At 66.2% G+C, this 55364-nt stretch carries 53 protein-coding genes; 28 read left to right on the top strand and 25 right to left on the bottom strand.

The features are described 5' to 3' along the window. Positions 1–291 precede the first annotated feature (291 nt). Positions 292–879 (top strand): lysophospholipid acyltransferase family protein, encoded by a 588-nt coding sequence (locus tag DBV10_RS04775; RefSeq protein WP_124511158.1) that lies wholly within the window; start codon positions 292–294, stop codon positions 877–879. 70 nt (positions 880–949) lie between these two features. Here DBV10_RS04775 and DBV10_RS04770 read toward each other — a convergent pair whose 3' ends face one another. Further along, entirely contained in the window at positions 950–1438 is a 489-nt protein-coding gene (locus tag DBV10_RS04770; protein ID WP_233589803.1) for an Lrp/AsnC family transcriptional regulator, read from the bottom strand. A gap of 138 nt (positions 1439–1576) precedes the next feature. Here DBV10_RS04770 and DBV10_RS04765 point away from each other — a divergent pair, with 138 nt between their 5' ends. Together DBV10_RS04765 and DBV10_RS04760 are read left to right on the top strand one after the other, a co-directional pair. Further along, on the top strand, positions 1577–2719 hold the full coding sequence (locus tag DBV10_RS04765) for a saccharopine dehydrogenase family protein (RefSeq protein ID WP_124511154.1): 1143 nt from the start codon (positions 1577–1579) through the stop codon (positions 2717–2719). Positions 2720–2767: 48 nt separating this feature from the next. Beyond that, positions 2768–3727 carry a GSU2403 family nucleotidyltransferase fold protein gene (locus DBV10_RS04760; RefSeq protein WP_124511152.1) on the top strand — a complete coding sequence of 320 codons (960 nt, stop codon included), beginning with the start codon at positions 2768–2770 and terminating at the stop codon, positions 3725–3727. Here the strand turns inward: DBV10_RS04760 and DBV10_RS04755 are convergent. Further along, complete coding sequence (locus DBV10_RS04755; RefSeq protein WP_124511150.1) at positions 3724–5580, bottom strand: long-chain fatty acid--CoA ligase; 1857 nt, start codon at positions 5578–5580, stop codon at positions 3724–3726. The two genes, DBV10_RS04760 and DBV10_RS04755, sit on opposite strands and share 4 nt — an antisense overlap. A 261-nt stretch (positions 5581–5841) precedes the next feature. Next, positions 5842–6477, bottom strand: coding sequence for a GntR family transcriptional regulator (locus DBV10_RS04750; protein WP_124511148.1), 636 nt, complete (start codon positions 6475–6477; stop codon positions 5842–5844). 128 nt (positions 6478–6605) lie between these two features. On the opposite strand from DBV10_RS04750, the gene scpA reads away from it, so the two are divergent. The 6 genes from scpA (at position 6606) to bioB (ending at position 15531) form a co-directional block, all read left to right on the top strand. Continuing rightward, on the top strand, positions 6606–8774 hold the full coding sequence (gene scpA / locus DBV10_RS04745; RefSeq protein ID WP_124511146.1) for a methylmalonyl-CoA mutase: 2169 nt from the start codon (positions 6606–6608) through the stop codon (positions 8772–8774). Beyond that, the gene (meaB, locus tag DBV10_RS04740; protein WP_124511144.1) at positions 8771–9799 is read left to right on the top strand and encodes a methylmalonyl Co-A mutase-associated GTPase MeaB; all 1029 of its coding nucleotides are present in this window, start codon (positions 8771–8773) and stop codon (positions 9797–9799) included. Before scpA ends, meaB begins: the two co-directional genes overlap by 4 nt. Positions 9800–9834: 35 nt before the next feature. Beyond that, positions 9835–11367 carry an acyl-CoA carboxylase subunit beta gene (locus tag DBV10_RS04735; RefSeq protein ID WP_056062687.1) on the top strand — a complete coding sequence of 511 codons (1533 nt, stop codon included), beginning with the start codon at positions 9835–9837 and terminating at the stop codon, positions 11365–11367. A gap of 21 nt (positions 11368–11388) precedes the next feature. Next, positions 11389–13437, top strand: coding sequence for an acetyl/propionyl/methylcrotonyl-CoA carboxylase subunit alpha (locus tag DBV10_RS04730; RefSeq protein ID WP_124511142.1), 2049 nt, complete (start codon positions 11389–11391; stop codon positions 13435–13437). Positions 13438–13554: 117 nt separating this feature from the next. After that, positions 13555–14025: a VOC family protein gene (locus DBV10_RS04725; protein ID WP_124511140.1), complete on the top strand. Its 471-nt coding sequence runs from the start codon at positions 13555–13557 to the stop codon at positions 14023–14025. A gap of 435 nt (positions 14026–14460) precedes the next feature. Continuing rightward, entirely contained in the window at positions 14461–15531 is a 1071-nt protein-coding gene (gene bioB, locus DBV10_RS04720) for a biotin synthase BioB (protein ID WP_124511138.1), read from the top strand. 4 nt (positions 15532–15535) lie between these two features. Here bioB and DBV10_RS04715 read toward each other — a convergent pair whose 3' ends face one another. The 11 genes from DBV10_RS04715 to DBV10_RS04665 form a co-directional block, all read right to left on the bottom strand. Then, positions 15536–15823: a YciI family protein gene (locus DBV10_RS04715; protein WP_124511136.1), complete on the bottom strand. Its 288-nt coding sequence runs from the start codon at positions 15821–15823 to the stop codon at positions 15536–15538. Positions 15824–15872: 49 nt separating this feature from the next. Further along, a complete protein-coding gene (locus tag DBV10_RS04710; protein WP_124511135.1) occupies positions 15873–16460 on the bottom strand; it encodes a TetR/AcrR family transcriptional regulator in 588 nt (195 codons plus the stop codon). A gap of 13 nt (positions 16461–16473) precedes the next feature. Next, entirely contained in the window at positions 16474–17562 is a 1089-nt protein-coding gene (locus DBV10_RS04705; RefSeq protein ID WP_124511133.1) for an alkene reductase, read from the bottom strand. Positions 17563–17805: 243 nt separating this feature from the next. Further along, complete coding sequence (locus tag DBV10_RS04700) at positions 17806–18723, bottom strand: response regulator (protein ID WP_158616800.1); 918 nt, start codon at positions 18721–18723, stop codon at positions 17806–17808. Between the two features lie 32 nt (positions 18724–18755). Continuing rightward, the gene (locus DBV10_RS04695; protein WP_124511129.1) at positions 18756–19928 is read right to left on the bottom strand and encodes a two-component system response regulator; all 1173 of its coding nucleotides are present in this window, start codon (positions 19926–19928) and stop codon (positions 18756–18758) included. Continuing rightward, positions 19921–22980, bottom strand: a complete 3060-nt coding sequence (locus DBV10_RS04690) for a response regulator (RefSeq protein ID WP_124511127.1) — start codon at positions 22978–22980, stop codon at positions 19921–19923. The genes DBV10_RS04695 and DBV10_RS04690 overlap by 8 nt, the downstream gene beginning before the upstream one ends. A 36-nt stretch (positions 22981–23016) precedes the next feature. Further along, complete coding sequence (locus DBV10_RS04685; RefSeq protein ID WP_233589802.1) at positions 23017–23547, bottom strand: molybdopterin-dependent oxidoreductase; 531 nt, start codon at positions 23545–23547, stop codon at positions 23017–23019. A 211-nt stretch (positions 23548–23758) separates the two neighbouring features. Continuing rightward, positions 23759–24112 carry a carboxymuconolactone decarboxylase family protein gene (locus DBV10_RS04680; RefSeq protein ID WP_124511125.1) on the bottom strand — a complete coding sequence of 118 codons (354 nt, stop codon included), beginning with the start codon at positions 24110–24112 and terminating at the stop codon, positions 23759–23761. Between the two features lie 59 nt (positions 24113–24171). Beyond that, on the bottom strand, positions 24172–24363 hold the full coding sequence (locus DBV10_RS04675) for a DUF2892 domain-containing protein (RefSeq protein ID WP_124511123.1): 192 nt from the start codon (positions 24361–24363) through the stop codon (positions 24172–24174). An 82-nt stretch (positions 24364–24445) separates the two neighbouring features. Next, positions 24446–24892 (bottom strand): OsmC family protein, encoded by a 447-nt coding sequence (locus DBV10_RS04670; RefSeq protein WP_124511121.1) that lies wholly within the window; start codon positions 24890–24892, stop codon positions 24446–24448. A 41-nt stretch (positions 24893–24933) separates the two neighbouring features. Continuing rightward, complete coding sequence (locus DBV10_RS04665; RefSeq protein ID WP_124511119.1) at positions 24934–25794, bottom strand: MBL fold metallo-hydrolase; 861 nt, start codon at positions 25792–25794, stop codon at positions 24934–24936. A gap of 101 nt (positions 25795–25895) precedes the next feature. Between DBV10_RS04665 and DBV10_RS04660 the strand changes: the two genes are divergently transcribed. From DBV10_RS04660 to DBV10_RS04640, 5 genes are read left to right on the top strand one after another with little or no spacing between them, the layout of a single operon-like run. After that, positions 25896–26243, top strand: coding sequence for a helix-turn-helix transcriptional regulator (locus DBV10_RS04660; RefSeq protein WP_124511117.1), 348 nt, complete (start codon positions 25896–25898; stop codon positions 26241–26243). Next, entirely contained in the window at positions 26237–26668 is a 432-nt protein-coding gene (locus tag DBV10_RS04655; RefSeq protein WP_124511115.1) for a YeeE/YedE family protein, read from the top strand. The genes DBV10_RS04660 and DBV10_RS04655 overlap by 7 nt, the downstream gene beginning before the upstream one ends. 28 nt (positions 26669–26696) lie before the next feature. After that, positions 26697–27161 (top strand): YeeE/YedE family protein, encoded by a 465-nt coding sequence (locus tag DBV10_RS04650; RefSeq protein ID WP_124511113.1) that lies wholly within the window; start codon positions 26697–26699, stop codon positions 27159–27161. Between the two features lies 1 nt (position 27162). Then, on the top strand, positions 27163–27507 hold the full coding sequence (locus DBV10_RS04645; RefSeq protein WP_124511111.1) for a TIGR01244 family sulfur transferase: 345 nt from the start codon (positions 27163–27165) through the stop codon (positions 27505–27507). A 49-nt stretch (positions 27508–27556) separates the two neighbouring features. Then, positions 27557–29293 carry a SulP family inorganic anion transporter gene (locus DBV10_RS04640; protein WP_124511109.1) on the top strand — a complete coding sequence of 579 codons (1737 nt, stop codon included), beginning with the start codon at positions 27557–27559 and terminating at the stop codon, positions 29291–29293. 15 nt (positions 29294–29308) lie between these two features. Here the strand turns inward: DBV10_RS04640 and DBV10_RS04635 are convergent, their stop codons facing one another. After that, on the bottom strand, positions 29309–30199 hold the full coding sequence (locus DBV10_RS04635) for a DUF535 family protein (protein WP_233589806.1): 891 nt from the start codon (positions 30197–30199) through the stop codon (positions 29309–29311). Positions 30200–30596: 397 nt separating this feature from the next. Between DBV10_RS04635 and DBV10_RS04630 the strand changes: the two genes are divergently transcribed. From DBV10_RS04630 to DBV10_RS04620, 3 genes are all read left to right on the top strand, one after another. Then, positions 30597–31160 (top strand): LytS/YhcK type 5TM receptor domain-containing protein, encoded by a 564-nt coding sequence (locus tag DBV10_RS04630; protein WP_124511105.1) that lies wholly within the window; start codon positions 30597–30599, stop codon positions 31158–31160. Then, the gene (locus DBV10_RS04625) at positions 31154–32980 is read left to right on the top strand and encodes a bifunctional diguanylate cyclase/phosphodiesterase (RefSeq protein ID WP_158616799.1); all 1827 of its coding nucleotides are present in this window, start codon (positions 31154–31156) and stop codon (positions 32978–32980) included. Before DBV10_RS04630 ends, DBV10_RS04625 begins: the two co-directional genes overlap by 7 nt. 92 nt (positions 32981–33072) lie before the next feature. Beyond that, positions 33073–33885, top strand: a complete 813-nt coding sequence (locus DBV10_RS04620) for an SDR family NAD(P)-dependent oxidoreductase (protein ID WP_124511101.1) — start codon at positions 33073–33075, stop codon at positions 33883–33885. Positions 33886–33989: 104 nt separating this feature from the next. On the opposite strand, the gene DBV10_RS04615 is transcribed toward DBV10_RS04620, so the two are convergent. From DBV10_RS04615 to DBV10_RS04600, 4 genes are read right to left on the bottom strand one after another with little or no spacing between them, the layout of a single operon-like run. After that, on the bottom strand, positions 33990–35423 hold the full coding sequence (locus DBV10_RS04615) for an MATE family efflux transporter (protein WP_124511099.1): 1434 nt from the start codon (positions 35421–35423) through the stop codon (positions 33990–33992). Next, entirely contained in the window at positions 35420–35929 is a 510-nt protein-coding gene (locus DBV10_RS04610; RefSeq protein ID WP_124511097.1) for a MaoC family dehydratase, read from the bottom strand. Before DBV10_RS04610 ends, DBV10_RS04615 begins: the two co-directional genes overlap by 4 nt. Before the next feature lie 41 nt (positions 35930–35970). Then, positions 35971–37233, bottom strand: coding sequence for an MFS transporter (locus DBV10_RS04605; RefSeq protein ID WP_124511095.1), 1263 nt, complete (start codon positions 37231–37233; stop codon positions 35971–35973). Beyond that, positions 37223–37723 (bottom strand): MarR family winged helix-turn-helix transcriptional regulator, encoded by a 501-nt coding sequence (locus DBV10_RS04600; RefSeq protein ID WP_124511093.1) that lies wholly within the window; start codon positions 37721–37723, stop codon positions 37223–37225. Before DBV10_RS04600 ends, DBV10_RS04605 begins: the two co-directional genes overlap by 11 nt. A 73-nt stretch (positions 37724–37796) precedes the next feature. Between DBV10_RS04600 and DBV10_RS04595 the strand changes: the two genes are divergently transcribed. Together DBV10_RS04595 and gloA are read left to right on the top strand one after the other, a co-directional pair. Then, positions 37797–38348 (top strand): PaaI family thioesterase, encoded by a 552-nt coding sequence (locus DBV10_RS04595; RefSeq protein WP_124511091.1) that lies wholly within the window; start codon positions 37797–37799, stop codon positions 38346–38348. After that, positions 38345–38758, top strand: coding sequence for a lactoylglutathione lyase (gene gloA / locus DBV10_RS04590; protein ID WP_124511089.1), 414 nt, complete (start codon positions 38345–38347; stop codon positions 38756–38758). The genes DBV10_RS04595 and gloA overlap by 4 nt, the downstream gene beginning before the upstream one ends. Positions 38759–38881: 123 nt before the next feature. On the opposite strand, the gene DBV10_RS04585 is transcribed toward gloA, so the two are convergent. Continuing rightward, positions 38882–39406: an OmpA family protein gene (locus tag DBV10_RS04585; protein WP_124511087.1), complete on the bottom strand. Its 525-nt coding sequence runs from the start codon at positions 39404–39406 to the stop codon at positions 38882–38884. A gap of 110 nt (positions 39407–39516) precedes the next feature. On the opposite strand from DBV10_RS04585, the gene DBV10_RS04580 reads away from it, so the two are divergent. Together DBV10_RS04580 and DBV10_RS04575 are read left to right on the top strand one after the other, a co-directional pair. Continuing rightward, positions 39517–40110: a gamma-glutamylcyclotransferase gene (locus DBV10_RS04580; protein WP_124511085.1), complete on the top strand. Its 594-nt coding sequence runs from the start codon at positions 39517–39519 to the stop codon at positions 40108–40110. A 100-nt stretch (positions 40111–40210) separates the two neighbouring features. Continuing rightward, positions 40211–40741: a superoxide dismutase family protein gene (locus tag DBV10_RS04575; RefSeq protein WP_124511083.1), complete on the top strand. Its 531-nt coding sequence runs from the start codon at positions 40211–40213 to the stop codon at positions 40739–40741. Positions 40742–40880: 139 nt separating this feature from the next. Here the strand turns inward: DBV10_RS04575 and DBV10_RS04570 are convergent, their stop codons facing one another. Next, positions 40881–41459: an NTP transferase domain-containing protein gene (locus DBV10_RS04570; protein WP_124511081.1), complete on the bottom strand. Its 579-nt coding sequence runs from the start codon at positions 41457–41459 to the stop codon at positions 40881–40883. A gap of 172 nt (positions 41460–41631) precedes the next feature. Beyond that, positions 41632–43428: a methyl-accepting chemotaxis protein gene (locus DBV10_RS04565; protein ID WP_124511079.1), complete on the bottom strand. Its 1797-nt coding sequence runs from the start codon at positions 43426–43428 to the stop codon at positions 41632–41634. Positions 43429–43720: 292 nt separating this feature from the next. On the opposite strand from DBV10_RS04565, the gene DBV10_RS04560 reads away from it, so the two are divergent. Then, a complete protein-coding gene (locus DBV10_RS04560; protein WP_124511077.1) occupies positions 43721–43960 on the top strand; it encodes a glycine zipper 2TM domain-containing protein in 240 nt (79 codons plus the stop codon). A gap of 96 nt (positions 43961–44056) precedes the next feature. On the opposite strand, the gene DBV10_RS04555 is transcribed toward DBV10_RS04560, so the two are convergent. After that, on the bottom strand, positions 44057–44704 hold the full coding sequence (locus DBV10_RS04555) for a DedA family protein (RefSeq protein WP_124511074.1): 648 nt from the start codon (positions 44702–44704) through the stop codon (positions 44057–44059). Between the two features lie 95 nt (positions 44705–44799). Here DBV10_RS04555 and mutL point away from each other — a divergent pair, with 95 nt between their 5' ends. Both mutL and DBV10_RS04545 read left to right on the top strand, forming a co-directional pair. Beyond that, a complete protein-coding gene (gene mutL / locus DBV10_RS04550) occupies positions 44800–46845 on the top strand; it encodes a DNA mismatch repair endonuclease MutL (RefSeq protein ID WP_124511073.1) in 2046 nt (681 codons plus the stop codon). A gap of 80 nt (positions 46846–46925) precedes the next feature. Beyond that, positions 46926–47603 carry a hypothetical protein gene (locus DBV10_RS04545; RefSeq protein ID WP_124511071.1) on the top strand — a complete coding sequence of 226 codons (678 nt, stop codon included), beginning with the start codon at positions 46926–46928 and terminating at the stop codon, positions 47601–47603. Between the two features lie 207 nt (positions 47604–47810). On the opposite strand, the gene DBV10_RS04540 is transcribed toward DBV10_RS04545, so the two are convergent. Then, positions 47811–48971, bottom strand: a complete 1161-nt coding sequence (locus DBV10_RS04540; RefSeq protein ID WP_124511069.1) for a glycerophosphodiester phosphodiesterase — start codon at positions 48969–48971, stop codon at positions 47811–47813. Between the two features lie 299 nt (positions 48972–49270). Continuing rightward, a complete protein-coding gene (locus DBV10_RS04535; protein ID WP_233589801.1) occupies positions 49271–50614 on the bottom strand; it encodes a serine hydrolase in 1344 nt (447 codons plus the stop codon). 195 nt (positions 50615–50809) lie between these two features. Here DBV10_RS04535 and DBV10_RS04530 point away from each other — a divergent pair, with 195 nt between their 5' ends. The 4 genes from DBV10_RS04530 (at position 50810) to DBV10_RS04515 (ending at position 55089) form a co-directional block, all read left to right on the top strand. Then, positions 50810–52054: a multidrug effflux MFS transporter gene (locus DBV10_RS04530; protein ID WP_124511067.1), complete on the top strand. Its 1245-nt coding sequence runs from the start codon at positions 50810–50812 to the stop codon at positions 52052–52054. Next, complete coding sequence (gene miaA / locus DBV10_RS04525; RefSeq protein WP_124511066.1) at positions 52041–53051, top strand: tRNA (adenosine(37)-N6)-dimethylallyltransferase MiaA; 1011 nt, start codon at positions 52041–52043, stop codon at positions 53049–53051. The genes DBV10_RS04530 and miaA overlap by 14 nt, the downstream gene beginning before the upstream one ends. Beyond that, complete coding sequence (locus DBV10_RS04520; RefSeq protein ID WP_124511064.1) at positions 53048–53710, top strand: ABC transporter ATP-binding protein; 663 nt, start codon at positions 53048–53050, stop codon at positions 53708–53710. Before miaA ends, DBV10_RS04520 begins: the two co-directional genes overlap by 4 nt. Before the next feature lie 182 nt (positions 53711–53892). Continuing rightward, the gene (locus DBV10_RS04515) at positions 53893–55089 is read left to right on the top strand and encodes a helix-turn-helix transcriptional regulator (protein WP_124511062.1); all 1197 of its coding nucleotides are present in this window, start codon (positions 53893–53895) and stop codon (positions 55087–55089) included. Positions 55090–55364: the final 275 nt, after the last annotated feature.

Below are 55364 nucleotides of genomic sequence, written 5' to 3'. Positions count from 1 at the left end.
GGCCGCAGGCTGCAGTCGTAAAGCCGCAATTATCCCATTGCGCTCCCGTCCGGCGCCAGCGTGTGGCCTTGCTCAAAATCGGGCTCTACCGTAAATCTGCTGTGTCCAAGGTGCTATCAAATTGAGAGTTCATGTTTGCCTGCGTAGCTGCAGCCCCGGTGGTGCATTGCCTTGTATCAAGGTGGGGCATCGGTGCCATCGGCGACAATTGCGGCGCTTTTTATGCCTGCGCGGCGCCCGGCGCAGCGCCTGGGTCCCGCCTGCGGGCCCTGTTTCGTCACCCGCCCTCCCATGCACCACACCATTTTTGACACGCCGGTTGTCAACACGCTCCTGCGCGCTTTCTCCCGCTTCACCCTGCGCATCACCGGCTGGAAGGTCGAAGGCGCCTTGCCCCCCCATGCCACCAAAAGCGTGCTGATCGCCGCGCCGCACACCAGCAACTGGGATTTGCCATACACGCTGATGCTCGCGTTTTCGCTGCGCCTGCGGGTGTACTGGATGGGCAAGCACAGCCTGTTCAAGGCGCCTTTTGGTGGGGTGATGCGCTGGCTGGGCGGCATTCCGGTGGACCGAAGCCAGGCCAACAACTTGGTGGCCAGTTCGGCCCAGGCCATGCGGCAGGCCGAAGGCCCCATGCAGCTCATCGTGCCGCCCGAGGGCACGCGCGGCAAGACGCGGCACTGGAAAACGGGCTTTTACTACATTGCCCAGCAGGCAGGCGTGCCCATCGTGCTGGCGTTTGTGGACTACGGCCGCAAGGTCGGCGGCCTGGGCCCGGTGTTCGAGCCCACGGGCGATGTGGAGCGCGACATGGCGGCCATCAAGGCGTTTTATGCGCCCATCCGGGGTAAAAATCCGACACAGTTCGAGGCCTGAGCCGGAAATATCTATTAAAAAACGGCCTTTCCGCGCGTGTGGTATGTGTTTTAAGCTATCAAAATAGTAGTCAAGCACCCACGCTGCGCCGATCGATTTTTCGGCTGAGCACGATGCTGGTCTGCGTCTGGTGCACCCCGTCGAGCTGGCCCACGCGGTCGAGCAGGGTGTCGAGCTGCTCGTGGCTGGTGCAGCGCAAGAACACCAGATAGTCAAACGGGCCGCTCACGGCCGACACCTCTTCGACCTCGGGCATGGCCTGTAGCGCGCGCAGCACGGCGGGCGCGGCCTTGGGCAGCACGCTGATGCTGCACCAGGCCCGCACCGTAGTGGCATCGAGCCGCGCGCCCAGCCGCACACCGTAACCCGCCACCACGCCCGAGCGCTCCAACCGCGCAATGCGCGCCACCACGGTGGTGCGCGCCAGCCCCAGCTTGCGGGCCAATTGGGCCGTGCCTTCGCGGGCGTTGGCCTGCAGCAGGCTCAGCAACTGGCGGTCAGTGGCGTCCAGTGCGGGCGGGGCGGTGGGGGTTGTAGGCTCAAAAGTCATAGCGGCCATGATATTCGCCGTTATGACGTCATAGGAGCGATTTTTCGACGCTCTGGTGGCTACACATTGACAGTGCCCTTTCCTAGCATCAAGGCATCTTTCACCACCGCTGCGGCCCGGCCGCCAGCACACACCAGGAGCACTGCCATGACCGCCACTTCCGCCCGCCACGCCGTCACCATCCTGGGTGCGGGCCACATTGGCTTTGCCATGGCGCTCTTGTTGCAGCAGGCCGGTGGCTACGACGTCCTGGTGGCCGACCGCGACCCGGCCCGCCTGGCCGAGGTGGCTGCTTTGGGCGTGGCCACCCGCCTGGCCACCGACGACGCGAGCCTGCAGGCCGTTATCGACGGCCGGTTTGCCGTGCTCAACGCACTGCCGTTCCACCGTGCCGTGCCTGTGGCCACCTTGTGTGCTGCGGGAGGTGTGCACTACTTTGACCTGACCGAGGACGTGGCCAGCACCCAGGCCATTCGCGCCCTGGCTGCCAACGCCCGCAGTGTGCTCATGCCCCAGTGTGGCCTGGCGCCGGGGTTCATCGGCATCGTGGGCAACGATTTGGCTCGCCGTTTTGACATCCTGCACACCCTGCGCATGCGCGTGGGGGCGCTGCCCCGCTACCCCCAGGGTGCCCTGCGCTACAACCTGACCTGGAGCACCGAGGGCCTTATCAACGAATACTGCAACCCCTGCGAGGCGATTATGGACGGCGCACGCACCACGGTGCCCGCGCTGGAGGGGCTGGAAACCTTTGCGCTGGATGGCGTGGAGTACGAGGCGTTCAACACCTCGGGCGGCCTGGGCACGCTCACCGAGACGTTGGCAGGCAAGGCGCGGCAGGTGGACTACCAGTCCATCCGCTACCCGGGCCACAACGCCATCCTGAAGCTGCTGCTGAATGACCTGCGCCTGCGTGATCGGCGCGATCTGCTCAAGGACATCCTGGAAAGCGCGATCCCCACCACCGATCAGGACGTGATCGTGATCTTTGCCACCGCAGCGGGCCAACGCGGCGGGCGGCTGGTGCAGGAGTCGTACTCGGCCCGCATTGTGGGCACCGCGCTGGCGGGGCACCGGCTGAGCGCCATCCAGCTCACCACGGCCGCAGGCATCTGCACGGTGCTGGACCTGGTGGCCCAGGGGCAATTGCCACAGCAGGGCTTTGTGGGGCAGGAGGCGGTGCGGCTGGCGGATTTTCTGGCGAACCGGTTTGGGGTGGCGTATGCGGGGGAGGGGGGAGTTGCTCTTGCATGCAACTCTCTGAATAAAAAACCTACTACAACTTATTGATTTAATTGTAATTTCGGTATATTTTTAGTTTTTTGACTTTTATACCGAATGCGCGAAATACGCCCTAACCTTGCCCGTCAATACATTGATGCTGTCTCGGTGTTCGAGGCCTGCGAGGACGCGGAGCGCGAAGCATTGCTGGTGCGTGGCGGTATGTACTGGCACAAGGGGCCTGCCTCGGCGCCCGAGGCTGTTTACCTGGTACGCACCAGCCCCAAGGGGGCCGAAAAAAGCCTGGGGCCTAGAACTCCGGAAACCGAGCGAACCTATGCACGTTTTCTGGAGCGCAAGCAGCTTGCACAAGACCGCTTGGCGGCCCTGACGGAAAAGCGCAAGGAGCACGAGCGCATGAACCGTGCGCTGCGGGTAGGGCGGGTGGACCCCATGGTGGTCAAAGTGCTGGATCGCATGGCCTCGTCAGGTCTGACGGAGTTTTTTCGGGTGGTTGGCACCCATGCGCTCTATGCCTACGAGGCTGCTGCAGGCGTTGTTGTGGATGACGACGCGGTGGCGACGCGCGACATTGACCTGCTGTGGGACGTGCGCAAGCGGCTCCACTTTGCAACCGCGCTGGCCCGCGTGGACAGCTCCATGCTGGGGGTGCTCAAGAAGGTGGACAAGACCTTCCGGCTCAAGGACCTGGACAAGTACACGGCCGTCAACCAGGATGGCTTTGAGGTGGACATCCTGCGGCGTGAACAGCAGGGGGAAGATCCTCATCCCATCCGCATGAGTGACGATGAGGATGACTTCTGGGTCACGCAGGCCCGTCAGGCCCATGTGCTGATGGACGCACCACCGTTCAGTGCGGTGATCGTGGCCTCCAATGGCACCATGGCGCGCATGAACACCCTGCATCCCCTGGCCTTTGCGCGCTTCAAGCGGTGGATGAGTGCCCAGCAGGACCGCGACCCCCTCAAGCGTCGCCGGGATGCGCTTCAGGCAGAGGTGGTGGAGGCCATGGTCAACGAGTACCTGCCGCAGTGGCAGGTGCCAGCTTCCACTTAGCGCCCACCCGGCTTCTGGTACATCCCCTCAATCGCCTCTGCAAAGTGCGCCATCAGGTTGTTGCGCTTGAGCTTGAGCGTGGGCGTCATGAAGGTGTTCTCGATCGTCCAGGGCGTGAGCGTGCAGTGCACGGCGCGGGGCACGGCGTAGCGGGCGAAGCTGGCGGTGTTCTTCTCGATGCGCGCCAGCACTGCGCGGTGCACGCTGGGGTGGTTGAGGCTCGCGGCGTCCTGCGCAGACAGGCCCAGGTCGGCCGCCAGGCGCTGCCACTCGTCGGCCTTGAGCACGGCCACGCAGGCGATGAAGGGGCGGTTCTCGCCCACCACAAAAGTCTGCTCCAGCAGCGGGTCGGCCAGCAGGGCCAGCTCCAGGTCGCCCGGGGGGATCTTTTCGCCGGTGGAGGTGACGATGATCTCCTTGATGCGGCCCTTGATGTAGATGCGGCCGTTCACGATCTCGGCCTGGTCGCCCGTGCCCAGCCAGCCATCCGGGCCCAGGATCTTGGCCGTGTCTTCCGGGCGCTTCCAGTAGCCCTTCATCACGATGGGGCCGCGCACCTGCAGCTCGCGGTTCTCGCCGATGCGCACTTCCACGCCGGGCAGGGCCTTGCCCACACAGGCCGGGTCGTTGTCATGCAGCGAATTCACCGATACCACGGGCGCGGTTTCGGTCATGCCGTAGCCCTGCACCAGCGGCAGGCCCAGGCCCAAGAAGCACTTGGCAATGGTGGGCGACAGCGGCGCGCCGCCGCTCACGGCCACCCGCACGCGGCCGCCAAACTGCGCCAGCAGCGGTTGGGCCACCAGGGCCTGCAGCAGAGGCCAGGGCAGGGCGGCCATCCAGCCGGCGGCGCTGCTTTCGTTTGCCGATGGCGCGGGCAGGCCCTGTGCGGCACAAAAGCGCGCCCAGCCCTTGTGCTGTGCGGCTTCATACAGCTGCATCTTCCAGGGCGTGGGCGAGAGCTTTTCGAGCAGCTTGGCGTGGATGCGTTCGTAAATGCGCGGCACCGACACCAGCACGGTGGGCCGCACGGTTTTCAGGTCGTCGGCCAGCAGCGCCACCGAGCGCGCATAGGCCACGCAGCTCCCCGCCGCAATCGGCAGGTAATAGCCGCCCGTGCGCTCGAAGGTGTGCGACAGCGGCAGGAAGGACAAGAACACGTCGTCCACGGTGGGCGCGATGCGGTCGAGCACGGCTTTCACGTCGCTGACCACGTTGCGGTGCGTCAGCATCACCCCCTTGGGTTTGCCCGTGGTGCCGGAGGTGTAGACGATGGCCGCCAGGTCGTCCGCGCCGGGCGGTGTGATGACGGGGGCCGGGGCTGCGCTGGCGCCCGCCAGCCACTGCACCAGCGAGCCCACCGCCGGGCTTTCGCCAGAGCCTGCGGTGGGCGTGAACGTCGAGGTGTCGTCGTCGGTGATCACCACGGCGCGCAGGGCCGGGAACGGCGTGCCCACGGCCCGGATCTTCTCCCATTGCTCGGCCTGGCCCACGATGAGCAGGGAGGCCTCGCAGTCCGCAAGGATGTAGGCGATGCTGCCCGGGTTGTCGATGGCGTGCAGTGGCACAGGCACGCAGCCCGTGGCCAGCGTGGACTGGTCGGCGCACATGGCGTGCAGGCCATTGGGCAGCAGGATGGCCACGCGGGCTGCCACGGGGAGCTGCATGGCCGCCAGGGCCTGCGCCCAGGTGCCGACGCGCTCGGCGGCCTGCGCCCAGGTCAGGCTCGTCCAGGCCTGGGTGCCGGGGTCAAACGCCCGGAAGGCCTCGGCGTCGGGGGTGCTGGCAGCGCGGTAGGCAAGCAGCTGGGGCAGCGTCTGGACGCTGGCGATATCGGGAGGGGAGGAAGTCATCAAACTCGGCGGTAGAGGCCGTGATGGCTGCCTGCGCCATGGCCTCGGTGGAAACCCGGGCGATCATAACGATCGAACCCGGGCCCAGGCCGGATGGGATAACCCCTTGTGTTGCAAATGGTGCGTTCCTGTTTGCGGAATGGTGGCGTTGCCGCGCATCTGCCAGGCTGGCCCGGGCCGCACGCGTTGCCCCAGAAAACCGCACTGAGCCGCGCTGGTGGCGGGGCGGCGTTCGTTGGTGGAGGGCTGGGGCACCGGCTCTCAGGTTGCCGCTTCCAGCCCCTGCGCAAAGTGCGCCTGCATGGCCTGCACCGTGGCCTGGCCGTCGCGCGCCACCATGGCCGCCAGGATGGCGCGGTGTTCGCCCAGCGAATCCTCGATGCGCCCTTGCTTGAACAGCGAGTTGTGGCGGTTGAGCTTCATCACCTTGCGCAGGTCGGCCACCATCTGGCTGCGCCAGCGGTTGTCGGCCATCTCTAGCAGGTTCATGTGAAAACGCTCGTTGATGGCGAAGAACTTCTCGCGGTCGGCCACGGCCGTTTCCAGCTCGGCGTGCAGATCCTGCAAGGTTTTCAGCTGCTCATCGGTGGCGCGTTCGGCCACCACGCCTGCGGCGTCGCTCTCCAGCAGGCTGAGCAGGTGGTACACGTCACGCAGGTCTTTTTCGCTCATTTCGGTCACATAGGCGCCACGGCGCACCTTCATCGTGACCAGGCCTTCGGCGGCCAGCACCTTCAGCGCCTCGCGCAGCGGGGTGCGGCTGATGCCGAATTCTTCGGCAATCTTGAGTTCGTCAATCCAGCTGCCGGGCTCCAGCTCGCGGCGGAAGATGCGCTGGCGCAGTTGCTCGGCGACTTCTTCATACAGGGCGCGGGGCGTGAGGGTGAGGGCAGACATGGGCGGATTGTAAGCTGCGAGGAATATTTTGAATCAATAATTATGAATGATGTAAACTCGGCGCCACATCGGGATCTACCCGCGCGCCCTTAACGCACCCACACGCCATCTTCGGAGAAGCCTTCGCCATGAGTGACAACGCCCCCCAAACCGCCCCCGAATTCGCTGCTTCTTCATTGGAAGCCTGGGCCAAGGCTGCTGCCAAGTCCGCGCCGGGTGGCGATGTGAATGCGCTGAACTGGGTCACACCCGATGGCATCACTGTCAAGCCGCTGTACACCGCCGAAGACACGGCCAGCCTGCCGTACGCCAACACCTTGCCCGGTTTTGAGCCCTACCTGCGTGGCCCCCAGGCCACCATGTATGCGGTGCGCCCCTGGACGATTCGCCAATACGCTGGTTTTTCGACGGCCGAAGAGTCCAACGCGTTCTACCGCAAGGCCTTGGCAGCAGGCGGGCAGGGCGTGAGCGTGGCGTTCGACCTGGCCACGCACCGGGGCTACGACAGCGACCACCCGCGCGTGACGGGCGATGTGGGCAAGGCCGGGGTGGCGATTGATTCGGTCGAGGACATGAAGATCCTGTTCGACCAGATCCCGCTCGACAAGGTCAGCGTATCGATGACCATGAACGGCGCCGTGCTGCCCGTGCTGGCGGGCTACGTGGTGGCGGCGGAAGAGCAGGGCGTCTCGCAAGACAAGCTCAGCGGAACGATTCAGAACGACATTCTGAAAGAGTTCATGGTGCGCAACACCTACATCTACCCGCCCAAGCCCTCGATGCGCATCATTGGCGACATCATTGGCTACACGGCCAAGAACATGCCCAAGTTCAACTCGATCTCGATCTCGGGTTACCACATGCAGGAGGCTGGGGCCAACCAGGCGCTGGAATTGGCCTTCACGCTGGCGGACGGCAAGGAATACGTGAAGACGGCCATCGCCTCGGGCCTGGACGTGGACGAATTCGCTGGCCGCCTGAGCTTCTTCTGGGCCATCGGCATGAACTTCTACCTCGAAGTGGCCAAGATGCGCGCTGCCCGCCTGCTGTGGTGCCGCATCATGAAGGAGACCGGCGCCAAGAACCCCAAGAGCCTGATGCTGCGCACCCACTGCCAAACCTCGGGCTGGTCGCTGACCGAGCAGGACCCCTACAACAACATCGTGCGCACCACCATCGAGGCCATGGCGGCCGTGTTTGGCGGCACGCAGAGCCTGCACACCAATGCGCTCGACGAAGCCATCGCGCTGCCCACCGAGTTCAGCTCGCGCATTGCGCGCAACACGCAACTCATCATCCAGGAAGAGACGCACATCACCAACGTGGTCGACCCTTGGGCCGGCAGCTACATGATGGAGAAGCTCACCCAGGACATGATGGATGCCGCCTGGAAGATCATCGAAGAGGTCGAGGCCATGGGCGGCATGACCCAGGCCGTGGACAGCGGCTGGGCCAAGCTCAAGATCGAGGCTGCTGCGGCAGAGAAGCAGGCACGCATTGACAGCGGCAAGGACGTGATCGTCGGCGTCAACAAATACAAGCTGGCCAAAGAAGACCCGGTCGACATCCTGCAGATCGACAACATGAAGGTGCGCGACGGCCAGATTGAGCGCCTGAAAAATATCCGGGCAAAACGTGACGCAGCGCTTGTCCAGCAAGCGCTGGATGCTCTCACTTCTGCAGCAGAAGATGGCAGCGGCAACCTGCTGGACCTAGCCATCAAGGCGGTGCGCCTGCGTGCTACCGTGGGCGAAGTGTCGGACGCGCTCGAAAAGGTGTTTGGGCGCCACCGCGCTGATACGCAAAAGGTGACCGGTGTGTACGCAGCCGCTTATGACTCGGCCGAAGGCTGGGACAAACTCAAGACTGAAATCAACGAATTTGCAGAAACCGAGGGCCGCCGCCCCCGCGTGATGATCGCCAAGCTGGGCCAGGACGGCCACGACCGGGGCGCCAAGGTGGTGGCCACCGCGTTTGCCGACCTGGGCTTTGACGTGGACATGGGCCCGCTGTTCCAGACGCCCGAGGAATGCGCGCGCCAGGCCATTGAAAACGACGTGCACGCCGTGGGTGTGAGCACGCTGGCTGCGGGCCACAAAACGCTGGTGCCCGCCATCATCCAGTCGCTCAAGGACCAGGGCGCGGACGACATCATCGTGTTTGTGGGGGGCGTGATTCCGGCGCAGGACTATGAGCACCTGTACGAAGCGGGTGTGAAGGGCATCTACGGCCCTGGAACACCGATTCCGGCCAGCGCCAAGGATGTGCTGGAGCAGATTCGCAAGGCGGTGGCGTGACACCTGCGGCGCTTCTCGATGGGGTGGTGCAGGGCGCGGCAGCTGTGCAGCGCCGCGCCATGTCCAAGGCCATCACCCTGCTCGAATCGACGCGGGTGGACCACCGCGCCCAGGCCGACGAGCTGCTGACCCAGTTGCTGCCTCACACCGGCCAGGCCTTCCGCCTAGGGATCAGCGGCGTCCCCGGCGTAGGCAAGTCCACCTTCATCGAAGCGCTGGGCCTGTACCTGATCGCCCAGGGCCACCGCGTGGCCGTGCTCACCATCGACCCGTCCAGCACCGTCTCGGGCGGCTCCATCCTGGGCGACAAGACGCGCATGGAGCACCTATCGGTGCACGAAAAGGCCTACATCCGACCCAGCCCATCCAGTGGCACCCTGGGCGGAGTCGCAGAGAAGACGCGCGAAGCCATGCTGGTCTGCGAAGCCGCAGGCTATGACGTGGTCATCGTCGAAACCGTGGGCGTGGGCCAGAGCGAGATTGCGGTGGCGGGCATGACGGACATGTTTGTGCTCATGCAGTTGCCCAACGCGGGCGACGACCTGCAGGCCATCAAGAAGGGCGTGATGGAGATTGCCGACCTGGTGGTCATCAACAAGGCTGACATCGACAAGAACGCCGCCACGCGCGCCGAGGCGCAGATCACATCGAGCCTGCGCCTCTTGAGCCAGCACGGCAACCCCGAGAACGCGCACCACAATGACACCCTGTGGCACCCCAAGGTCGTGCAAATGAGCGCGTTGCTGGGCCAGGGCGTGGACAATTTCTGGGCGGCGGTCACGCACTTCCGTCAACTGCAAACCGCCAACGGCCGCCTGGCCACGCGGCGCGAAAAACAGGCGCTGGCCTGGATGTGGGAGCGCATCGACGCGGGCCTCAAGCTCGCGTTTCGCCAGCACCCACAGGTGCGCGAGCTGTTACCCCAATTGCAGGCCGATGTGGCCGCAGGACGCATTGCGGCATCGACTGCAGCACGAAATCTGCTGCTAGCGCAATCCAATCATGCGCTGGCAGCTATCAAATAAATAGTAGACACCAACCCATTCACCAAAGGACGACCATGCAAGACATCCTGGATCAACTGGAGAAAAAGCGTGCGCTGGCACGCCTGGGCGGCGGGCAAAAGCGCATCGACGCGCAGCACGCCAAGGGCAAGCTCACCGCGCGCGAGCGCATCGAGCTGCTGCTGGACGACGGCACGTTCGAAGAATGGGACATGTTTGTCGAGCACCGCTGCACCGACTTTGGCATGGAGGACAACAAGATCCCCGGCGACGGTGTGGTGACGGGCTACGGCATGATCAATGGCCGCCTGGTGTTCGTTTTCAGCCAGGACTTCACGGTGTTCGGCGGTGCTTTGAGCGAAACGCACGCCGAAAAGATCTGCAAGGTGATGGACCAGGCCATGAAGGTCGGCGCACCGGTCATCGGCTTGAACGACTCGGGCGGCGCCCGCATCCAGGAAGGTGTGGCGTCCCTCGGCGGCTATGCCGACGTGTTCCAGAAGAACGTACTCGCCAGCGGCGTGATCCCGCAGATCAGCATGATCATGGGCCCCAGCGCCGGGGGCGCCGTGTACTCGCCCGCCATGACGGACTTCATCTTCATGGTCAAGGATTCGAGCTACATGTTCGTGACCGGCCCCGAAGTGGTGAAGACCGTGACGCACGAAGAAGTGACGGCCGAGGAACTGGGCGGCGCCGTGACGCACACCACCAAGAGCGGTGTGGCCGACATGGCGTTCGAGAACGACGTGGAGGCGCTGATGATGCTGCGCCGCCTGTACAACTACCTGCCGCTCAACAACCGTGAAAAAGCCCCCGTGCGCCCCAGCAACGACCCGGCCGACCGCATGGACCTGAGCCTGGACACCCTGGTGCCCGAGAACCCCAACAAGCCCTACGACATGAAGGAGCTGATCCTCAAGACGGTGGACGACGGGGATTTCTTTGAGCTGCAGCCCGAGTACGCCAAGAACATCCTGATCGGCTTTGCCCGCATGGAAGGCCAGACCGTGGGCATCGTAGCCAACCAGCCGCTGGTGCTGGCCGGCTGTCTGGACATCAAGAGTTCCATCAAGGCCGCGCGTTTTGTGCGCTTCTGCGACGCGTTCAACATCCCCGTGGTCACGTTTGTGGACGTGCCCGGCTTCATGCCCGGCACCAGCCAGGAGTACGGCGGCATCATCAAGCACGGCGCCAAGCTGCTGTACGCGTATGCCGAGTGCACCGTGCCCAAGATCACCGTCATCACCCGCAAGGCCTACGGCGGCGCGTACGACGTGATGAGCAGCAAGCACCTGCGCGGCGACGTGAACCTGGCCTGGCCCAACGCGGAAATTGCGGTGATGGGCGCCAAGGGCGCGGTGGAAATCATCTTCCGCGAAGACAAGAACGACCCCGTGAAACTGGCCGCGCGTGAGGCGGAATACAAGCAGCGTTTTGCGAATCCGTTTGTGGCCGGTGCACGCGGCTTTATCGACGACGTGATCCTGCCGCATGAGACGCGCAAGCGCATCTGCCGCTCGCTGGTCATGCTGCGGGATAAGAAGCTGGAAAATCCGTGGCGCAAGCACGGCAACATCCCACTGTGAGCGGACAAGGAGCATAAGAACATGTTTACGAAAATCCTGATCGCCAACCGTGGCGAAATCGCCTGCCGAGTGATTGCAACGGCCAAGAAAATGGGCATTGCCACCGTCGCCGTCTACTCCGACGCCGACAAGGAAGCCCGCCACGTCAAGCTGGCCGACGAGGCCGTGCACATTGGTGCGGCGCCTTCGCGCGAGTCGTACCTGCTGGCCGACAAGATCATTGCGGCCTGCAAGCAGACCGGAGCGCAGGCCGTGCACCCCGGCTATGGCTTCCTCTCCGAAAACGAGGCCTTTGCCAAGCGCTGCGAGGACGAAGGCATTGCCTTCATCGGCCCCAAGGCCCATTCGATTGCCGCCATGGGCGACAAGATCGCGTCCAAGAAGCTGGCCAACGAGGCCAAGGTCAACACCATTCCCGGCTACAACGATGCCATCGCCGGCCCCGAGCAGGCGGTCGAAATCGCCAAAGGCATTGGTTACCCCGTGATGATCAAGGCCTCGGCCGGGGGCGGCGGCAAGGGCCTGCGCGTGGCGTTCAACGACAAGGAAGCGTTTGAAGGCTTTGCCAGCTGCCAGAACGAAGCCCGCAACAGCTTTGGCGACGACCGCATCTTCATTGAGAAGTTTGTGCAGGAGCCGCGCCACATCGAGATCCAGGTGTTGGGCGATTCGCACGGCAACGTGATCTACCTGAACGAGCGCGAGTGCTCCATCCAGCGCCGCCACCAGAAGGTGATCGAAGAGGCGCCATCGCCTTTCATCAGCGACGCCACCCGCAAGGCGATGGGTGAGCAGGCGGTGCAACTGGCCAAGGCCGTGAAGTACCAGAGCGCGGGCACGGTGGAGTTCGTGGTCGGCAAGGACCAGGACTTCTACTTCCTGGAGATGAACACCCGCCTGCAGGTGGAGCACCCGGTGACGGAGTGCATCACCGGCCTGGACCTTGTGGAGCTGATGATCCGCGTGGCCGCGGGCGAGAAGCTGCCTTTGAGCCAAGCCGATGTGAAGCGCGACGGCTGGGCCATCGAGTGCCGCATCAACGCCGAAGACCCGTTCCGCAACTTCCTGCCGTCCACGGGCCGCCTTGTGCGCTTTCAGCCGCCGGAGGAATCCATGTTCCAGTCCGACACCAGCAAGAAGCTGGGCGTGCGGGTGGACACCGGCGTGTACGAAGGCGGCGAGATCCCCATGTACTACGACTCGATGATCGCCAAGCTCATCGTGCACGGCACGGACCGCAACGACGCGATTGCCAAGATGCGCGCAGCGCTCAACGGCTTTGTGATTCGCGGCATCAGCAGCAACATCCCGTTCCAGGCCGCGCTGCTGGCGCACCCCAAGTTCGTGACCGGCGACTTCAACACCGGCTTTATCGCCGAGAACTACGGCAAGGGCTTCCACGCCGAAGATGTGCCGCACAGCGACCCGCTGTTCCTGGTGGCGCTGGCCGCGTTCATGAACCGCCGCTACCGTGCACGCGCCTCCGGCATCAGCGGCCAGTTGGCTGGCCACGAGGTGAAGGTGGGCGAGCAGTTTGTGGTGGTCACGCTGGGCGCCGAAGGGCAGAACCAGCACCACGAGGTGACGGTGTCTGACTTTGAAGACAAATCGGGCTCCAGCGCTATCCAGGTGGGCGATAACAGCTATCAGATCAGTAGCAACGCCACGCTGGGGCAGATCCGTGTGCAGGGCGCCTGCAACGGCCAGGGCTTCACGGCCCAGGTGGAACGTGGCGTGGGCAAGAACCCGCTGGCGCTGCGCATTGCGCACAACGGCACGCAGATCGACACGCTGGTGCTGTCGCCGCTGGGCGCCAAGCTGCACAAGCTCATGCCGTTCAAGGCACCGCCGGACCTGTCCAAGTTCCTGCTCTCGCCCATGCCCGGCCTGCTGGTCGATGTGGCGGTGCAGCCCGGCCAGAAGGTGCAGGCCGGTGAAAAGCTGGCGGTGATCGAGGCCATGAAGATGGAGAACATCCTCTTTGCCGCACAGGACGGCGTGGTGGGCAAGATCACGGCGGGCAAGGGCGAGTCGCTGGCGGTGGACCAGATCATTCTGGAATTCCAGTGATCGGCCTGCGGTCCCGCAACCCATCCATCCCCGGGGGCCTTGTGCCCCTTTTTTGAATGTTTTTGGCCTCTTGCGCTTATTCAACAAGCGCTAGCAGCTATGAAATCAGGAGTCATCATGACCAACCCCCAACGCCCGTTCAAGGTTCTGGGCATCCAGCAAGTCGCCATTGGCGGCACCGACAAGCAGCGCATGAAGACCCTGTGGGTGGACATGCTGGGCCTCACGCAGACCGGCACCTTCCAAAGCGAACGAGAGAACGTCGATGAAGACATCCTGGCCATGGGCCGGGACGCGTTCAAGGTCGAGGTGGACATCATGCAGCCGCTGGACATCGACAAAAAACCCGCCGTGCACACCACACCGCTCAACCACATTGGCCTGTGGATCGACGACCTGCCCAAGGCGGTGGAATGGCTCACGGCCCAGGGCGTGCGCTTTGCGCCCGGCGGCATCCGCAAGGGCGCGGCGGGGTATGACATCACCTTTTTGCACCCCAAGAGCAACGACGAGTTTCCGATTGCGGGCGAGGGGGTGCTGATCGAGCTGGTGCAGGCACCTGCGGACGTGATTGCGGCGCTGGGCTGAGGTTTTACCGGGCTGTGGGCCGCCAGTGGGGCCAAATCCTGCCGCAACGTCGCTCATCTTCCAGCGGGTGCGGCGGCTGTTGCGCGGCAGATGGCAGCAGATGAGCCCATGTTGTCGCCATGGGGCAAGGCCTGGTTTGTGCACATGCCGAACGGCTTGCAAATGCAAAAAAAACGCTGGCTTCTGCTTCCAAAAAACATGGCAATTGCCAGCTGTTGTGCACGCCTTTTTGTTGGCACTTTTTGTGACCCTGCAGTGCGCGTTTGTGCCGTTTTCTCCTCCAGAATCCGCCCCAGCCGCTGCGCACCTGCCCCAAACCCCATCCACCGGGTAGTGCGCGCCGAAGAAACGATGACCGAGTAAGCAACCTCTGGCCCCGTGGTGGCAACCCGCCGCCGCAGGGCCGATGCCTTGATTGTTGAAGGAACCCACCCCATGCCCGCCACCCTGGCCCCTACCCCCGCAGTGCAGTCCGCACCCTCCGTGCAACCGGTTCAATTGCACCGCCGCGCCCCGTCGCCCGCCACACAGGGCCCCTGGTCGGTCGAGGCCATCCAGGCGCTGCTCGACAAGCCCTTGATGGACTTGCTGTTCGAGGCGCAGACCGTGCACCGCCAGCATTGGCCCGCGGGCGACATCGAGCTGGCCACGCTGCTGTCGGTCAAGACCGGCGGCTGCCCCGAAAACTGCGGCTACTGCCCGCAGGCGGCCGAGTTCGACACCGGCGTGAAGGCCGACAAGCTGATGGAAGTGGATGAGGTGGTGCGCGCCGCCCAGGCCGCCAAGGACGCAGGCGCCACCCGCTTTTGCATGGGCGCTGCCTGGCGCGCGCCCAAGGACCGCGATATTGAAAAGGTCAGTGCCCTGATCGGCGCCGTGAAAGGCCTGGGCCTGCAGACCTGCGCCACGCTGGGCATGCTCGAATCGCACCAGGCGCTGGCGCTGAAGGACGCGGGCCTGGATTACTACAACCACAACCTGGACACGGCCCCCGAGTACTACACCGACGTGGTGAGCACCCGTGCCTACCAGGACCGGCTGGACACGCTGCAAAACGTGCGTGCAGCCGGCATCAGCGTGTGCTGCGGCGGCATTGTGGGCATGGGTGAGGCGCCCGTGCACCGCGCGGGCCTGATTGCGCAGCTGGCCAACCTGCAGCCGTACCCCGAGTCGGTGCCCATCAACAGCCTGGTGCGCGTGCCCGGCACGCCGCTGGCCGACAGCGAGCCCATCGACCCATTTGATTTTGTGCGTGTGATTGCCGTGGCCCGTATCACCATGCCCAAGGCCCGCGTGCGCCTGTCGGCCGGGCGCCAGCAAATGGGCGAGGCGGTGCAAGCGCTGTGCTTCATGGCCGGGGCCAATTCGATCTTTTATGGTGACAAGCTGCTGGTGACGGGCAACCCCGACGTGGATGCCGACGTGCAACTGCTGGCCAAGCTGGGCCTGAACGGCCACCGCACCACCACGACCGAGGCGGAGCACGGGCATCACCACCATGCATAGTTAGTCAGTCGATGAGCCTGGCAAAACCTTCCACGGTGCGGGATGGCGTCACGCCAATGATCTCCGGCACCACCACACCGTGGGCGACAAAGGGGTCTTGCTGAACCCTTGATGCGAGTTCTTCTTTGGTGGTTTTGGCGGCCAAAATCGCGCCGCCTTGCGCGGATTCCAGCGAACCGGCCATCAGGAACACACCGTCGTCGATGCCGCTCTGGATCCACTGGTTGTGCGCGGCCATCCACTGGGCAGCTTGCGAGCGATTGGGGCCGAATTTGAGAAAAACAATGTGCATGGGGAGCTCCTCCTGTGGCATGGGGTTGTAGGGGGGGGAACTGCGCTGCTCAAGAGCCCTGAGGAGTCACAGACTGCACCCAGGCCTCGATCTGATCGACCTCGTGGCGGATGAACGCTTCGTCATGAAACGCATTCGCCAGGGATGCGATGCCCTGGCTGCGGGCCAGCAGGTGCATCGCGAGTGTGTCGGCGTCGTCGGCGCGGCCCAGCGCGGCAAACTGTTCCGCCAGCCATCGGCGAAACTGGCCGAAGATCATTCCGGCGTCGCCCTGTGCGGGATGCTCCCGCTTGGCCAGCTCGGCGCACAGCGTGCCCACCGGGCAGCCAAAGCGCTGGATGTCCTGGCGGTTGTCGATCAGCATCTGCGCAAAACACTTCAAGCGGTCGGCAGGCGTGTGCCCCTTCTGGGCCCAGGCATCGAGCATGGCCTGGGTTTGGGCGGCACGGTGCGCTATCACCGCCGCAAGAATGTCGTCCTTGGTTTTGAAGTGGTAGTAGAAATTGCCCCGCGAAATTTTGACCTCGTCAGCGATGTTGGCAAACGAGGTGCTCTCGAAGCCACGCTGATAGAACAAGAGGTCGGCTTTTTCAACGATCTCCTGGCGGGTGCTGGGCTTGGGTGCAATGGTTTTCATCATGGCGGGGCTTTCAGTCCATCGCGGTGGGCGTAGCGGCCGCAGGGTAATCGGTGTACCCACGCTCATCCCCTCCGTAGAACGTGGTGGGGTCCGGGTCGCTGAGCGGCAGGTCGTGCCGAAAACGTGTCACTAGGTCTGGGTTTGCGATGAAGGGCTTGCCAAAGGCGATGAGGTCGGCCGCGCCGCCACGGATGGCTGCCATGGCGCGCGCTTTGTCATAGCCATTGTTGGCGATGTAGGTTCCGCCAAATTGGCGCCGAAGCAACCCGTAGTCCAGCGAGTGCGGGGCGGCTGTCATGTCACCCTCCAGCACATGGAGATAGGCCAGGCGGCGGGCGGAAAGCGCCTTCGCGTAGAACCCGAAGTGGGCGGCCGGGTCGCTGTCGCTCATGTCATTAAAACGGTTCTCCGGGCTCAGGCGCACGCCAATGCGCTCCGTTGCCCACACTTCGCCGACGGCGTCCAGGACCTCCGACAGGAACGCCATTCGCCGCGCCGGTGTTCCACCATAGGCATCCGTGCGCTGGTTGGTTCCATCGCGCAGGAATTGGTCGATGAGGTAGCCATTGGCCCCGTGGATCTCCACGCCGTCGAAGCCCGCTGCCTGGGCAACGCGCGATGCGGCCTGGAACTGGGCCACCACGCCGGGGACTTCATGGGCAGAGAGTTCGCGTGGCGTGGTAAACGGCTGCATACCTGTGTAAGTAACAGCCATGCCCTCTGGGCGAATCGCGGATGGAGCCACCGCAGGCCCGCCATCTGCCTGCAGGCTGGGGTGTGAGATGCGCCCGCAGTGCTGCAACTGGGCAAAGATGCGGCCACCCTTGGCATGGACTGCCGCAGTGACCTGGCGCCAACCCTCAGCCTGCGCGTCGGTGTAGATGCCTGGCGTGCCCGGGTAGCCGACACCTTGCGCGGAGACGGGGGCGGATTCGGCAATCACCAGCCCGGCATCGCCACGTTGTCCGTAGTGGATGGCCATGAGGGACGATGGAACGCCATCGGGCGCGGCCCGATTGCGCGTCATGGGGGCCATCACCATGCGGTTGGCCAGGGTGACGCCACCCAGGGCCACGGGAGAGAACAAATCAGCAGCCACGAAAACCTCCTTTCAACATCGATTAGGATGATTGGCCTAATTATTAGGGCAATTGTCCAAATCAAGCAAGTAGGCTGTTTTGTGTCGGCAAAAAAAAGACGCCGTTGCCGAAATCCGGAAGCACCGAAAACGCGGGAGGAATGGCGATCGGCAGGCTTGGCCCGTAAGCCGAGCACCGCCAGGGAGCCGCTGCACAAATCGAGCGGCAGATGCACGCGGCGCGATGATTCGCGCGGAGGTTTCCTAGGCGTCCACCGTGGTCTGCAAGCGCAGCAGGTCGGAGCTCAGCCGCTGCACCTCGGCGCGCAGTTGCGCGTTTTCGCGCAGCAGGTCCATGTCCTTCTGCAACTGCTTGCGGTGCTCCACATAGACCATGAGGTTGCTCACGCGCAGCTTGAGCAGCTCGGGGTCGATGGGTTTGAAGACGTAGTCGATGGCGCCCAGGCTCAGCCCTTTGTGGCGGGCCATCTCGTCGGTGATGGCGGTCACGAAGATGATGGGCATGTACTCGGAGGTGTGGTGCTCGCGCAGCCGGCGCGCCACCTCAAAGCCGTCCATGCCGGGCATCATCACATCCAGCAGGATGACATCGGGCGGCGCGTCGGACTGGCAGATGCTGAGAGCCTTCTCACCGTTCTGCGCCACCTTGACCTTGAAGCGGTCGCGGAACAGGCCGGCCATCAGCTGCAGGTTGTCGGGGGTGTCGTCCACCACCAGCAGGGTGGCGCGGTCGGCTGTGCCGTCGCCCTCCGGGGCGGGCTCGGCGGCGGGCGGTGCGGCCCCGCGCGTGAGCACGCGCTGCATGCGCTCCAGCAGCCGGCGGGTGGTGAAGGGTTTGATCAGCAGGTCGTCAATGCCCAGCTGGATGGCCTTGGCGGCCGCAGCCCGGTCCAGACTGCCCGACATGAGCAGAAAGGGCAGGCCGGCCAGGCGCGGCTCGGCCCGCAGGGCTTCGAGCACCTCCAGGCCGCTGTGCACCGGCATGTCCAGGTCGGCCACCACCACCTGCACGGGTTCGGAGCGCAGGATCTGCAGCGCGCGCAGGCCGTCCCTGGCCTGCAGCACGCGGGCGAAGCCTGCCCCTTCGAGCTGGCTGGCCAGGGCCTGGCGCATGGCGCCTGCGCCTTCGGCCAGCAGGACGGTGGTTTGTGCGGGGTGCATGGGGCGTCTGCTGGGCGGGTGCTGCATGCCTTTCAGATCTCGGCGCGTTCTGCCGCGGGCAGGTCGGCGGCCAGGCGGTCCCTGTGCGCCAGCGCGGCAGGCTCGCCGTCGGCAAAACGCCGGGCAATGCGGCGAAACTCTTCGGACAGCACGAGGAAGGCGTCCACCATGTCGGGGTCGAAATGGCTGCTCCGGCCCTCGCGGATGATTTCGACGGCCTTTTCGTGGGTGAACGCGGCCTTGTACACGCGCTCGGAGATCAGCGCGTCGTACACATCGGCCACGGCCATGAGGCGCGCCGACAGCGGGATGTTGTTGCCCATCAGGCCTTCGGGGTAGCCCGAGCCGTCCCACTTTTCCTGGTGGCTGTAGGTGATCTCCTTGGCGTAGCGGAAGAACGGGTTGTCCTGCGTGGTCTCGCTCTCGGCGGCCACGATGGCGTCGCGGCCCAGCGTGGTGTGGGTCTTCATGATCTCGAATTCTTCGGGCGTGAGCTTGCCGGGCTTGAGCAGGATGCGGTCGGGGATGCCCACCTTGCCGATGTCGTGCAGCGGGGCGGACTTGAAGATCGTCTCGATGTTGGTGTCGGTCAGTTCTTCCTTGAAGCGCGGGTGGTTTTGCAGGTGGCGGGCCAGGGCCTCCACGTAGTGCTGGGTGCGCCGGATGTGGTTGCCGGTTTCGTTGTCGCGCGTTTCGGCCAGCGAGGCCATGGCGCGGATGGTAGCGTCCTGCAGCTCGGCCAGGGCCTGTGTGCGCGAGGCCACTTCCTGCTCCAGGAAGTTGTTGTGGTGGGCAAGAAAATCGCGCGCCCGTTTGAGCTGCAGGTGGTTGCGCACCCGGGCCATCACGATGGCGGGGTTGACGGGCTTGGTGATGTAGTCCACCGCCCCCAGCTCCAGGCCCACGCTTTCGTCCTCCGAGGCGCTCATGGCGGTGAGGAAGATCACCGGGATGTCCTCGGTGTCGGGGTTGAACTGCAGGCGGCGCAGCACCTCGTAGCCGTCCATGTCCGGCATCATGATGTCCAGCAGGATCAGGTCGGGCTTGCTTTCGCCCCCCACGATCTGCAGCGCGCGCTCACCGCTGGGTGCGAGCTTGACCTTGTAATCCGTGCGCAGCAGGTCGCTCATCAGCGAGAGGTTGTCGGGGGTGTCGTCCACCACCAGCACTGTGCATTTGCCGCTCAATTCCATCGGGCTATTCATGAACCGGGTCCTCCTTGTTGTGCATGTCGGGGATGGGGGCGGCGCGCAGTGCGGCCAGCGCATCCACAAAGTCGTAACTGTCCAGCGCCCGCTTCATGCCGGCATAGGCCGGGCCCAGCAGGGCCTTGAGGGCGGGGGTGGACTCTTTGAACAGCTCGATGGCGTCGGAGTCGTCGTCCGCCAGCAGCGCGTCAAGCCGGCCCAGCAGTTGCCGGGCGACGGCGGCATCCAGGGGCGGCGCCTCGGGCGCATCCGCTACGGTAGATCCAGCGGGTTCGTCGTCCGGGGGCAGGGCGGTGCGCAGGGCGGCCACCAGGGCCTGGCAGGCCGTGTCCACAGGGTGCAGCAGTGCGTCGAGGGTGGCGGTGGGTGCGTTCTGTCCAATGGCCTGTTCCACCGCCCCCGCCAGCGCTGCCAACGGGGCCGCGCCAATGGTGCCGGCCGTGCCCTTGAGGGTGTGCATGGTGCGCTGCGCATCGTCGTGCTGCCGGGCTGCCAGTGCGGCGCGCGTGGCCTGCACGGCGCTGGCCTGCCCGGCCACAAACTTGCGCAGCAGGCTTTCGTAGGCCGGGCGCTTGTCGAGCACGCGCCGCAGGCCGGCCGCCATGTCCAGCCCGTCGATGTGGCGCAGCGGGTCGTGGGCGGTGGCGCGCGGCGGGGCGGGCGCGGCGGGCGGCGCCGGGGTGCCAGGGGCGGCGGGTGCTGCGGCGCGTGGCGAGGTCCACTGCAGCAGGCTGGCAAACAGCTCGTCGGGGTCGATGGGTTTGGCCAGGTGGCCGTTCATGCCGGCCGCGAGGCACAGGTCCCGGTCGCGGCTCATGGCGTTGGCGGTCATGGCCAGCACCGGCAGCTGGGCCCAGGCTGGGTTCTCGCGCAGCAAGCGCGTGGCGGTGAGGCCATCCATCACGGGCATCTGCATGTCCATGAGCACGATGTCGTAGGGCGTGCGCGCCAGCATGTCGAGCGCGATCTGGCCGTTGTCCGCCACGTCCACCTCCAGGCCGGCGCCCATCAGCAGCTCGGCGCCCACCTGCTGGTTCAGGTCGTTGTCGTCCACCAGCAGCACCCGGGCCCCCCGGATGGCGGCCAGGTCGGGCGCACGGCGCGGGCGGTGGGCGCGCTGCTGCGCATCGACCGCGCGGGCATGGCCGCCCAGGGCGCGGATGGCGGTGTCGAACAGCTGCGAGGGGCTGACGGGCTTGGTCAGCATGAGCCCGATGCCGGCGTTCTCCAGCTCCTGCAGCACGTCGTCGCGGCCCGCGGCCGTCACGAGGACCGAATGGGGGGGATGGGGCAGCAGCGCCAGCGCGCGGTGGGTGGCAAAGCCGTCCATGCCGGGCATCTTCCAGTCCAGGAACGCAATCTCGCAGGGGCGCCCGGCTTCGTCGGCGGCGCGCGCCTTGGCCAGGGCCTCCTCGCCCGAACTGGCCGTGGTGACCGCAAAGCTCATGCTGCCCAGCAGCCCGCTGAGGATCTGCCGAGCTTGCTCGCTGTCGTCCACCACCAGCACATGGCGCCCGCGCAGATCGGGTTCGGGCAGCAGGGGGTGGTGGGGCACCGCGCCCAGGCCCAGCCGGGCCGTGAACCAGAAGGTGCTGCCCTGGCCCGGCGTGCTGCGCACCCCCACATCGCCGCCCATCAGGTCGGCGAGCTTCTTGGAGATGGCCAGGCCCAGGCCGGTGCCGCCGTACTTGCGCGTGGTGGAGGTGTCGGCCTGCTCGAACGAGCGGAACAGGCGCGACTGCTGTTCTTCGGTGAGGCCGATGCCCGTGTCCTGCACCTCAAAGCGCATGAGGATGCCGTCGGCATCGCGCGAGGCTTCGCTGACCCGCACGATGATCTCGCCTGCGTCGGTGAACTTGACGGCGTTGTTGGCGTAGTTGACCAGGATCTGCCCCAGGCGCAGGGGGTCGCCGCGCAGGTCGTCGGGCAGGGCCGGGTCCACGTCGAACAGCAGCTCCAGGCCTTTGCTGGCCGATTTGCCGCTGATCAGGTTGGCCACGTTGTCGAGCACGCCGCGCAGCTCGAAGTCCACCACCTCCATTTCGAGCTTGCCGGCCTCGATCTTGCTGAAGTCGAGGATGTCGTTGATCAGGCCCAGCAGGTGCTGGCCCGAGCGCTGGATCTTTTCGACATAGTCCCGCTGGCGGGGCGAGAGGTCGGTGCCCAGCGCCAGGTGGCTCATGCCGATCACGGCGTTCATGGGGGTGCGGATCTCGTGGCTCATGTTGGCCAGGAAGTCCGATTTCATCTGCGAGGCATCTTCGGCCTTGGCCCGGGCGATCTCCAGCTCTTCTTCGTGCTCGCGCAGCGCCACATTGAGCTGCTGCAGCTCGGCCGTGCGCTGCGCCACGCGGGCCTCCAGGGCTTCTTCGTTGCGCTTCAAGGCCTCCACCAGCTCGGCCTGGGCGGCCATGGCCAGGGATTTGGCTTTTTCGCGCTTGAGGAATTGCCGCGCCATGGCAAACGCCAGCAAAAAGGTGAGCAGTGCCTGGAAGGCCGTGAGGCCGGTGGTCAGCAAGGTCTGGTGCTTGACCTCGGCATTGCGTGTGTCGCCCAGCAGGGCAGACACGCGCGAGGCGTTGAGCGACAACTCCTGCACGGTGTCGCGCAGTGCATCCAGCTCAGTGCGCAAAAGCCGCATGTTCTTCTGGCTGGAGACCGGGTCCACGCTGGCCCCGAAATGGTTGTCACCCGCCGCTACAAAGCGCTGCAGGGCGGCCAGGGCCTTGGCATAGATGGGCTCTTCCTGCATCAGCGTGCGGGCGGTGCCGCTCTCCAGCGCGCTGAAACGGCTCAGGAAGAGGTCATAGCGCAGCTCCAGCCGGTCCATGGGGATGCTGGCCGGGTCCAGTTCGAACTGGTGCAGTGCATGGTCGAGCTTTTCGTACTCGACGTTGAGCTGCAGGAAGGACCACAGTGCGTTGACATCGCCCCGCCGCATGACGGCTTCGACGCTGCGGTACTGGTGGTATTGCACGGCCGCGATGGCCACATAGGCCAGCACCAGGCCTGCAATGATGAGCCGCAGTATGTGTTTGCTGCGCAGCATGCGTGGAGTGTCTGCGGGGCCTGGCCGGGCAGCGGGTTAGCGGATGCGCAGGGCGTTGAGCTGCCAGGCCGCACGGTTGTAGTACAGCTCGCTGCGCAACTCGGCCTTGGTGTCGAAGGGGTAGACGATGAACAGCGGGCCTTTTTCGCGCACGGGCATGGGCCGGTTGTTCATCAGCCGGGCCACGATCACGTCGTGGCGGGTGGCGTCTTCGAGCGGGATCTCGGTCTTGTAGTCGTTCAGGGCCACGGCCGTGATCTTGCTGCCCTTGGCGCCCACGGCGGCGAGCACATCGCGCAGCAAGGGGCCGGTGAAGGAGACGGCGTTGGGGTACCAGGGGGTCTGGGTAGAAAAGCTGTGCTGGGGCAGCTTCTCCAGCATCTTCATGTCGAACTGCGCCTGCTGGCCCTGGTTGGTCTGGGTGATGGCGCCCTCGATGGTGAGGATCACCGGGCCCGTGGCCTTGTCCAGGGCCTGGGCGGCCGCAGTGCCCAGGACGAGCGTGGTGAGCACAGCGCCCACGAACCGAGCGGCCCCTCGGCGCGCCTCCGAAAGACATGCTTGCATGACGATCCCCCCTTTTTTGCAACAGTCTCATGGATGGACGCACAAAATGTAAACCGATTTATAACAGCCGACCGCTGCTTCGGTGTGGCGGTGTGTCACGCGCGCGCAAGGTCGCGCATGTCAGCGGATGAGGTCCGCCATGAGTCCGTGGCGCAAAGTAATGGAAGAGGGGGCTTTGTGCCAGGACTTTTTTACCGCGGCCCGCCGTGGCCTAGGCGTTGCCGGCGGCCAGTGTGTCCCAGGCCTTCAAGGCCTCGGCCGTGTACATGAGCGCTGGGCCGCCGCCCATGTACACGCACACGGCGAGCATCTCCTCCAGCTCGGTGCGGGTGGCGCCCAGTTTCTGCAGCGCTTTGACGTGAAAGCCAATGCAGCCCGAGCAGCGCTGGGTGACGCCGATGGCCAGGGCGATCAGCTCCTTGTGTTTGCCGCTCAGCGTGCCTTCGGCCATGGAGGCCTGCGCCAGTTGTGCAAAGCCGCGCATGGTGTCGGGCTGGGCCTTGCGGAAGGTGGCCAGGCTTTCGTTGATGCCCTGGATGAGGCCGGTGTGGTCAAAAGTGCTCATTCCATGTTCCTTGTGGTGCGAGCATGCGCGCACGCAGTGGCGCCGCACGCGGGGTGGGGTTACTTCTTCATGGGACAGGTGTTGATGCCCAGCAGCGTGTAGGCGGGGCAGAAGCGGAACAGGCCGGTGGCCAGGGGTACCACGCCCAGCCAGCCCCACCATCCGACGGTGCCGGTGGCGGCGAGGGCAATCAGTACCAGGCCTGCCAGGATGCGCAGTGCACGGTCCAGGGTTCCTACGTTGGTGTTCATTGTGAATCCTTTGCTTGGGGTTTGGGGTGGATGAAGGGAGGCGGTGCTGGCGGGCCTGGGTTGCCCGGCCAGAGGCGTCGGGTCATTTCAGAACCAGGTTGTCTGCGTCCAGCACATGCAGAACGATGGGAATGCCCTGGCCCACGCTCTGGGTCACGGTGCAATAGGTCTCGAACTGGCTGAGCACGCGGTCCAGGTGCTGCAACTGGGCCGCAGGCACGCCCAGGCGCAGGGTGGCGTCGATGCCCAGCACACGCAGGCGGCCTTCGGGGTTGCGGCCCACCTCGGCCACCACGCTGGCGCGCAGGGGTTCGGGGGCCTGCTTGAACTTGCGCAGGGCAAACAGCAGCGAGTCGCTCAGGCAGTTGCCCACGGCGGCGCACAGCAATTGCACGGGCGATGGCCCCATGCCGCTGCCCAGCGGTGCGGGTTCGTCACCGATCAGGTTGGGGATGGAATCACCGAACTGGATGTCGAAGCGGTAGTCCTGCTGCTGGACGAGTTCGACGGTGACCTGTTCATTGCTCATGAAAACCTCCGGGTTGGTTCAGATGGGTAGAGGAAAAACCGTTACAGCGCGTTGACCGGGATCTTGAGGTAGGCGACCCCATTGCTTTCGGCCGGTGGCATGGCCCCGGCCCGGATGTTGACCTGCACCGAGGGCAGGATCAGCGTGGGCATTTCCAGCGTGGTATCACGCCGGGTGCGCAGGGCCACAAAGGCCTCTTCGGTCACACCATCGTGCACATGGATGTTGTGGGCGCGCTGCTCGGCCACCGTGGTCTGCCAGGCGGTGGCGCGCCCGGCCGGGGGGTAGTCGTGGCACATGTAGAGCCGTGTGTCGGGCGGCAGGCTCAGCAGTTTGCGCACCGACTGGTAGAGCTGATGTGCGTTGCCCCCGGGGAAGTCGCAGCGCGCCGTGCCCACGTCGGGCATGAACAGGGTGTCGCCCACCAACACGGCGTCGCCCACCTGGTAGGCCATGCAGGCCGGAGTGTGGCCGGGCACGGCAAGCGCAGTGGCCTTTAGCTGGCCGATGTGGAACACCTCGTTGTCCTGCAGCAGGTGGTCGAACTGGCGGCCATCCGGGCGGAAGTCGGGCTCCAGATGGAACACGGCCTTGAAAACGTCCTGCACCTGGGTGATGGCGGCGCCGATCGCAATGCGCCCCCCCAGCTTGTTGCGCAGGTAGTGCGCGGCCGACAGGTGGTCGGCATGCGCATGGGTTTCCAGAATCCATTGCACGGTCAGGCCGTGGGTCTGCACGAACTCGATCAGGCGTTCGGCGGAATGTGTGCGGGTGCGGCCCGATTTGGGGTCGTAGTCCAGCACCGAATCCACCAGGGCGCAGTGCCCGCTGGGCTGGTCGAAGACGACATAGCTCACCGTCCAGGTGGCGTCGTCAAAGAAGGCCTGTATCTGGGGTTTCATCGCTTCTTTCCTTGGATTTCAATTTCGACGTGAATAGTTTATTGACTTATAGATTGTTAGTCAATAGAATATCGAAAATGCAATCGAACAGGAGTGCGCCCATGCTCACCGAAGCCCCCATCGAACTGGAAAGCCTGCGCCGCTCGGCCGACAGCGCCTGCCGCCTTATGAAGGTGCTCTCCAACCCCGATCGCCTGCTGCTGCTGTGCCAGCTCACCCAGGGGGAGAAAAGGGTGGGGGAGTTGGAGGCGTTGGTGGGCATCTCCCAGCCCACCCTGTCCCAGCAACTGGGGGTGCTGCGCGAAGAGGGCCTGGTGAGCACGCGCCGCGAGGGCAAGAACATCTATTACAAGATCGCCAGCCCCCAGGCGCTGGCGGTGATGAACGTGTTGTTTGAACAGTTTTGCGGGCCGGCACAAGGCACCGCCAAGGAGGCGCAGGAATGCTGATCGACTGGACCCATTTCACCCCCTGGACCGCCTTGGCCGGTGGCGTTCTGCTAGGCCTGGCATCGGCACTGTTCGTGCTGCTCAATGGCCGCATCCTGGGCATCAGCGGCATCGTGGGCGGCTTGCTGCGGCCCCGGGCGGGCGACATCGGCTGGCGGTTGGCCTTTGTGCTGGGCATGCTGGTGGCCCCCGGGGCGTACTGGGTGCTGGCCGGCCCGACGGCGCCACGCATTGATGCCGGCTGGGGCATGGTGGTGCTTGCGGGCCTGTTGGTGGGCGTGGGCACGCGCTATGGATCGGGCTGCACCAGCGGCCACGGGGTGTGCGGGCTTTCGCGCTTGTCGCCCCGTTCCCTCGTTGCCACCCTGGCCTTCATGGGCGCGGGGTTTGTCACGGTGTTTCTTGCTCGGCACGCGCTGGGCTGAGGCCATTGCAATCCACAGGAGCATTGAAATGAACACATCCTTGGTGAAAAGCCGAATCTCTGAATTTGTGGTGGGTCTGGTGTTTGGCCTGGGCCTCATCGTGTCGGGCATGACCGACCCCGGCAAGGTGCTGGGCTTTCTGGACCTGGCGGGCCTGTGGGACCCGTCGCTGGCTTTTGTGATGGGCGGTGCCATTGCAGTGGGCCTGTTTGCGTTTGCCCTGGCCAAGAAACGCACGACCAGTTTTCTGGGGGGGGCCATGCACCTGCCCACGTCCCGCAGCATCGACCGCCGCCTGGTGCTAGGCAGCCTGGTCTTTGGCGCCGGCTGGGGTCTGGCGGGTTTTTGCCCCGGGCCCGCGATTGTTTCGGCCGGAGCCGGGCAGCCCAAGGCCATCGTGTTTGTGCTGGCCATGCTGGCAGGCATGTGGTTGTTTGAAATGGCCGAAGGCCGCATGCGGCGCACTCCCGACCACCAGGCAGGAGCACATTGACATGGGCATGCAGATCATTGCCTTGACGCCCGACTTTGCGGTGGCGCCCCAGTTGCTGGCAGAAGACTTCGCCTGGGTGTCCGCCCAGGGGTTCAAGACCCTCATCAACAACCGGCCGGACGGGGAGGGCGGTGGCGCCCAGCCCACCAGCCGGGTGCTGGAAGACGCAGCCCGGGCTGCGGGATTGCACTATGTGTACCTGCCCGTGGTGAGTGGCGCCATCACCGCCGAGCAGGTGCAGGCCCTGCACGACGTGCTGGCGGCGGCGCCCCGGCCCGCGCTGGCCTTTTGCCGATCAGGCGCGCGGTCGGCCCAGCTGTTTGGCCTGGCCCAGCAGCTGGACTGAGCGCCTGGACCCCAGAGCCGTTGTGAACAAGAAACGCACAGGCCATCCCATGCCATTCGTGCCCAGCTGGATGCGCGGCTACCAGCGGTCCTGGCTCTCGGGGGACCTGGTGGCGGGCGTGATCGTCACGGTGATGCTCATTCCGCAAAGCCTGGCCTACGCCTTGCTGGCGGGCTTGCCCCCGGAAATGGGCCTGTACGCCAGCATCCTGCCCATAATGGCTTATGCGCTGCTGGGGTCGAGCATGACGCTGGCGGTAGGCCCTGTGGCGGTGGCTTCGCTCATGACGGCCAGCGCGCTGCAGCCGCTGGCAGCGGTGGGTTCTGCCGACTATGTGGGGCAGGCCATGCTGCTGTCCCTTTTGTCGGGCGGCATGCTGCTGCTGTTTGGCGTGCTGAGGCTGGGGTTTCTCGCGCACTTTCTGAGCCATCCGGTCATCAGCGGTTTTATCTCGGGCTCGGCCATCCTGATTGCCGTGGGCCAGCTCAAGCACTTGCTGGGCGTGAAAGCAGGGGGCAGCAATGTGCTGGACATGGCGCTGCAGCTGGCGCATGCGGTGCCCCACACCAACGGCGTGACCCTGGGCATGGGGGCCGGCTGTGTGCTATTTCTGCTGCTGGCGCGCAAGTCCCTGGCGCCTTGTCTGGTGCGTGCCGGGGTGGATGCCCGGCTGGCCGACCTGGCCTCCAAACTCGCCCCCATGCTGGCGGTGGTGGTCTCCACGGCACTGGTGGCCGCGCTACGCTGGGACGAAACCGCCGGTGTCAGCATCGTGGGGGCTGTGCCGCAAGGGTTGCCGGTGCTGGCGTTTCCACCCATGTCCGTTGCGGCCATCGGCCCGTTGTGGCTGCCTGCACTGCTCATCTCCCTGGTGGGTTTTGTGGAGAGTGTGTCGGTGGCGCAGTCGCTGGCGCTCAAGCGCCAGCAGCGCATACAGCCCAACCGCGAGCTGCTGGGCCTGGGGGCGGCCAACGTGGCCAGCGCCTTGTCGGGCGGTTTCCCGGTCACCGGTGGCTTTGCGCGGTCGGTGGTCAATTTTTCGGCGGGGGCCAACACGCCCCTGGCGGGGGTGGTGTCCGCCGTGCTCATGGGGATGGTCATTGCGGCGCTCACGGGGCTGTTCCACTACCTGCCCCATGCGGTGCTGGCTGCCACCATCGTCGTGGCCGTGGTGTCGCTGATCGACGTGCAGACCTTGCGCGAGGCCTGGCGCTACGACAGGGCCGACGCCCTGTCGCTGCTGGCCACCGCTGGCGGCGTGATGGCCTGGGGCGTGGAGGTGGGCATCCTGATGGGGGTAGGGCTGTCGCTGGGCACGCTGGTCTGGCGCAGCAGCCACCCACACATCGCGGTGGTGGGGCGTGTGCCCGGCACCGAGCATTTCCGCAACGTGGCACGCCACGCCGTTGCCACCGAGCCTGGCCTGATCGCCGTGCGTGTGGACGAAAGCCTGTACTTTGCCAATTCAGAGGTTTTGCAGGACACGGTCGAGGGCCTGATCGCCTCCCAGCCCGGCACCCGCCACGTGCTCCTGGTGTGCTCGGCCATCAACCAGATCGATGCCACGGCATTGGGCGTGCTGACCGACCTGGAAAGCAGCCTGGCGCGGCGCGGCATGGCGCTGTGGCTCTCCGAAGTCAAAGGCCCCGTGCTCGACCGCTTGCAAAACACGGCCTTGGGCCAGCGGCTGCAGGGACGGGTGTTCTTGAGTACGCACCAGGCGTTCGAGTTTGCCCATCAGCAAGCTGGCGGGCATTCTTCAGTGAAAAACCTGCCAGCCACTTAGAACCTGTTCAAGATCTTAGGGCACTGGGTTTGCCTGCTCGGCATCTGGCAGGCCGCCTGGCGTCCATTGCAGGCGCATCTGCTCGGCCAGGTGGTTGCGCAGGCCATAGCGGCGTGCGTACATCGCTCTTTTGTGGCTGGGAATCTCGCTGGGCTGGCGCTCTTGCAAAGCGTTGGGCAGCAGCCAATAGCCGTCCGGCTGCCGGGCGCCGCCAGCGTCTTCCCACAAGGCCCGGTAGTCAAAGGTGAAGCCCTTGCCGCCCGATCGCTTGCGGTACTTGATCTGGTGTTCAGGATCGATAGCCAAGACCTGGCGAACCGACCACTGCTGGCACAGCATCTGAAAGACGTTGAGCAGCATGGCCTGGGGGCGCAGCCCGTGCGCGCGCTTGGTCAGGGTGCGTATCGTGTCCTGCGCACTTTCGCTGGCTTTTTGAACGCCCTGGATGGACGCAATCAGGACGCGGTCGCTCCCCAAAAAACCAAAGCTCAAATTGAACAGGGCCTGGCCCTGCGCGTCCGACAGGGTCAGTGCCCAGAAGCCCTCATGGCAGCAGATGGTGTTCTTGCCCAGGTGAATGCTGAAGTCACTGGTGCCGCACAACAGGACCGGCTGGCCACAGCGCAAGGCGGCACTGCGCGCTGGCCCAAAGGTGGCCTGGGCGGCTGCCAGGTCTTGCGCGCAGGCCTCGAACCGGCGCCCAACCCCCCAACGCCTGTCCAGGTAAGACCGGAGAGGAATGAAATAGTGGGCCGGATCGTTCTCAAACAGCGCGCTCCATTCTGGCAACACAGCAAGTTGCCCCATGAAGCGGTGCCGGCTGGACCCGGACACCCAAAGGCGGGCCGTGTATTTGGCACCCTCGCCAAACCGGCGGGCACGTTCGTGGCCCAGCACATCCTGCATGGCGGGCCAACGGCCCGGCGAGGCAAGGTGCCGCCAACTGCGGCGCAGCGCTGGCGGTGTAGCAACCTCGACCCAATTTGAAACAACAAGCGGCATGGCGCGGCATCATACAGTTGTATGAAGTTGGGTAAACAAACGTAAAGTAATGCTGCTGATTTGTTGCTTGATCGCTGCAAGGGTAACCGAGAGGGGGGTTGGTGCTCCAGATGTGGCTGCGTGCGTTGAGCGGTCAATTTGTCGTTTAACATAATATACATCGTATCTAGTGCAATAGTGCCCTAAGCTCACCAGAACCGCGCAGCGCCAAGCAACACACTTGTCGCCTTCCTGAGCAAGATACTGTCACATAGCTCCCGCCTTTCCCTATGATGGTCCATCCTCAGCACCAAGAGGCGCCATGAACATCGACACCACGTCTTTGATTCGCGACATGGGAATGAATGCGGGCCTGTTGTGTTTCCTGGCCGCGCTGTACAGCATTGTCCTGAGCGGTTTGCGCCATCCCGACCTGAGCGTCAGGAAAGCGAGGCAACGATGGTCGCCTTGGATCACGGGATTCATATTCGGGGTCACTGGCATCCTGACCATGCTCGTGCCTTTGCGGCTGGCCGAAGGCGTGATCGTTGACGCCCGGTTGGTGATGACCGGCTTGGCCGGGGCCTATCTGTCGCCCCTGGGGGCTGTGCTGTGCGCGGCGGTGCTTGGCGGCTACCGGCTCAACCTGGGTGGCATTGGCAGCGGCCCGGCCATGATCGGCATTGTTCTGACCACGGGCATCGGGTGGCTTTGGCAATACCACAGGCCTTACTTTTCTCTGCAGCGCTTTGGAGCCTTGTGCGATGGGTTCTGGCTGGTTGGGCTCGGCTTCAGCCTGGCGGCGGGCGGCATGATGGCGATACAGACCTTGCCGCCAGAGATCGCTCGGGCGTCACCGCTCGGTCGTGGATGGCAGTGGTGGTGATCTATCCCATCGGCACGGTCCTGCTGGGGTTTCTTCTGGACAACACACAAAAGCTCAACCAGCGCGAAGAGGCCTTGGAGCAGACAGCTGAAACCTTGAAGACCATGCTGGCCGAAGCGCGGCAGGCCGCGAGCGTGTTCGTCAACAGCAAGGACACGATCGCCATCGTGCAGCCGGACGGCACCGTGCTGGATGTCAATCCGACCTACAGCAACGTGCTGGGCTATTCGCGCGAAGAGCTGATTGGCAAGTCATCCGCAGTGCTGCGCATCGACGAGGGTGGCGAGGCCACGTTCTTGCGCCGCGTTGCGCAGGCCATAGAGCGCGGCGGCCGATGGCATGGGGAACTGGTCCGTCGCCGCAAGAACGGCGAAGCTTTTGTCTCGGAGGTCACCATAGAAGGCATAAAGGACCCGGATGGCGTCGTGCGCAAATGGGTCTCGGTGGGCAAGGACGTGACCGAGCAACGCCGCCTGGAGCAGGCCCTGCAGCAGTTCGGCAACTACGACGCCCTCACAGGCCTGTCCAGCCGCCGTCTTTTTGCCAAGGAACTCAATGCGGCCCTCCAGAAACGCACCGAAACCGCCGACATCCTGGCCCTGTGCTTGCTGGACATCGACCAGTTCAAGGACCTCAACGAGCAATGGGGCCAGCCCCTGGCGGACCATTTCCTTCGGGTGTTTGCGCAGCGTCTCAGGGCTGAGGCGGGGCCGGACAACCTCATAGGCCGCATTGGCGGCGATGAATTCGCCGTGGCACTGAAGGACTGCGCGCACACCGATGCCGCCATGCAGCGTCTGGAGGGCCTGCGCCAGGCACTTGCGCGGACGGCGGTTCTGGACAACGTGCAGCTGCAGCTGACCTGCAGCGCCGGGGTTACGTTCTACCCCGACGACATGGCTGACGCTGATGGCTTGCTGCGCCATGCAGACCTGGCGCTGTATGCGGCCAAGGAACAAGGCAAGGACAGGATCGCGGTGTTCGACATCCAGCAGGGCCAACGGGTGCAAGCGCGCAGACACACCGCCAAGCTGGTCGAAGACGCGCTGCTCCAAGGCGAGATGGAGCTGTTTTTCCAGCCCAAGGTCCGGATTTCCGATGGGCAGATCCTGGGGGCCGAGTCCTTAATCCGGTGGCACCACCCCGAGCGGGGGCTGCTGGCGCCCGGGGCCTTCATGGATGACATTGTGGGCACCCCTGCTGCCAGCAAACTGGATTACTGGGTGTTGGACGCCGCTTTCAAGGCCGGGCTCACCCTCGTCGCCCAGGGCAGCCCCTTGCCTCTGAGTATCAACATCGCGGTATCCACGCTCATCGACAGCCGCTTTCAGCGGGAAGTCGGCCGGCTCCTCAAACTGCACCCTTCCCTGCCCCAGCCGTTTCTAGAGGTCGAGTTGCTGGAAACCGAAACCTTCAACGACCTGTCGGCCGTGGCCTATGTCATCCAGGGGCTGGACGATCTGGGCGTGCAATGCTCCATCGACGACTTCGGCACGGGCTATTCGTCGCTCACCTATCTGCAGCGCCTGCCCGCGCAGATCGTGAAGATCGACCAGTCGTTCGTGCGGGACATGCTCGACAACGAGCGCGACCGTGCCCTGGTGCGCGGCATCGTGAGCCTGGCCCACGCATTCAACCGCAACGTCGTGGCCGAAGGCGTGGAAACCCCGGCCCATGCCGAGGCCCTGCGCGATCTGGGGTGCGATGGCCTTCAGGGCTATGGCATCGCCAGGCCCATGCCGCTGCCGGATCTGATCCGATGGATTCGGGCGTGGCAGCCTCCGCCTGAGTGGGGCTGCACCGGGCAGCCTGTGCGCTGATAGTTGGCCGTCCTGTTCACGCGCTGGCAGCAGCGCAAAACTGCTGCGTTTCCGGCGCGGCCCTCCTCCCCCAACCGCTACCATTCACGCCCATGAACCCTCCACGCCCTGCCCCCTCCCTTCCGTCTTCCGTCCACTTCGGCCACCAAGGCCGCGTTTGCATCGTCACGGGCGGTGCGCAAGGCATTGGTGAAGCCTGCGTGCGCCGTTTTGCGGCCGAAGGCGCCAAGCCCGTGGTCGTGGATGTGGACGATGCACGCGGCCAGGCGCTGGCCCAGGAGCTGGGGGCGCTGTATGTCCGTTGCGATGTGGGCGACAAGGCGCAGGTGGACGCGTTGGTGGCCCAGGTGCTCGCAGCCCATGGCCGCATCGACGTGCTGGTGAACAACGCGGGCATCTTCCGCGCGGCGGATTTCCTGGAGGTGACCGAGGCGGACTTTGATGCCGTGCTGCGGGTCAACCTCAAGGGCGCCTTCCTGGTGGGCCAGGCGGTGGCGCGGGCCATGGCGGCACAGAACGGCGGTCGTGGCGGCGGCGCCATCGTCAACATGAGCTCGGTCAATGGTGTGCTGGCCATACCCAGCATCTCCAGCTACAACGTGAGCAAGGGCGGCGTGAACCAGCTCACCCGCGTCATGGCCCTGGCCCTGGCCGACAGGAACATCCGCGTGAACGCGGTAGCGCCCGGCACCATCGCCACCGAGCTGGCCGCCAAGGCCGTGCTGACCAGCGACGAGGCCAAGAGCAAGATCATGAGCCGCACGCCCATGAAGCGCCTGGGCGAGCCCTCGGAGATCGCCGACGTGGTGGCCTGGCTGGCCAGCGACGCGGCCAGCTACGTCACCGGCGAAATCGTGACGGTGGACGGCGGCCGCATGACGCTGAACTACACCGTGCCGGTGTAGCCTGCCCCACCCTGCAATGGTACGGGCGCCCTGCGGATTGCTTCATATTTGATAGCTTATAGCGCTTGTCCATCAAGCGCTAGCGGCCATTTCAACCTGCTTCTCTAGGCCTGCTGCGCGCGGCTGAGCAGCCCCGACATGCTGCGCGGCCAGCCCACCGGGCCAAACCAGGCGCCGCCTGCGATCGCCCAGGCGTTGACCACGCCATAAAGCACCAGCGCCCCGCCCTGCGCGGCAAACACGGCCTGCAACCCACCGCCCCAGCGCAAGGCCAGCCAGCCACCCGCCACGGCCACTGCCAGCCGGGCGATGTTGCCGATCACCGGCCACATCAGGCGCCCTGCCCCTTGCGAGGCAAAGTACAGCACCAGGCCCAGGCCAAAGAAGCCATACAGCGGCCCCACCGTGCGCAGGTACAGCGTGCCGGACTCCAGCATGGCCGGGTCGTTGTTGAACAGGCCCAGCCAGGTGGCCGGATAGGCGGCTGCCCAGAGCCCGATGGCCTCGGCCATGGCAAAGGCCATGGCGGCGCCGATCCAGGTGGCGCGCAGGGCGCGTTCGCGTTGGCCTGCGCCGATGCAGGTGCCCACCATGGCCACCAGGGGCGCCCCCAGGCCGAACACCAGCGGCACCAGCAGGTACTCCAGCCGCGACGCCGTGCCGTAGCCCGCGATGGCCGCCGTGCCGAAGCCGCCCACCAGCGCCGTCGTCACGCCAATCGCGAGGTTGGTGGCGACCGTGGACACCGTGCCCACCAGGCCCACGCGCAGGATGTCCTTGAACAGCGCCCAGCGAAAGCGAATGTGGGCCAGCGATGGCCGCAGCAGGCTGCGCGGCGACCACAGGTAGGCCGCCAGCACCGCGCTGCCCACCGCGTAATACGCCATCAGCGCCAGCGCGCCGCCCGCAATGCCCATGCCTGGCAGCGGCCCCCAGCCGAAGATGAACAAGGGCGAGAGCGGCACCAGGACCAAGGCGCCGAGCACCGTCACATAGGCCGGCACCGCCATGTTGCCCGTGCCGCGTATCACGGCCGAGAGGGTGTTGAACAGCCAGACCAGCACCGCGCCCGCAAACACCCAGTGGGAATAGACCAGCGCGGCCTCCAGCGCCGCGCCCGTGCCGCCCATGCGGGTGTAGAGCCAGCGCCCTCCTCCCACCACGCCCACGGTGAAGAGCAGCGCAAACACTGCTGCGATGGCCAGCGCGTGCAGCACCAGCGCATCGGCATCGCCGCGCCTTTGCGCCCCCAGCGCGCGTGCGATGGCCGACGCAATCCCGCCGCCCATGGCCCCTGCCGAGGTCATCTGCATGAGCATGACCACCGGGAACACCAGTGCCATGCCCGCCAGCGCGTCGGTGCCCAGCTGGCCCACAAAATAGGTTTCGATCAGGCCCACGCCGGCCTGGGCCAGCATGACCAGCACATTGGGCAGGGCCAGGCGCAGCAAGGTGGGCGCAATGGGCGCCTCCAGCAACAGGCGCGTGCGCGGGTCCAGCGCCTTGGCGGCGGGCGCGGCGGCAGCGGCGGCGCTCATGAGGCGGCCCCTTCCGCTGCGGCGGGCCGCCGTGGCACCACGATGCGCACGGTGGAAAGCTGCAGCACGTCGCCATGCTGGTTGCGGGTTTCGCTGCGCACCGTGACCATGCCCCGGTCGGGTTTGGACCGGGAGGGCTGGATCTCCAGCACCTCGCTCACCACATGCAGCACGTCGCTGGCGCGGGTGGGCCGGGGCCAGCTGATCTCAGCCCCGGCGCCGATGATGCCGCCCGCAATCGGCAGGCCCGTGGTCACCTGCAGCCGCATGGTGAGGGACGCCGTGTGCCAGCCGCTGGCGGCCAGCCCGCCAAACAGCGTGGCGCGGCCTGCAGCATCGTCCAGGTGGAAGGGCTGCGGATCGAACTGGGCGGCAAACGCCTTGATCTGGGCCTCGTCCATCGCGTGTTCGCCGCTGGTGTAGCGGTCGCCTACGGCCATGTCGTCCAGGTACAGCGGTGAAGTGGGTTCGGGCAATGCGGCGGCTGCCGCCAGGGGGGAGGTCATGGCAGGTTGCTTTCGATGTCGAAGAAAGATGCGTTGGAGGATCAGGCCGCCGCAGGCGCTGTGCTGCGCGGCAGTGGCGCCTCGCGGATGGGCAGGTTCACCAGCGCGGCCCCGGCGGCCAGCGCAATGTCGATGTACCAGACCCAGTCGTAGCTGCCCGTGGCCTGGAACACGCTGCCGCCCAGGTAGGCGCCCAGGAAACCGCCGATCTGGTGCGAGAGCATCACGATGCCGAACAACATCGCCATGTTGGCCGTGCCAAACATCTTGGCGACGAGGCCGACCGTGGGCGGCACGGTGGACAGAAAGGTCACGCCCATCACGGCGGCAAACACCATCACCACGGCCGGTGTCTTGGGGGCCAGCAGGAAGACCAGCACCGCGATGCCGCGCGTGGCATACAGCAGCGCCAGCAGCGACTTCATGCGCCAGCGCCCCACGGCCCAGCCCATGGCCAGGCTGCCGACGATGTTGAACAGCCCGATCACGGCCAGCGCCCAGCCGCCCACCTCGGGGGGCAGCCCGCAGGCGGCGATCACGCCCGGCAGATGGGTGGCCAGGAACGCCACGTGGAAACCACACACCAAAAAGCCTGCCGCCAGATAGCGGTAGCTGGGGGTGGCCAGCGCCTGGGCAATGGCCTCGCGGGCGCTCAGCGCCTTCTGGCCCGATGCGGCGGCGGCCTGCGCCGCCAAGGCCTGGGAATTGCCCTTGAGCAGCCACGCCGCTGGCAGCGCCAGCAGCACCATCACACCCAGCCACTGCATGGCGCTGGCCCAGCCCAGGGCGGCCGTCAGGCTGATGGCAACCGGCGCCATGATGAACTGCCCGAACGAGCCGCCCGCGTTGACGATGCCGCTGGCAAGGCCCCGCTTGTGCGCTGGCACCAGGCGCGCCGTGGCCGCCATCAGCACCGACGGGCCGGCCATGCCCGCGCCGCCCGCCGCCAGCACGCCGATGGCAAAAATCAGCCCGGCGGTGCTGGTCATGTAGGGGGTGATGAAAGTGCCCAACGCCACCAACAGCACGCCCAGCAGAATGACGCGGCCGGTGCCGATGCGGTCGGCCACCGCGCCCGCGAACGGCTGGGTGAGGCCCCACCACAGTTGGCCGAACGCAAACGCCAGGCTGATGCTGCCAAGGCCCAGCGCGGTGGAGGTGTTCAGCGCCGACAGAAACAGGCCCATGGTCTGGCGCGTGCCCATGGTGAGCGCAAAGGTTCCTGCGGCCGCCAACAGAACCAGCCCCAGTGCGAGGGTGGGCGTCGCCGACCTGGTTTGGATGGGCCGGGTGTCAGTCGTCATGGCCAGCCTCCTGGGTGGGCAGTGCGGCCAGCAAGGCCAGTGAATCGTCCACCAGCGCATGCAGCGCCACCACGCGTTCTGCGCCCAGGGCGTCGTTCAGGGCCAGCTGCGCCGCCTTCCAGTGGCGCTGGGCCTCGACCCGCTTCTCGCGGCCGGCATCGGTGATGTGCACCAGGCGGCTGCGTGCATCGGCGCCCGCCTCCAGCGTCACCCAGCCGGCATCCACCAGTGGGCGCAGGTTGCGTGTGAGGGTGGATGCATCCATCTTCATGGCGGCTGCCAGATCGCTGGGGCGGATCGGGCCGAGCTTGAGCACATGCGACAGCAGCGAATACTGCGTGGTCTTGAGCCCGCACCGGGCCATCTCCACGTCGTAATGGGTGGCCACGCGGCGCATCAGCTGGCGCAGTTTGAAATTGGTGCAGCCCTGCGGCACTGCCGTGGCAAGGGGTGGAGCAACAGGCTCCAAGGTGGAGGTATCGGCTTGCATGGGTTTGATTGTATCTGCAATAATTGCATATGCAAGTCATCCATTTCAACCCCTATTGCAACCAGGAATCCCCATGACCCAATACAACCACCTCGAACACTGGCTGGCCCAGGAGCGCGACATCCTCGCCACGCTGGACGCAGGCCCCGGCCCGGGCGTGGCCCGGCGCGAGCAGATCGCCCACCTGAACGGCCTGCAGCAGATGCAGGCCATGCTCCGCGGCGAACTGCCTTATGCCGCTATTGCCAAGACGCTGGACTTTCTGATCGTGGAAGTGGGCGAAGGCACGGCCATCTTCCAGGGCACGCCGGGCGTGGAGCATTTCAACCCCATGGGTACCGTGCACGGGGGCTGGTTTGCCACCTTGCTCGACTCGGCCCTGGGCTGCGCCGTGCACACGCGCATGGAGCCCGGCCGGGGCTACACCACCGCCGAGCTGGGCATCAACCTGGTCAAGGCCCTCACCCCCAAGGTGCAGCGCGTGCGTGCCGAAGGCCGCGTGATCCACTGCGGACGCCAACTGGCTACGGCCGAGGCGCGCCTGGTGGGGCCGGACGGCACGCTGTATGCCCACGCCACCACCACCTGCTTGGTCTTTGATCTGCCTGCACAATCGAAGGGATGAAATTCCTCCACACGATGCTGCGCGTTGGCAACCTTCAACGCTCGATTGATTTCTACACAGAGGTGCTGGGCATGCAACTGCTGCGCCAGTCCGAAAACCCCGAGTACAAGTACTCGCTGGCGTTTCTGGGCTTCGAAGGCGGCAACCCCGGCCAGGCCGAGATCGAGCTGACCTACAACTGGGGCGTGGAAAGCTACGAGATGGGCACTGCCTACGGCCACTTCGCCCTGGGTGTGCCGGATGCGTATGCGGCGTGCGAAAAGATCAAGGCGTCTGGCGGCAACGTGACGCGCGAAGCGGGCCCGGTCAAAGGCGGCAGCACGGTGATCGCGTTTGTGACGGACCCGGACGGCTACAAGATCGAGCTGATCCAGCGCGCCGAGGGCTCGGGGGGCACAGGCTTGCGCTGATGGGCACTATCAAAAATATAGCTACTTGGGCTTGATGGGCAAGCGGAAACGGCATTTTTGGCATTATTTACCCAATAAAAAACCCGGCATTGCCGGGTTTTTTATTGGGAGGCGGAACAGCGATTACTGTGCGCCCAGGGCCACTTCCACGCGGCGGGCTTCGGCGTTGCTACCGCTGGCCGTGGTTTCTTCGGGCTTCTTCAGCTCGATCTTGTCTTCGGCCACGCCCAGGGCCTTGAGGGCATCGCGCACGGCAAAGGCGCGCTGCTTGGCCAGCTCGGCGTTCAGGGCGGCGTCGCCCGTGGCGTCGTGGAAGCCCGAGACCACGGCCTTCTTGCCTTCGGCCACACCCTTGACCACGTCGGCCAGGGCTTCGCTGGCACCTCCGGCCAGGTCGGCCTTGGCGGTGGAAAAGTAGAACTTCACCACGCCGTTTTCCACACGCACGCTGGCTTCGTCGGCCACGGCGGCGGGGGCGGCTTCAGCGGCCGGCGCACTGCTGGCCACGGCGGCAGGCTTGGCGGCCGCCGGGGCGCTGACGCGCTTGACCACCACGGTGCCCACCACGGCCGAGACCACCAGCGCAATCAGCGCAAACAGGAAACCAAGGGCAAAACGTTGTTGGCTATCGTCGTCAGAACTAGACATTGAAAATCCCCAGAGTGATGGATGGACAAAAAAGCGGGCATGGCCGCTGCGGAACCCCGCAGTTTCGGCCCCGGCGTGCGGAACAAAGCTTTCGATTGTAGAGTGCTCCCATGACGAATTTCCCCGCGCCCCTTCGCGATCCGGCCCCCATGCTGGAGCGAGCCCTCAAGGAATGGGGTGGCCACCAGGACCTGTGGATCTTTGGCTATGGCTCGCTCATCTGGCGCCCGGATTTCGACTACGCAGAGCGCCGCCCTGCCACCGTGCACGGCTGGCACCGGGCGCTCAAGATGTGGAGCCGCATCAACCGGGGAACGCCCGAGTGCCCGGGCCTGGTGTTCGGCATGCTCTCGGGCGGCAGTTGCCGGGGCATGGTGTTCCGGGTGGACAAGGCGCAGGCCCGCCAGGTGCTCGTCAACCTGTGGCAGCGCGAGATGGTCACCGCCGTGTACGACCCGCGCTGGCTGGCCTGCCACACGCCCCTGGGCCTGGTGAATGGCCTGGCCTTTACCCTGTCGCGCAAAAGCCCCAACCACACGGGCGAGCTGCCCGACCAGGAGTACCGCCGCATTTTTGAAGAGGCCTGCGGCCGCTATGGCACCACGCGGGACTACGCGCAGGCCACCTACGACGAGCTGCGCCGCCATGGCATCCACGACCGGGCCCTTGCCCGGCTGATTGCGCTGGCCCAAAAAGAGGCATAGTGCACACTTTTGCTGGACGCACAGGCCGCAGGTCGCGAGACTGCGCCTTTGCACCGGTTTCAATACCGCGTTCTTTTATTCATCAGGAGGAGTTAGAGCCATGAAGAAGATCCGTTTTGCTTTTGCCCTGTCGTCCCTGGCCGCTGTGGCGCTGGTGGGCTGTGCGTCGCACCTGTCTGGCAACCGTGCCACCGCCAAGCTGGAGCCCACCCGTGGCAACACCACCAGCGGCACCGTGACTTTTGTCCAGACCGGCGACGGGGTGCAGGTGTCGGGCGAGGTCCGTGGCCTCAAGCCGGACTCCGAACACGGCTTCCACATCCATGAAAAAGGCGACTGCTCCAGTGGCGACGGCATGAGCACGGGCGGGCACTTCAACCCCACGGCCAAGCCGCATGGCCCCCACGGCGCGGGCGAACACCACACGGGCGACCTGCCCAGCCTCAAGGCGGACAAGTACGGCGTGGCAGCCTTCAGCTTTGTGTCGCGCAGCGTCAGCGTGGCAGGCCCCACCACCGACATCGTCGGCAAGGGCCTGATCGTTCACCGCGACCCCGACGACTACAAGACCCAACCCACGGGCAACGCTGGCCCACGCCTGGCCTGCGCGGTGATCACGGCCAGCAAGTAATCTGCTCTGTCGCGGGCGGATGCGCCCACCGCATTGAGAGCGGCCGACACAACTCAGCGAAGCGGTTCTGGCCAGGCGCTGCGTCACAGGCAGTGCGCGCAGTACGACAAGGCGCGGCAGCGACACCAGAAGAGTTTTGTTAGCCGCTCTCAGGGTAACGGGCCGCCAGGATGCGCTCGGCGCGCTCCAGGTCCTGCACGGTGTCCACATCGGTCACCGTGCCTTCGTCTTCCACCCGCACCCGCAGCACCCTCCTGCCCTGCTGCGCATATTGGCGCACCACGCTGGCCGCACCATGCTCGCCGGTGAGGGCTTGCAAAGCCTGAAGGCATTCGGCCCCGAACCCCACGGGATGGCCCCGCTCGCCCTGGTGCTCCGGCACCACCACGGCGCAGCCCGACGCCGTCAGCGCGTCAGCCAGCGCGCGCAGGGTTTCGGGGCGAACCAGCGGCAGATCCCCGGGCAGCACCAGCCAGCCGGGCGCGCCTGCCGTGGCATGCACCGCCGCCGCGATCGAGTCCCCCATGCCGGGGCGGCCGAGGTCTTCCAGGTGCCAGGGCAAGCCACTGGCGCGCACGGCGGCCAGCGTGTGCTCCAGCACGGCCCGGCCTGCCAGTGGCGCACGCAGTTTGTGCACGGTGCCGCCCGACGCGGCAAAGCGCACGCCCCGGCCCGAGGCCAGCACCAGGACGACCGGAGCCGGAAAATGAAAAGGCATGGGAAGCAGAAAGAGAAAGACGGCTGGGCTTGTGCAGGAAATGGACATGGCTGCGCAGCACGCAGCGCAGCCATTCTAGGCAGCCACCAGCCCCTTGCTGCGTACCCGGAGCCCCGCCCGTGCACGTGGAGGGCGTTTGCCCCCGTGGCGCTACCGGCCGGTCACGCCGCCATCAAAACGACGCCCAGTCGTCATCACCGGATTTTGAAGAAGCCGAAGAAGGGGCCGCTTTGGCCGGCGCAGCATGGCCCAGCGTGGCCTGCGGCGCTGCTGCGGGCTTTTTGCTTTGCGGCACGGCCACCGGCTTGCGCAGCACTGCCTTGGCTGCGGGGGGCCGGGGGGCGGGCATGGGGGCGCTTGCAAGGAAGGGTGCATCAGCGGCACGGCTGTCAATCTTGAAAACGGACACGGTCTGCACCAGGTCCGCCGCCTGGGTGTTGAGGCTGCCCGCCGCCGCTGCCATCTGCTCGACCAGCGCCGCGTTTTGCTGCGTGACATGGTCCATGTTCTGCACCGCCTCGCCGATCTGCCCCACGCCCTCGCTCTGCTCGCGGCTGGCGGCGCTGATCTCGGCCATGATGTCCGTCACCCGGCGGATGCTGGTGACCACCTCGTGCATGGTGGTGCCTGCCTTGTCCACCAGGGCGGAGCCCTGCTCGACCCGGTTGACGCTGTCGGTGATCAACTCCTTGATTTCTTTGGCCGCAGCTGCACTGCGCTGCGCCAGGGTGCGTACCTCGCCCGCGACCACCGCGAAGCCCCGGCCCTGTTCGCCGGCCCGTGCCGCTTCCACGGCGGCGTTGAGCGCCAGGATGTTGGTCTGGAACGCAATGCCGTCGATCACCGCGATGATGTCGGTGATCTTTTTCGAGGCCGCCGCGATGTCCTGCATGGTGGCCACCACCTGGCCCACCACCTCGCCGCCCTTGACGGCCGCTGCCGATGCCGAGCCCGCCAGCACCGCCGCGCGCTGCGCGGTGTCGGAGTTGTTTTTGACGGTGCTGGTGATCTGCTCCATCGACGCCGCCGTCTGCTGCAGGTTGCTGGCCTGCTCTTCCGTGCGCTGGCTCAGGTCGGCATTGCCCGTGGCGATTTCACTGGAGCCGGTGGCAATGCTGTCGCTGCTCTGGCGCACATCGCCCACGATGCGCACCAGCGAGGTCTGCATGCCCTCCATCGCCCGCATCATCTGCGCCACCTCGCCGCGCCCCTGGGCCTGGATGGGTTGCGACAGGTCGCCCTCGCCAATGCGCTGCGCCACCGAGGCCACCTCGGCCAGGGAGCGGCGAATGCGCTGCGCCACCACCCACGACAGCAGCCCCAGCAGCGCCAGGCCCGCCACGCCGGCCACCAGCACGGTGGTGCGGTACGAACGGATGAGCTCCGCCGCCTCGGAGGCCTGCTCGGCCGAGCGCTGGACCTGGTAGGCCACCATCTTGTCGGCCACGGCGTTGTACTTGTCCGCCACCGGGGCAAAGCTGCCCAGCGCATAGCCCTTGGCCTGCGCCATGTCCCCCGCCTTCTTGAGGGCCAGGGCCTTGTCGCGGGTTTCCAGGTAGCTCTTGCGCACGGTCGCCAGTTCTTCCTGGATGCGCAAGCCCTCGGGGCTGTGCTCCAGCTCGGTGTAGCGCTTTTGCACCGTGGTGGTGTCGGCCGTGGTGGCCGCCATCATGTCCTTGAAGTAGTTCTGCAGGTCGTCGCCATCGGTCTGCGCGATGGCAAACACGCGCGTGGCGTTAACAGCGATGTTGCTGCGCCAGCGCAGGGCCAGTTGCAGCCGCTCGACCTGCTCGGAGGCCAGCTGGTCCACCGTATTGCCCAGGTGCTGCACGCGCACCAGGCTCAGCGCCAGAACCACCACCAGCGCCAAAACGGCCACCCCCACGATGAGCCCGATCTGCTGCGCCACCGTGAACTGCGTCCCCAGGCCTGCCCGGCCGGCCTGCGGCTGCTGTGCATGTGGGTCCATGGTGTGTCCTTGCGTAAGTTGTGTATGACAAAGAAATGATCTGCCTGCGCCACGCGCTTGGCAACAGCTGCCACGGCAACGTAAACCCTAACCATCGACTCCAAACCGAGGAAAAACAAAGGCCGGAGCACAAAGGACACAAGGCGCTCGCGCTGCGCCACGGCGGCCGCCTGTCCTACAGCCTGCCGCCCAGGCCGCCTACACCGGCAGCGCGCCCGAGCGCCCACAGTGCCAGCATGGGCCGAACCTCGCGGCCTGCATTTCGCATATCCATCCAGCAAGGACCCGCACCATGAAAATCCGTCACATCCTTCTCGCCACCACCTGCGCGGCCACCCTGGCACTGGGCGGCTGCGCGTCCAACCCGTCACGCGCCCAGGTTGGCACCGGGGTGGGCGCCGTGGTCGGCGGTGTGGCCGGCAACGTCATCTTTGGCGGGCCGGTGGGCACCATCGGCGGCGCGGCGGCCGGCGCCCTCATCGGCCACGAAATCGGCGAGGACCGCGACCGGCGCGCCCCCCGTCGCCGCTAACCGGCACCGGGCAACCCGCAAGGGCATAAAAAAGAGCTGCAAGCACCACCCACCAGGCGCTTGCAGCTCTTTTTTTGATAGTAAACCGCCGAAGCTTCAGGCCGCCCTGGCCTGCCGCCCCGCGCGCCAGGCGCCGAAGATGGCGATCAGGCCCGGAACGAAAATCATCGCCCAGATGATCTTGTCCAGGTTCTCCTTGACCCAGGCAAAGTTGCCAAAGAAGTAGCCCGCCGTGCAAATGCCCAGCACCCACAGCAGGGCGCCGCCCACGTTGAAGGCCGTGAACTTGGCGCGGCCCATCTCGGCCACACCCGCCACAAAGGGCGCAAAGGTGCGGATGAAGGGCATGAAGCGCGCAATGACGATGGTGATGCCGCCATAGCGCTCATAAAACGCATGCGCCTGATCGAACGCACGGCGGTTGAACCAGCGGGAGTCCTCCCACTGGAACACCTTGGGCCCAAAAAACCGGCCAATCGAGTAGTTGCACTGGTCGCCCAGGATGGCCGCAGCGATGAGGACGGCGCAGGCCAGCGGAAAGCTCATCATGCCCGCCCCGCACAGCGCACCCACGATGAACAGCAGCGAATCGCCAGGCAGGAACGGCATGACCACCACACCGGTTTCCACAAACACGATCAGGAACAGCAGCGCGTACACCCAGGGCCCGTAGGCCTGCACAAAGGCTTCGAGGTACTTGTCCACATGCAGGATGAAGTCGATGAGAAAAGTGACAAGTTCCATGGGCAGGGGGTGAAAAAAGCAGCGGGCATTATCCCCAGCGCGCAAGACGCGTTCGCCAAAGCCCCTGCGCGCCGCGCGGACCTAAAATTGACCGGGTGAACGACACCACCGCCTCCCTCGCAGCGGCCCAGCCCGCGCCCTCCACCGCCCGCCGCCCCATCCGCGACCTGCCCGACGAGCTGATCAGCCAGATCGCTGCGGGCGAGGTGGTGGAGCGCCCCGCCTCGGTGGTGCGCGAACTGGTGGACAACGCGCTCGACGCCGGCTCCACGCAGATCACCGTGCGCCTGTCGGCAGGCGGCGTGCGGCTGATCACGGTGGAGGACGACGGCGGCGGCATTCCGCAGGACGAATTGCCCGTGGCCCTGCGCCGCCATGCCACCAGCAAGATCACCAACCTGAACGACCTGGAAACCGTGGCCACCATGGGCTTTCGGGGCGAGGCGCTGGCGGCCATTGCATCGGTGTCGGAGATGGCCCTGCTCTCGCGCCCGGCCGCGCAGGCCAGCGCCTTTTTGCTGGATGCCCGCAGTGGCGAACTGCGCCCCGCCGCGCGCAACACCGGCACCACGGTGGAGGTGAAGGAGCTGTTCTTCTCCACCCCCGCGCGCCGCAAGTTCCTCAAGACCGACGCCACCGAACTCGCGCACTGCATCGAGTCCGTGCGCCGCCATGCGCTGGCGCGGCCCGACGTGGGCTTTGCCATCTGGCACGAGGGCAAGCTGGTGGAGCAGTGGCGCGCCACCTTCGTGCCCGGCCAAGGCGGCGATGTGCAGGACGCGCTGGCGCGCCGCCTCTCGGACGTGCTGGGCGAAGACTTCGTCACCCAGTCCGTCGCCGTGCAGCACCGCGTGGGCCCGGTGGTCGTCACCGGCCGCGCCGGCCTGCCCGACGCCGCCCGCTCGCGCGCCGACCACCAGTATTGCTACGTCAATGGCCGCTTCGTGCGCGACAAGGTGCTCACCCATGCCGCGCGCAGCGCCTACGAAGACGTGCTGCACGGCCACAAGCAGCCCGTGTATGCGCTGTATGTGGAGATCGACCCGGCCCGCGTGGACGTGAACGTGCACCCCACCAAGATCGAGGTGCGCTTTCGCGACAGCCGCGAAGTGCACCAGGCCGTGCGCCACGCGGTAGAGAACGCGCTGGCCGCGCCCCGCGCCGCCGCATTGGCGGCCGCTGCAGCAGCCAGCGATGGCGCTGCGGCCGTTGCCCCCGGCACCCACGACACCCCCGGCAGCGCCCAGGACTTCAAGCCAAAACAGCCCCCAGCGCACAACTGGCAAGCGCAATCAGCTATCAGATTTGAAGAGCGTGGCCACCATGTGGCCGACCTGCAGGCACTGTGGGGGCCGCGCGATGCGACCGCCGCCCCACCTGCGGCTGCCGCAGCGGCCGAAGTGGGCGGGCTGTGGGCACCGTCGGTCCAGCACTCCACAGCGGCGGGGGCCGGGCCGGCAACCATCGCCACCACGCCCCCCACCCAAGGCGCAGCCCCGGCCCTGCCCGCCACCCCGGTGGGCCGCGAGGGCCCCGAGGTGGCCTGGCCCCTGGGCCGTGCCGTGGCCCAGATCCATGGCGTGTACATCCTGGCCGAGAACGCCCAGGGCATGGTCATCGTGGACATGCATGCCGCCCACGAGCGCATCGTGTACGAGCGCCTGAAATCCCAGGTGGACAGCGGCGCGCGCATCGCCAGCCAGCCCCTCTTGATCCCCGCCACCTTCGCCGCCACCCCCGAGGAAGTGGCCACGGCCGAGGCGTCGGTGGACGTGCTGGACATGCTGGGCCTGGAGGTCGTGCCCTTCTCGCCCAAAACGCTGGCCGTGCGCGCCGTGCCTGCCACGCTGGCAACGGCGCAAGGATTTGGCGACGCGGTGGAGCTGGCCCGCAGCGTGCTGGCCGAGCTGGCCGCGCACGACGCCACCACCGTGGTGCAGCGCGCGCAGAGCGAGATCCTGGGCACCATGGCCTGCCACGGCGCGGTGCGCGCCAACCGCCGGCTCACCGAGGGCGAGATGAACGCCCTGCTGCGCCAGATGGAGACCACCGACCGCTCCGACCAGTGCAACCACGGCCGCCCCACCTGGCGCCAGCTGTCGATGCGGGAGCTGGATGCGCTGTTTTTGCGCGGGCGCTAGCGGGGCCGCACCGCCATCGCCTGCGACACAGCCAGAGCCCCCCGACCTCCAGCCATTGCCCACGATCACCGGCCCGCACCATGACGAAGCCCCTCGGATCCATCTCCCCCCTGCGCCTGCTGGCGGCCACCACCACCGCCCTGTGCCTGGCCGGGCCAGCCCTTGCGGGCCGCCCCCTGTCGGTGGACGACGCCGGCGTGGACGAAGTGGGCCACGGCCACATCGAGGTGTGGTGGGAGGGCCCACGCGGCCAACCCGGCACGTTCTACGCAGCCCCAGCGTTCACCCCCATCGCGGGGCTGGAGCTGGGCGCGGTGCTGGCCCGCGACCGGGGTGAACGCCACACCCTGCAGGGCCTGCAGGTCAAGTGGCTGTGGGGCCCTGCGCAGGAGCGGGGCTGCAACGCGGGCAGCAGCGCCGGCATCGTCCACCGGCGCCAGAACCCCGGACAAAACGCAGGCAGCGCAGTGGCACTCAATCTCATCGGCACCTGCGCCGCACCCTGGGGGGTGGTCAACGCCAACCTGGGCAGCCAGCGGGAGCGCGGGCAATCCTGGCGGGCCACCTGGGGCGCCTCCGTGGAGCACAGCTGGGGCGCGATCACCCCGCACCTGGAGGCGTTCGGCACCCAGCACAGCGCGCCCACCTTCCAGACCGGTGTGCGGTGGGAATGGGCCCCCGGCCGGCAGATCGACGCCACGGTGGGCCGGCAGCAAGGGCACACCTTGCTGAGCGTGGGGTTTGCGCTGGGGTTTTGACACGGGATCGCGCTCCACCATCCAGTCCCGTGCGGGCTGAACCTGTCGAATGCCGAAGCCAGGGCGCACCTGTGCACAAGCCCTTCGACAGGCGAACGGGGTTCCTTGGCCCGCCTTGCCCCACCAAGCACAAAGCCCGCAACAGCGGGCTTTGTGGTTCCAGCCAGGCGCCGGGCCGTGGCTGGTGGCAGCGCGTCGGCAGATCGATCAGTTGTCCCGCGCCGCCTTGGCCGTGTCGGCAAAGTCGCTGAACACGCCGTCCACGCCCAGGTTGAAGAACAGCTTGTACTCGGCCTTGGGGTCGCCCTTGTAGTCCGAGGCCAGGCGCTTGGCTTCGTTGCGGAAGGTGTAGGCATGCACGAACAGGCCTTCGGCGTGGGCGTTCTTCACCACGTCGGTGGGGGCCATCATCACGCGGTCGCGTTCGTCGATCTTGCCGTCGCCATTGAGGTCGTCGGGCTTGCCGTCCTTGTTGGCATCCACCTGCTTGGAGGGGATGAGGTAGGGCTTCCAGGGGCCGATGCCGTCGGCATAGGTCTTGACCTCTTTCAGGCCCGCCGGCGTGAGCAGGCTGGCGAAGGTGCGCGCATCACCGGCCACGGCAAAGTCGTAGGGTTTGTCGTACGGGGCCACCAGCGACATGGTGCCATCGGGGTTCACGTCGTCTGCATCCACCAGCTGCACCAGGCGCACCTGGGTCTTGGTGCGCAGGTACTTGAGGTTGGAGACCTCGAACGACTGCACGATGACCGGCGAGGCCTTGGTGGTGTAGCCGTACTTGGCCAGGATGGCCAGCAGCCGGTCTTCCAGCGGCAGGCCCAGCTTGGCATGGAAGGTGGGGTGCTTGGTCTCGGGGTACACGCCCACGGTGCGGCCGGCCTTGGCGCCTTCGGACTGGGCCAGGTCCAGCACCTCTTCGAGGGTGGGGATCTGGAACTTGCCGTTGTACGACTGGTCGCGGTCCGACAGGGGCTGCACGGCGCGCAGGGTCTTGATTTCGGCAAGCGTGAAGTCGCTGACGAACCAGCCCTCTTCCTCCACGCCATCCACCACCTTCTTGGTCTTGCGGCTGGCAAATTCGGGGCGGGTGGACACGTCGGTGGTGCCGGTGATGTTGGGCTCGTGGCGGGCCACCAGCACGCCGTCCTTGGTGGCGACGAGGTCAGGCTCGATGAAATCGGCCCCCAGGTCGATGGCCAGCTTGTAGCCCTCCAGGGTGTGGTCGGGCCGGTAGCCGGCCGTGCCCCGGTGGCCAATCACCAACGGCTTGGCGCCGTTGAGCGTGGGATAGGGGTAGTCGTTGCCACCACAAGCCGCCAGCATGGCCGCCACGGCCAGCACTCCCCACTTCGCACCAGAAATGTGCATGTTCTTCTCCTCGTTATGTTGTGAACCGCCGAACTGTGGGCGCGCCTTGTGACAAGGCTGTGACGCCCGCCTTGCGCACTGGTGACGGTGTCACACCACCCACCAGACGCACCAACATGTGGCACCCCACCCGCCACACGCCCGGCCATTGTGCATAGACAGGGGCCAAAACGTACAACTTTTGAACATCATTCGATGCTGCAGCGCGCCATGGCCCAGGCCGTGCAGTCCGGCAAGTTCCGGGCGCGTGGGGATGGGCGAGCGGAGGGTTGGCCTCCGCCCGCCCCGGCCCCGCCTTTTCAGCGCCGCACGGCCTGCGCCAGCGCCGCCCAGGCCTTGAGCGTGAGCGGGTGGGTAAAGCCCGCGCCCGCCACCGGGTGCGACGAGAGCTTGATCACCACCATCTCGGCGGCGGGGTTCACATGGATGAACTGGCCGTGGATGCCCGCAGCCTCCCAGGCGCCATCGGCGTTGTGCAGCACCCACCACTGGTTGCGGTAGCTGTACCCGGGGCGGAACGCCATGCCGCCCATCTTGAACTTCTCGCGGTCGCCGCCCTTGGCGGTATCGTCGATCACGGCCTTGTCAAAGATCTTCTGGCCGTTGTAGCTGCCGCCCAGGCGCAGCATTTCGCCAAACCGCGCCAGGTCGCGCGCCGTGGCGTTGAGCCCCGCGCCCTGCAGCGGCGTGCCCACGCTGTCCACCATCACATGGGCGTCCTCTTCCATGCCCAGCTTCTGCCAGACGTTGTCGCTCATCAGCTCGGCCCAGTGCTTGCCGGTGGCGCGCGAAACAATCCAGCCGAGCACCTCGGAATGCACGGTGCGGTACACAAAGCCCGCGCCATGTTCGCCTTCCTTCTTCAGGGTCTTGAGGAAGTCGTACACGTTGGTCGGCCCCTGGTAGCCCGGCGGGCGCGGCAGCATGCCGCTGGACCAGCTGTAGCCAAAAATCTCGGTGGTGGGGTCGGTATAGACCTCGCGGAAGCGCACGGCGCCCGTCATGTCCATCACCTCGCGCACCTTCATGTCGCCCCAGGCCGAGTCGGCCAGCTCGGGCACGTACTTGGTCACCAGCGCGTTGGGGTCGATCTTGCCCTCGTGCGCCAGCTGTGCGGCCATGAGGCCGGTGAACGACTTGGTGACCGAGAACAGCAGGTGCGGCGTGTGCGGCTGCATCTGGTTGTCGTAGCGCTCGTACACCACGCGGCCCTTGTGCATCACCACCAGCGCATCGGTGTAGGTGCGGGTGAGCCACTGGTCCACGGTGATGGGCTGGCCCTTGTCATCGTCAAACACCACGCTGCCCAGGGGCTTGGGGTCCGCAGGCAGGGGCGAGGGCGCGGCGCTGCCCCGGCGGATGTTGTGCGTGGGCTGCAGTTCGCGCAGGTGCTGCAGCGCCCAGCGCATCTGCGGGTATTTGAAGGAATTGCTCAGGTCCACACGCTGCGCGCCCTCGGGCGGGAAGGTGGTCATGTAGCCCAGCTTGTCCAGCGCCACGCTCTCCGGCGCGGGCAGTGCGGGGGCCTGGGCCTGGGCGGCCAGGGCGGTGCCCAGTGCGGCCAGCGCCAACGCGCTGCGCAGCTTGGTGGCCAGGGCGGGGCGCCAGCCCTGGGCCCCCCGGGGGGTTGCGATCTTGTGCATGGGATGTCTCCTGGTTTGTAGTGTTGTGTTGTTGCGCGGCGGCCTGGGCCTGGCCATCCGCACCACCATGGTGCAGTGCCCCCAGCCCCGCCCCCTGTCGCACGCGCGACGCGCCACGCACACGAATGCGCACGGTTTCTCACAAGCCCCCGGCCAGCACGACGCCCATGCCCCTTCTGGTACGCTCAGACAGATATGTCTGCCCCCTCCGCCACCGCTATGCCAGCGGCCACCGCCCCTGTCTCGATCCATCCCGGCCTGGCCATTCTGGTGCTGGCCCTGCTGCTGTCCATCCAGCCCGTCACCACCGACCTGTACCTGCCCGCCCTGCCCGCGCTCACGCGCAGCCTGGGCGCACCGCTGTCGGCAGCGCAGCTCACGCTCAGCGGCCTGCTGCTGGCGTTTGGCTGCTCGCAGATGGTGTGGGGGCCGCTGTCGGACCGGTTTGGCCGCCGCCCCGTGCTGCTGGCGGGCCTGGCCATCTACACCGTGGCCTCGCTGGGCAGCGCGTTCGCGCCCACGATGGCGCTGCTGATCGTGTGGCGCATTGCCCAGGGTGCGGCCATGGGCGCGGTGGTGATGTGCGCACGCGCCATCGTGCGCGACCTGTATACGCCGCTCGAAGGTGCACGCGCCATGTCCAAGGCGCTCACGGGCTTGGGGCTGGTGGCCTGCATCTGCGCGCCCCTGGGCGGCCTGCTCAGCGAATGGCTGGGCTGGCGCGCGGCGCTGCTCGCGCTCACGGTGTACGCCGTGGTCACGCTGGCCGTGGTGGCCCTGCGCATGCCCGAGACGCTGGCACAGCGCAACCCCCGCGCCCTGCAGCCGCGCGCGCTGGCCGGCACCTGGATGCAGGTGCTGAAGAACCCCACCTTCTGGGCGTTTTCGCTGCAAACCACGGCCACCTACGGCGGGCTGTTCACCTTTCTGGCCGCGTCCTCGTTTGTCTACATCGACGTGCTGGGCCTCACGCGCACGCAGTACGGCGGGACCATGGCCTCGGCCTGCGCGGCCTACTTTGGCGGCACCTTTCTGTGCCGCAGCCTGCTGGCCCGCCACGGCCTGCAGCGCACGGTGGCCATCGCAGGCGCACTGAGCGTGGCCGGCGGCACGCTGATGGCGCTGGTGGCCTGGATGGGCTGGCACCATCCCTGGGCCCTGCTGCTGCCGTTTTACCTGTTCATGGTGGGCCATGGCATCCACCAGCCTTGCGGGCAAAGCGGTGCCGTGGGGCCGTTTCCGCAGGCGGCGGGCGTGGCATCCGCGCTCAACGGTTTCATGATGATGCTGGCGGCCTTTGCCATTGGCGGCTGGCTGGGCCTGCGGCTCGATGGCACGGTGTGGCCGCTGGTCAATGGCATCTGGTTCTGGTCGGTGGTGCTGGCGCTGATCTCGTGGACGCTGGTGCAGAAGTTTGGAGCCGCCCGTGAGCACGCCTGACCCCCACCCCCTTCCCGCCATCGCCCTGGCGGGCCCTACCGCGTCGGGCAAAACCGCCGGCGCCCTGGCCCTGGCCGCCGTGCTGGGCAAACAGGGCCAGCCGGTGGAGATCATCAGCGTGGATTCGGCCCTGGTGTACCGGGGCATGGACATTGGCACGGCCAAGCCCACGCGGGACGAGCGCGCGTTTGTGCCCCACCACCTCATCGACATCCGCGACCCGTTGCAGGCCTACAGCGCGGCCGAGTTCGTGCAGGACGCCACCCGCCTCATCGCCGAGATCCGCGCACGCGGCGCGCTGCCGCTGCTGGTGGGCGGCACCATGCTGTACTTCAAGGCGCTGTTCGACGGCATCGACGACATGCCCGCCGCCGACCCCGAAGTGCGCGCAAAGATCGAGGCCCAGGCGGCCGAACAGGGCTGGCCCGCCCTGCACGCCGAGCTGGCGCAGGTGGACCCGGTCACGGCCGCCCGCCTGGCGCCCGGCGACAGCCAGCGCATCCAGCGCGCTCTGGAGGTGTGGCATGTGTCGGGCCAGCCGCTGTCGAGCTTTCACACTACAAAAAAAGGAGCTGGTAGCGCTTTACCAGCCAGCGATAGCGCCCTTTTTTCCTTGGAACCCGATGACCGGGCCTGGCTGCACGCGCGCATTGCCCAGCGTTTTGACGCCATGCTGGCCGGTGGCTTCATCGACGAAGTGCAGGCCCTGCGCGCGCGCGGCGACCTGCACCCCGACCTGCCCTCGATGCGCTGCGTGGGCTACCGCCAGGTGTGGGACGAGCTGGACTTTCTGGCCGCGCAAGCGCCCGGCCGCCCCATGAACATGGGCCTGCTGCGCGAACGCGGCATTGCCGCCACGCGCCAGCTGGCCAAGCGCCAGATCACTTGGCTGCGCAGCATGCCCGCGCGCCACGCCGTGGCCTGCGACCACCCCCACGCCGTGGCCCAGCTGGTGCAGGCCGTGCTGCAACGGCTCGCGCAGCGCGCCCCCTCATGACCCTGCTGCGCGTGGACGGCCTGGGCAAGCACTACGGCAGCACGCCGGTGTTTGCCCATGTGCAGTTCACGGTGGCGCCCGGCGAGTTCGTGGCCATCGTGGGCGATTCGGGCGTGGGCAAGTCCACCCTGCTCAACTGCCTGGCGGGCCTCGATACCTGGGACACGGGCACCATCACCCACGGCGCCACGGACCTGGGCCAACTGGACGACACACAGCGCGCGCTGTGGCGCCGCGCCCATGTGGGCTTTGTGTTCCAGGCCTTCCACGTGCTGCCGCACCTGGACGTGGCGCAAAACGTGGCCCTGCCGCTGATGCTGCTGGGCCAGAACGGCCCAGCGCACATGCAGCGCGTGCAGCACATGCTGGCCGCCGTGGGCCTGGAGGCCTTCAGCGCGCGGCTGCCGCAACAGCTCAGCGGCGGCCAGCTGCAGCGCGTGGCCATTGCCCGCGCCCTGGTGCACCGCCCCGCCCTGCTGCTGGCCGACGAGCCCACCGGCAACCTCGACCCCACCACCGCCGCGCGCGTGATGGACCTGCTGCTGGCGCAGACGCGCGAGCAGGGGGCATCGCTGGTGCTGGTCACGCATTCGGATGCGGCGGCGGCCCGGGCGGACCGGGTGCTGCGGCTCACGGCCGGCGGCATCGCCAGCCACTGAAGCCCCCTGCCAGGCCTGTAACGGCACAACAGCCGGGGTACACGGGTTGCCCCCGCGCACCCCGGATGCGGCAGTCCCACCAGGAACACAGCACCTTTGTATCCATTCGTGTTGTCCTTGGCATCCCCCAAACGTATGATTTGCAAGACTGCACGGCCCGATCGCCCCCGGAACGAGGACCCATGACCACGCTACCGACTTACGCCCACAACGACATCGGAATGCCAGGCCTGATCCGCAGCGTCTATGACGCCGCGCTGGACGCCCGGCGCTGGCAGGAGTTCCTGGCGCGTTTTGCAGCCGAGTTCTCGTCGCAGGCCACGATCATCTTTGGCCAGGATTTTTCAGACGGTTCGGTGGAGGTGACGGGGGGCTCGACCTCGCTCGCGGCCCACCATGGGGTGGGTGACGACGCCATGGCAAGCTTTGCGGCCCATTACTGCCGCACCAATGTCTGGACGCAGGATGAGCGCCTGCACCACGAAGGCTGCATCGTCAATGGGTCCAAGTTCTATCCGGACAAACATTTGCCGCGCACCGAATGGCATTGCGACTGGCTGCGTCCGCTCGACCTGTTCTACACGCTGGCTGCGGTGGTCGAAAAACGCAGGCACCGTTCTTTCAACGTCACGGCCGTGCGCAGCAAGCGCTGTGGCCCCTACACGGCCGACGAGGAACTGCGGCTGCAGTCGCTGGTGCCGCACCTGCAGACGGCCTTTGCGCTGCACAGGCGCCTGCACCGCGCCGAGGCCCTGGCGCATGCCTCGCTCTCGGTGATGGAAAGCCTGCCCATGGGCGTGGTGCTGCTGGGCGAAGGCGCCAGCCTGCTGCATGCCAATGGCCGCGCGCACACGCTGGCCCAGGCCAGCGGGCTGCTGTGCATCCATGAACGCGATGGCCTGCATGCCATGCAGCACGCAGACGACCAGCGCCTGCAGGCCGCCATGCGGGCGGTGGTGTCCACACCCACCGGCGCGCCCATGCACGCGGGCACCGGCATGCGGCTGCGCAGCCTGACGGGCAGCGAGCTGCATGTGATGGTGGCGCCGCTGCCGCATTGGTCCGAGCCCTTCGGTGCCCATGCCTGTGGTGCCGTCTTCATCAGCAACCCCGCGAGCGCGCTGCAGTCGCTGGAAGGCGTGCTGCGCAGCCTGTACGGCCTCACGCCCGCCGAAGCCCGCCTGGCCCAGGGGCTGGTCAATGGCTTGTCGCTGCAGGAATATGCCGATCAACAGTCGGTGTCCATTCACACCGTGCGCAGCCAGTTCCGCACCATCGCGACCAAGGCGGGCGTGGGGCGCCAGACCGATTTTGTGCGCGCCGTGCTCACCGGCCCCGCCATGCTGCAGCGGGCCGAGATAGCAATGGCCATGCCCTGAAGCACCCGCGCGTGCTTCGGAGTTGATACCGGCCAGCATTCAAAAAATGTAAAACCGTTCGTGCCCCACGCGGGGTCGTGGTTGGACCTGCAAACCCGCAGAAGCACAAAGCACCGGCATACCCCTGAACCGCCATGCACCAGCGGCGCTGCGCCACACACCAGCCGCCACAATGCAACCCATGCTCGCGCTGCTCCGCACCTTCTCCTGGCAGGACCTGCGCCACCACCCCTGGCGCAGCGCGGCGGCGGTGGTGGCCGTGATGCTGGGCGTGG

This window comes from Acidovorax sp. FJL06, assembly GCF_003852545.1.
Taxonomy (GTDB): Bacteria; Pseudomonadota; Gammaproteobacteria; order Burkholderiales; family Burkholderiaceae_C; genus Acidovorax.
Note: the sequence above shows the minus strand (reverse complement) of the source record. Positions and strands in the feature narration are given on the sequence as shown.

Excerpts from the sequence above, each read along its gene's own strand:
- DBV10_RS04540 (WP_124511069.1), bottom strand. The coding sequence starts at position 48,971 with ATGCACATTTCTGGTGCGAAGTGGGGAGTGCTGGCCGTGGCGGCCATG.
- DBV10_RS04520 (WP_124511064.1), top strand. The coding sequence starts at position 53,048 with ATGACCCTGCTGCGCGTGGACGGCCTGGGCAAGCACTACGGCAGCACG.
- DBV10_RS04690 (WP_124511127.1), bottom strand. The coding sequence starts at position 22,980 with ATGCTGCGCAGCAAACACATACTGCGGCTCATCATTGCAGGCCTGGTG.
- DBV10_RS04610 (WP_124511097.1), bottom strand. The coding sequence starts at position 35,929 with ATGACCTCCCCCCTGGCGGCAGCCGCCGCATTGCCCGAACCCACTTCA.
- DBV10_RS04545 (WP_124511071.1), top strand. The coding sequence starts at position 46,926 with ATGACGAAGCCCCTCGGATCCATCTCCCCCCTGCGCCTGCTGGCGGCC.
- DBV10_RS04695 (WP_124511129.1), bottom strand. The coding sequence starts at position 19,928 with ATGAATAGCCCGATGGAATTGAGCGGCAAATGCACAGTGCTGGTGGTG.
- DBV10_RS04655 (WP_124511115.1), top strand. The coding sequence starts at position 26,237 with ATGCTGATCGACTGGACCCATTTCACCCCCTGGACCGCCTTGGCCGGT.
- DBV10_RS04560 (WP_124511077.1), top strand. The coding sequence starts at position 43,721 with ATGAAAATCCGTCACATCCTTCTCGCCACCACCTGCGCGGCCACCCTG.
- DBV10_RS04700 (WP_158616800.1), bottom strand. The coding sequence starts at position 18,723 with ATGCACCCCGCACAAACCACCGTCCTGCTGGCCGAAGGCGCAGGCGCC.
- DBV10_RS04775 (WP_124511158.1), top strand. The coding sequence starts at position 292 with ATGCACCACACCATTTTTGACACGCCGGTTGTCAACACGCTCCTGCGC.
- DBV10_RS04640 (WP_124511109.1), top strand. The coding sequence starts at position 27,557 with ATGCCATTCGTGCCCAGCTGGATGCGCGGCTACCAGCGGTCCTGGCTC.
- DBV10_RS04565 (WP_124511079.1), bottom strand. The coding sequence starts at position 43,428 with ATGGACCCACATGCACAGCAGCCGCAGGCCGGCCGGGCAGGCCTGGGG.
- DBV10_RS04530 (WP_124511067.1), top strand. The coding sequence starts at position 50,810 with ATGTCTGCCCCCTCCGCCACCGCTATGCCAGCGGCCACCGCCCCTGTC.
- DBV10_RS04760 (WP_124511152.1), top strand. The coding sequence starts at position 2,768 with ATGCGCGAAATACGCCCTAACCTTGCCCGTCAATACATTGATGCTGTC.
- DBV10_RS04770 (WP_233589803.1), bottom strand. The coding sequence starts at position 1,438 with ATGGCCGCTATGACTTTTGAGCCTACAACCCCCACCGCCCCGCCCGCA.
- DBV10_RS04630 (WP_124511105.1), top strand. The coding sequence starts at position 30,597 with ATGAACATCGACACCACGTCTTTGATTCGCGACATGGGAATGAATGCG.
- DBV10_RS04535 (WP_233589801.1), bottom strand. The coding sequence starts at position 50,614 with ATGCACAAGATCGCAACCCCCCGGGGGGCCCAGGGCTGGCGCCCCGCC.
- DBV10_RS04515 (WP_124511062.1), top strand. The coding sequence starts at position 53,893 with ATGACCACGCTACCGACTTACGCCCACAACGACATCGGAATGCCAGGC.
- scpA (WP_124511146.1), top strand. The coding sequence starts at position 6,606 with ATGAGTGACAACGCCCCCCAAACCGCCCCCGAATTCGCTGCTTCTTCA.
- DBV10_RS04580 (WP_124511085.1), top strand. The coding sequence starts at position 39,517 with ATGACGAATTTCCCCGCGCCCCTTCGCGATCCGGCCCCCATGCTGGAG.
- DBV10_RS04555 (WP_124511074.1), bottom strand. The coding sequence starts at position 44,704 with ATGGAACTTGTCACTTTTCTCATCGACTTCATCCTGCATGTGGACAAG.
- DBV10_RS04595 (WP_124511091.1), top strand. The coding sequence starts at position 37,797 with ATGACCCAATACAACCACCTCGAACACTGGCTGGCCCAGGAGCGCGAC.
- gloA (WP_124511089.1), top strand. The coding sequence starts at position 38,345 with ATGAAATTCCTCCACACGATGCTGCGCGTTGGCAACCTTCAACGCTCG.
- DBV10_RS04575 (WP_124511083.1), top strand. The coding sequence starts at position 40,211 with ATGAAGAAGATCCGTTTTGCTTTTGCCCTGTCGTCCCTGGCCGCTGTG.
- DBV10_RS04600 (WP_124511093.1), bottom strand. The coding sequence starts at position 37,723 with ATGCAAGCCGATACCTCCACCTTGGAGCCTGTTGCTCCACCCCTTGCC.
- DBV10_RS04715 (WP_124511136.1), bottom strand. The coding sequence starts at position 15,823 with ATGCACATTGTTTTTCTCAAATTCGGCCCCAATCGCTCGCAAGCTGCC.
- DBV10_RS04570 (WP_124511081.1), bottom strand. The coding sequence starts at position 41,459 with ATGCCTTTTCATTTTCCGGCTCCGGTCGTCCTGGTGCTGGCCTCGGGC.
- bioB (WP_124511138.1), top strand. The coding sequence starts at position 14,461 with ATGCCCGCCACCCTGGCCCCTACCCCCGCAGTGCAGTCCGCACCCTCC.
- DBV10_RS04620 (WP_124511101.1), top strand. The coding sequence starts at position 33,073 with ATGAACCCTCCACGCCCTGCCCCCTCCCTTCCGTCTTCCGTCCACTTC.
- DBV10_RS04660 (WP_124511117.1), top strand. The coding sequence starts at position 25,896 with ATGCTCACCGAAGCCCCCATCGAACTGGAAAGCCTGCGCCGCTCGGCC.
- DBV10_RS04680 (WP_124511125.1), bottom strand. The coding sequence starts at position 24,112 with ATGAGCACTTTTGACCACACCGGCCTCATCCAGGGCATCAACGAAAGC.
- DBV10_RS04750 (WP_124511148.1), bottom strand. The coding sequence starts at position 6,477 with ATGTCTGCCCTCACCCTCACGCCCCGCGCCCTGTATGAAGAAGTCGCC.
- DBV10_RS04605 (WP_124511095.1), bottom strand. The coding sequence starts at position 37,233 with ATGACGACTGACACCCGGCCCATCCAAACCAGGTCGGCGACGCCCACC.
- DBV10_RS04615 (WP_124511099.1), bottom strand. The coding sequence starts at position 35,423 with ATGAGCGCCGCCGCTGCCGCCGCGCCCGCCGCCAAGGCGCTGGACCCG.
- DBV10_RS04725 (WP_124511140.1), top strand. The coding sequence starts at position 13,555 with ATGACCAACCCCCAACGCCCGTTCAAGGTTCTGGGCATCCAGCAAGTC.
- DBV10_RS04735 (WP_056062687.1), top strand. The coding sequence starts at position 9,835 with ATGCAAGACATCCTGGATCAACTGGAGAAAAAGCGTGCGCTGGCACGC.
- DBV10_RS04755 (WP_124511150.1), bottom strand. The coding sequence starts at position 5,580 with ATGACTTCCTCCCCTCCCGATATCGCCAGCGTCCAGACGCTGCCCCAG.
- DBV10_RS04670 (WP_124511121.1), bottom strand. The coding sequence starts at position 24,892 with ATGAGCAATGAACAGGTCACCGTCGAACTCGTCCAGCAGCAGGACTAC.
- DBV10_RS04710 (WP_124511135.1), bottom strand. The coding sequence starts at position 16,460 with ATGAAAACCATTGCACCCAAGCCCAGCACCCGCCAGGAGATCGTTGAA.
- DBV10_RS04665 (WP_124511119.1), bottom strand. The coding sequence starts at position 25,794 with ATGAAACCCCAGATACAGGCCTTCTTTGACGACGCCACCTGGACGGTG.
- DBV10_RS04645 (WP_124511111.1), top strand. The coding sequence starts at position 27,163 with ATGGGCATGCAGATCATTGCCTTGACGCCCGACTTTGCGGTGGCGCCC.
- DBV10_RS04685 (WP_233589802.1), bottom strand. The coding sequence starts at position 23,547 with ATGCAAGCATGTCTTTCGGAGGCGCGCCGAGGGGCCGCTCGGTTCGTG.
- DBV10_RS04675 (WP_124511123.1), bottom strand. The coding sequence starts at position 24,363 with ATGAACACCAACGTAGGAACCCTGGACCGTGCACTGCGCATCCTGGCA.
- DBV10_RS04650 (WP_124511113.1), top strand. The coding sequence starts at position 26,697 with ATGAACACATCCTTGGTGAAAAGCCGAATCTCTGAATTTGTGGTGGGT.
- DBV10_RS04730 (WP_124511142.1), top strand. The coding sequence starts at position 11,389 with ATGTTTACGAAAATCCTGATCGCCAACCGTGGCGAAATCGCCTGCCGA.
- DBV10_RS04585 (WP_124511087.1), bottom strand. The coding sequence starts at position 39,406 with ATGTCTAGTTCTGACGACGATAGCCAACAACGTTTTGCCCTTGGTTTC.
- DBV10_RS04765 (WP_124511154.1), top strand. The coding sequence starts at position 1,577 with ATGACCGCCACTTCCGCCCGCCACGCCGTCACCATCCTGGGTGCGGGC.
- DBV10_RS04635 (WP_233589806.1), bottom strand. The coding sequence starts at position 30,199 with ATGCAGGATGTGCTGGGCCACGAACGTGCCCGCCGGTTTGGCGAGGGT.